Source organism: uncultured Nocardioides sp., assembly GCF_947489365.1.
In the GTDB taxonomy this organism is placed as follows: Bacteria; Actinomycetota; Actinomycetes; order Propionibacteriales; family Nocardioidaceae; genus Nocardioides.
Window position 1 is genome coordinate 391130 of the sequence record NZ_CANLDB010000004.1, and the last position, 56635, is coordinate 447764.

Below are 56635 nucleotides of genomic sequence, written 5' to 3' on the forward strand. Positions count from 1 at the left end.
GACCCACCAGCGGCCGACGGTGGTCAGGGCGGGGACGTCGTACGCGACCCGCTCCACCGCGGTCGGACCGAGGGTCACCGCGTCGGCCGGGTGACCGAGGAGGTCGGCGACCAGCCCGGTGAGCGCGGTGTCGTCGAGGTCGGCGGGACCCAGCAGCGTGCGGTCGGTCATCGAACTAGTAAAGTGACTTTCATGTCTCGGGTCAACGGAGATCCCCACGTCGCCGCCCTCCTCGCGGCCCTGCTGGACGACGTCCGCGCCGCCCACGGCAGGCGGCTCGACCTGCGGGTCTCCCACCTCCGTGTGCTCGGCGCCTGCCCGGTCGAGGGGGCCGGGGTCGGCGACCTGGCCGCGAGGCTCGGCATGACGGCCCAGGGCTGCGGGCAGCTGGTCGGACGACTCGTGGACTCCGGGCACGTCGAGGTCCGCCGTGACCCCGACGACGGCCGCGCCCGCCGGGTGGTGCGGACACCGGCCGGCGACGACGCCCTGACCCGCTTCGGGGAGGCGCTCGTCGAGGTCGAGGCGGCCTGGGCGGCCCGGGTGGGCGAGGACCGCTACCGGGCGTTCCGGGCGGTGCTGGGCGAGCTCGGCGGCAGCTGAGCCACGTCAGAAGCCCAGCACCTTGCTGAGGGCCGAGAACAGGGTGTTGAAGGTCCGCGTCACGGGGTTGGTCGGGGCCTCCGTGCTCGACTTCTGCCAGAAGAGCGGATGGGACCCGGTGAGCTCGTCGTCCACGAGCGGCTCCGTGCCCCGCAGGTAGGGCCAGAACACCTCGGTCCGGTTGACACCCTTGGACAGCCGGGAGTCGAACCCCATCAGCAGGTTCTGCTCGATCCTCGTCGACCCGCCCCGGGGGTTCGTGCCCACGACGTCGCCGACGCCCTGGACGATCAGGCTGCCGGCACCGGCGAACATGATGTAGCGCACCTGCCAGGTGGCGAAGGACTGGACGCCCCACCGCCAGCTGGTCCGCAGCTCGGGCTCCCCGACCACACCGACGACGTGCTTCGGGTGGATGACCACGCCGGGATGGTCCGAGAAGTCGATCCGCATCAGGTACGCGTCCGGGTCGGGGGACGCGATCGTCGCCGACGTGACACCCCCGTCGCCGGTGACGCGGCTGAGAAAGGCGAGCCCCGCCGCGTAGCTGATGAACGGCGACGACCAGTCGTAGAGGAGTCGACTGCGGGCCCTGCCCTGCACCGGGCGGACGAACTCGGACCGCGCCGAGAGCACCTGGTCGGCGTCGAGGTCCACGGTCAGGGTGCGCTCGGCGCTCGACGTGTGCAGGGCCGCGTCCGCGTGGTCGTGGCCGTCGGCGAGGCGGATGGGGCGGTGGGCGCGGTGGACCACCGGCATCAGCACGAAGTAGCTGACCGCTCGGAGGGCGGGCGGGAGGACGAGCAGGAGCACCGCGGCGGCGACCAGCCACCGCCAGGACCGGGCCCACTGGTCGACGACCCACCCGGCCGGAGATCGCTGGGCCTCCTCCAGGCTCGCCTCCTCCGCCTCCGTCACGGCCAGGTTCGACTCGGTCGTCTCCCTCTCGCGCTCGAGGAAGGACTGGCCGCCTCCCTCGCCGATCAGGTCGAGCTTCTCCGCGGTGCTCAGGTCCGGGTCGGCCAGGACGGCGGCGTCGTCCCGCGCGTCGTCCAACCTCCCCTGGACGTCGTCCACGGCCTCACCGGCATCCGCGGCGAGCCGCTCCGCGGCCTCGCACGCCGCACCGGGGGTCAGCAGGTCCCCGAGCCTCTGCCACAGGCCGCACTCGACGCCGGCCTCGTCACGCAGGTCCGCCGCCCTGCTCTGCGCTGCCGCGAGGTCGTCGTCGAGCGCCTCCACCTGCTCCGTGATCTCGGACTCGAAGAACTCGACGGAGGCGCCCTGCTCCGCCGCGGCGGAGTCCTCCAGCCGCGCCAGCTCCGCCTCCAGGCCTGCGCGCTCCTCCCTCACCTGCTCGAGGCGCTCGCGGTCCGCCGCCGCGTCCCGCAGGGTCGGGACGACGACCTGGACGAGGAGGTAGCCGGCGAACAGCACGACGAGGAGCCCGAGGAACAGTCCGGCCTTCCTCAGCAGGAAGCCGAGGACGGCGGTGACCAGACGCACCCCCGGAGCCTAGTTCGGCGCCGCAGGCTCCAGCAGCGCCACGCACTCCACGTGGTGCGTCATCGGGAAGAGGTCGAAGGCCCGCAACGACGTGAGCGTGTAGCCGAGCCCGGCGAAGGTCGCGACGTCGCGGGCCAGGGCGGCGGGGTCGCAGGCGACGTACGCGACGGCGCGGGGGCTGCGGGCGGCGATCGCCTCGCAGACCTCCCGCTTCGCGCCGGTCCGCGGCGGGTCGAGCACGACCAGGTCGACGCGGGACGGCGCGTCCGGCCCGGCGAGGACGGCGGCGACGTCACCGGTCAGCACGCCGACCCCGGGCAGGTTCTCGGCGGCGAGCGCCGCGGCGGTGGCGTCGCCCTCGACGGCGGTCACCCAGCCCACCGGGCCGACCGCCTCGGCGAGGAAGGCGGCGAACAGCCCCACCCCGGCGTACAGGTCGAGCACGGTGTCGCCCTGCTGCGGGCGGAGCACGTCGAGCACCGTCGCCAGCAGCGCCTCGGGGGCGCCGGGGTGGACCTGCCAGAAGCCGTCGGCGGCGACCCCCAGCTCCCGGCCGCGGACCGTCTCGAGGACGGCGGACCCGTCCCCCCCGGTCCCCGGCTCCCGGGCGTCGGGGCGGGCGATCAGGCAGTCGTCGACCTCGACGACCTCGTGGGAGCGGTGCACGCGCAGGCCCCGGCGGCCGTCGGGGAGCGGGACGTAGCGCTGGCGGGTCCGCCACCGCAGCCCGGGCGGGGCGTCGGGCTCGCCCGGCACCTCCTCGACCACGACGTCGACGTCGAGACCCGCGAGACGACGCAGCTGCTCGGCCACCACGGCGGCCTTCAGCCGCCGCTGGGCGCCCAGGTCGACGTGCTGCAGGTCGCAGCCGCCGCAGAGCCCGGGGCCGGCGTACTCGCAGGGCGGGGTGACCCGGTCGGGCGAGGCCACGAGGACCTCCACGGCGTCACCGCGCCAGAACCTGTCCCCCTCGGTGCCCTCGGTCAGCTCGACGACGACCCGCTCGCCGGGCAGGGCGTGACGGACGAACACGACGCGTCCGCGGCCGTCGGTCCCGTCGTCGACGGGCACGCGGGCCACGCAGTGCCCGCCGTGGGCGATCGGGCCGACCTCGACCTCGTGGCGACGGCCGACGACGGAGGGGCCGCGACTCGCGCGGCGGCGGGTGCGCTGACCCCGCCCACCGGACGGCGTACGACGGGGGCCGCTCACCGCTTCGACGACGGGTTCGGTCCGCGGTGCTCGGGGTCCACGATGCGGCCGCGGCGCACGTCGCCGGCCTGGATGCGGCCCTGGTCGCGCTTCACCCGCTCGAGCGCGATGCGCGACGAGCGCAGCTGGTAGGGCACCGAGATGACCATGACGCCGGGCGCGAACAGCAGGCGGCCCTTGAGCCGCAGCGCGGTCTGGTTGTGCAGCAGCTGCTCCCACCAGCGGCCGACGACGTACTCGGGGATGTAGACCGCGACGACGCCGCGGGGGTTGCCCTTGCGGATCTCGACGGCGTACTCGACGACCGGCCGGACGAGCTCCCGGTACGGCGAGAACAGGACCTTGAGGGGGACGTCGAAGCCCCGCTCCTCCCACTCGGCGAGCAGTGTGTTCGTGGCGGCCTGGTCCGTGCCGACGTACACCGCCTCGAGGACGTTGGGGCGGCTAGCCTTCGCGAACGCCAGCGCCCTCAGCGTCGGCTTGTGCAGCTTGGAGACCAGCACGATGGCGTGGACCCGCGTGGGCAGGACCTTGTCGGACTCGTCGGCGGCGAGCTCGAGGGCGACGTCGTCGTAGTGGCCACGGATGCGTCGCATCAGCCAGTAGAAGAAGCCCATCGCCAGGATGGTGATCCAGGCGCCCTCGGTGAACTTGGTGATCACGACGATCACGAGCACGACGGCGGTGAACGACAGGCCGATGGTGTTGATGGTGCGCGAGCGCATCATCTTCCGGCGTACGGCCGGGTCGCGCTCGGTCGCCAGGTGGCGGGTCCAGTGCTTGATCATCCCGAGCTGGGAGAGGTTGAACGAGACGAAGACGCCGACGATGTAGAGCTGGATCAGCCGGGTGACCTCGGCGTCGAAGGCGACGATCAGGACGATCGACATCACGCCGAGGAAGAGGATGCCGTTGGAGTAGGCCAGCCGGTCGCCGCGGGAGGCCAGCGCGCGGGGCGCGAAGCCGTCCTGGGCGAGGATCGAGCCGAGCACCGGGAAGCCGTTGAACGCCGTGTTGGCGGCCAGCAGCAGGATCAGGCCGGTCACCGAGACGACGACGTAGAAGCCCGGCGGGAAGCCGTCGAAGATGCCCCGGGCGATCTGGGCGATCAGGGTGCTCTGGTCGTAGCCCTCCGGCAGCATCTCGCCGGTGGCGGTCCGGAGGCGGTCCAGCTCGTGCGGCTCGACGTACTTCACGCCCATCTCGCGGGCCAGCACGATGACCGAGATCATCATCGTCACCGCGATGGCACCCAGCAACAGCAGGGTCGTGGCGGCGTTGGCGCTCTTGGGACGACGGAAGGCCGGGACCCCGTTGCTGATGGCCTCGACCCCGGTCAGGGCGGCGCAGCCCGACGAGAATGCCCGCGCCAGGAGGAAGACCAGCGCGAAGGCGGTCAGGGGCTCCTCGAAGCCCGGCTGCGGGATGATCTGCAGGTCGGCGGACTCGGCCTGCGGCAGGGTGCCGGTCAGCAGCCGGAACACGCCGAGGGCGCACATGCCGAGGATCGCGATCATGAACGCATACGTCGGGACCGCGAACACGGAGCCCGACTCGCGCACGCCGCGCAGGTTGATCGCGGCCAGGACCACCACCATCACCACGGCGAACGTCGCCTCGTGCCCGACGAGGAACGGCAGCGCGGACGCGGCGTACTGGGCCCCGGAGCTGATCGAGACGGCGACGGTGAGGACGTAGTCGACCAGCAGGGCGCTCGCGACCGTCGTCCCCGCCTTCGGGCCGAGGTTGACGGTGGCGACCTCGTAGTCGCCGCCGCCGGAGGGGTAGGCGTGCACGGTCTGGCGGTACGACGCGATCACGGCCGTCATCACCACGGCGACGGCGATCGCGATCTGCCAGGACCACACGTACGCCGACGCGCCGGCGATCGCGAGCATCAGGAAGATCTCGTCGGGCGCGTAGGCGACGGACGACAGTGCGTCGCTGGCGAAGACGGGCAGCGCGATGCGCTTCGGCAGCAGGGTCTCCCCCAGCTGGGAGCTCCTCAGCTTGCGGCCGAGGAGGATCCGCTTCGAGGCATCGGTGAGACCCACGATCGGCAACGGTAAGCCATGCGGCGGCCCGCGGTGCGCAGGACCGCGGCTGGGATAGCGTGCGGACCGTGCACGTGGTGATCATGGGTTGTGGCCGGGTCGGCTCGACCCTCGCGCGCAGCCTCGAGGACCGGGACCACACCGTGGCCGTCATCGACACCGACCCCGACGCCTTCCGTCGGCTCGGTCCCTGGTTCAACGGGGACAAGGTGACGGGCGTCGGCTTCGACCAGCAGGTCCTCGCGAAGGCCGGCATCACCCGCGCCGACGCGTTCGCCGCGGTCTCCAGCGGCGACAACTCCAACATCATCGCCGCGCGGGTGGCCCGCGAGACGTTCGGGCTGGAGCAGGTCGTCGCCCGCATCTACGACCCGGGCCGCGCCGAGGTCTACCAGCGTCTCGGCATCACGACGGTCGCCACCGTCAAGTGGACCGCCGACCAGGTGCTGCGCCGGCTGCTGCCGGCGGGCACCGAGCCCGACTTCCGCGACCCCTCCGGCACGATCCGCGTCGACCACCTGGTCGCGCCGATCGGGTGGGTGGGCAGCCGTGCCGGGCAGCTGCAGGAGCAGTCCGGCGCGCGCATCGCGTGGATCGACCGCCTCGGCGAGGGCGTCCTGCCCACCCGCGAGTCGGTCATCCAGGAGGGCGACAGGCTCCACGTGGTGATCCGCGAGGAGCACGCCGGCCACGCCCACCGCGTCTTCGAGCGCGGACCCGAGAAGGACTGAGGACGCCGATGCGAGTCGCCATCGCCGGAGCGGGCGCCGTGGGGCGCTCGGTCGCCGCCGAGCTGATCGAGAACGGCCACCAGGTCCTGCTCATCGACAAGGCCCCCGTCTCCATCAAGCCCGAGCGCGTGCCGGACGCCGAGTGGCTGCTGGCCGACTGCTGCGAGCTGTCGTCGCTGGAGGAGGCCCGCCTCGACGCCTGCGACGTCGTCATCGCCGCCACCGGCGACGACAAGGCCAACCTCGTGGTCTCCCTGCTGGCGAAGACCGAGTTCGGCGTGCCGCGCACCGTGGGCCGGGTCAACCACCCCGACAACGAGTGGCTCTTCACCGAGGCCTGGGGCGTCGACGTCAACGTCTCCACCCCGCGCATCATGTCGGCGCTGGTGGAGGAGGCGGTCGCGATCGGCGACATCGTCCGGCTCTTCACCTTCCGCCAGGGCAACGCCAACCTCGTCGAGCTCACCCTGCCCGACGACTCGCCGTACCTGGGGACGCCGACGGGGCTCATCCCCTTCCCCGAGAACTGCGCCCTGGTGACGATCCTGCGCGACGGGCAGGTCTACACCCCCGACGGCGAGCAGCCCATCGAGGGCGGCGACGAGCTGCTGTTCGTGGCCTCCGCCGACGTCGAGGCCGACCTCGAGCGCCTGCTCGCCCCCTCCCGCCACCCCCGGTAGCCCGAGTCGGCCCGGACGCACGCCCTGCAGGCGCCGAGTCGGCCCGGACGCACGCCCTGCAGGCGCCGAGTCGGCCCGAACGCACGTCGAGTTCCGCTCGGTACGCTCGCGACGTGGGATCCGGCGACGTCGAGCGCGGGGCGATCGTGACGGCGATCCGAGCGCGTGCCGCCGCACGAGTGCGTGAAGCGGCGGCGGGCCGCCGGGTGTTCCTGGACCGGGTCCGGCTCGACCCCGACACGCTCCGAATGGTCGACTCGCCGTCGGACCTGCTCGTCCTGGAGTACGCCGTCGTGTTCACCCACCAGGCCCTCCCCGGCAGACGCGCGGTCTTTCGCGGTCGTACGGCGCTCGAGCACTGGTGGCCCGGCGCGACGGAGACCCTCGACGAGGCCGCCCACGACGGCCTCAACCGCGTCCTCGTGGAGGCGGACGAGGAGGGGAACGACCGGGTGTTCGCCGTGCTCGACGAGCCGAGCCGTGAGCTTCGGGCCGACTCGGCGTCCCTGAGGCGTGCCTCCGGGCCGACTCGGCGTCCCTGAGGCGTGCGTCCGGGCCGACTCGGCGTCCCTGAGGCGTGCGTCCGGGCCGACTCGGCACTCCTCAGTCGTGCGTTCGGGCCGACTCGGCGGCGACGGGGGTGGCGTTGCGGCCGAGGACCCACGCCATGGCGGCGAGGGCGCCGACCTGGAGAGGCCAGCCCAGGACGACCTTCATCACGCCGAGGGCGGCGATGACGGGCTCGACGGGGAGGACGTCGCCGTTCGCGCCGAGCCACAGCGGTCCCTGCAGCACGACGCGCACGACGCAGGGCAGCACGAGCAGCCAGGTCAGGCGGGTGCACAGCTTGACCACCTGGGGGTCGGAGCGCCACGCGGTCGGGTCGCCGGTGACGCTGCCGACCATGAAGCCGACCACCGGCCACCGCGTCAGGCACGACAGGGCCATGAGGGCGGCGTACCCGGCGTTGTAGATCAGCCCGGGCAGGAAGTAGGCGAGCGCCTGCTCGTCCTCGGTCCCGCCGGAGCGGGCGGAGAGCGTCACGAACAGCGCGCCGATGCCGATGCCGAACAGCGCGTTGAGCACGAACTGCACCGACGAGCGCTGCACGAGGCGGACGACGAGCAGGACCAGGGCGGCCCCCACGCTGCAGATCAGTGCCAGGCGTAGGTCCCGCGAGGTCAGCCACAGCGCGGTGAACACCAGCGTCGGGACGGCGGCCTCCACCATGCCGCGCACGCCGCCGAGCGCGGTGGAGAGCTGGCCGCGGACGACCTGCTCGACGGTCTGCGTCGAGGCCGGCGCCGCCTTGTCGGACGGTTCCGTCACGACAGCAGCTCGTAGCGCGGGTTGTAGAGGACGCGCGCCTTCTCGTTGCGGCCGATGCGGCCCTCGACGGCCATGTGGCGCCCGGCGGTGATCCCGGCGATCTGCCGACGGCCCAGCCAGACGACCGACACCGAACCGGTGCCGTCGTTCAGCTCCGCCTCCAGGGCCGGTACGCCGCCGCGCGGGCGCAGCGTGACGGTGCGCAGGTGTCCCTCGAGACGGACACGGGTGCGGTCCGGGGCGCTGCCGATGGGGCAGGCCTTCACCGTCCCCGGGGTGGGGTCGACGACGGCGCCCTCGTCGGGCTCCACCGCACCCTTGCCGCGACGCAGGCCGGACAGTCCTCGCCCCACGACGTCCCCTAGCCCAGCTTGCGCGCGGAGTCGGGCAGCACGATCGGGAGCGGGTCCCCGACCGGCATCGCGTGGTCGCCGCGACGGACGACAACCGTGGCGAAGGCGTCCTCCCAGTCCTTCGCCTCCTCCTCGTCGACCGCGGGCCTGCCGAGGAGGGTGGCGCGCAGCAGCCAGCGGGTGCCGTTGAAGCCGATCACCCGGGACGGCTGCTCCGCGGCGGTCCCGTCCGAGCGCTTGACCGGCATCCGGCAGACCAGCTCGGCGCCGAACCGCCCCTCTCGCTCGGTCGCGGTCCCCCCGCGGCGGGTGAGGTCCTCGGCGATCTGGGGCCGCACCTCCGACCAGAGGTCACCGTGGCGGGGAGCGGCGAACGCGCGGAGCTCCATCGCACCGTCGGGCGCGGCGACCAGCACGGAGCGCACCGCCTGGGTCTTCTCGTCGACCTGGACGCGCACCTCGCGGCCGTGCCACGGGGCGATCAGCAGCGAGCCGAGGTCGACCCGCTCGGTGCCCTTGAGGTCGACGTCGCTGACGTCGAACGGGCCCGAGGCCTCGGTCGCGCCCTCGGCGTCGGCCGCGGCGGACTTCTCGTCCGTGCCCACGCTGCTGTCCTTGCGGCGGAACCTCACCGTGCGCTGCTCCTCGAGTCGGTCTGGTCGGTATCGGCTGGGGGGCCGAAGCCACCGGTAGAACCGTAACCCCCGGACCCGCGGGGCGAGTCGGGAAGGACGTCGGTCTCCACGAACCTCGCCCGCTCGACCCGCTGGACGACGAGCTGCGCGATCCGGTCACCGCGACGCAGGACGACGGTGTCGGCGGCGTCGGTGTTGACCAGCAGGACCTTGACCTCCCCGCGGTAGCCGGCGTCGACGGTGCCGGGGGTGTTGACGATCGACAGCCCGTGGCGCACCGCGAGGCCCGAGCGGGGGTGGACGAGCGCGACGTACCCCTCGGGCAGCGCGATCGCGATGCCGGTCGACACGAGACGACGCTCGCCGGGCGCGAGCTCGACGTCCTCCGTGGTGTGCAGGTCGGCGCCCGCGTCGCCGGGGTGGGCGTACGACGGGGGCGGCAGGCCGGGGTCGAGGCGTCGTAGGAGGATCTCGGGTCCGGGCGCGGGCACGGGGCGAACCTACGCCCCGCTCGCCGGGACGCCCCGGACTCCCCCGCCCACCGCGGCAGTGGGAGGCTGGGGTCGTGCAGGACGCCCCGCCCACCCACCACGAGCGGCTCGCCGTCCCGCTTCGCTGGTGGGTGCAAGCGACGATGATGGTGGCCTCCTTCTGGCTCGCCCTCGTCGTGGCGCTGCCGGGTCTGGCCGCGTGGGCGATCACCGCCCTCGTGATGGGACTCGTCGCCGCGGCCTTCCTCACCTACGGCTCGGCCACGATCGTGGTCGCCGACGGTGAGCTGCACGCCGGGCGCGCGCGCATCGGGCTCGAGCACGTCGGCGAGGCCCGCGCCCTCGACCGGGAGGGCACGCGCCGGGCCGCCGGGGTCGACGCGGACGCCCGCGCGCACCTGCTGCTGCGCCCCTACCTGCACCGCGCGGTCCGGGTGGAGATCACCGACCCCGCGGACCCCACGCCGTACTGGCTGCTGAGCTCGCGGCACCCCGACCACCTGGCCGCGGCCCTCACCGCCGACCGGCGCGAGCCCGCCTGACGCATCGCTAGGGTGATCCGGGACACCGGGAGCTCATCCACCACACCCGGTCAGCAGGAGGAGACGCATGGCGAAGGACGAGAAGTCCTCGAAGATCTACTCGGCGTTCGCGCTGGTCTCGGCCCTCTCCGCGGCCATGGTCGCGAAGAAGACGCTCGAGACGGCGTGGCGCACCGCCACGGGCAAGAACCCGCCGGCCAACCCGGCCGACCCCGACGTCCAGCTGTGGGAGGCCGTCATGTGGGCCGCCGCCAGCGGCACCGTCGTGCAGATCTCGCGCATGCTCGCGGCCCGCAAGGCCGCCGGCTACTACGTGAAGAGCACCGGCAAGCTTCCGCCGGAGCTGCAGGGCGACTCCCAGGACGCCAGCAAGGCCTCCCCCGCCACCACCTGACGGGACCCGGGGACCGTGCACGGTCCGGACGTGACGAAGCCGCCCACGGAGGATCTCCGGGGCGGCTTCCGAACGTGCGTGGTGCGGGGTGCGCTCAGGCGCAGTCGCGGCAGATGAGCTTCTTCTCGTCGAACAGCTGGCTGCGGTGGTGGACCAGGAAGCAGCTCATGCAGGTGAACTCGTCGTCCTGGCGGGGCTTGACCTCGACGGCCAGCTCCTCGTGGGAGAGGTCGGCGCCGGGCAGCTCGAACGACTCGGCGGCCTCGGTCTCGTCCTCGTCGACCTTGCCCGAGTTCTTGTCGTGGCGGCGAGCCTTGAGCTCCTCGATGCTCTCCTCGCTCTGGTCTTCCTCTGTCTTGCGTGGTGCGTCGTAATCGGTGGCCATCGTCGGTGTGCAACTCCCGTGTGCAGGGTGGATCGTGGGGTGAGCCGAGGCCTGGGTGCGGACCTGGTTCATGGTGGTTCCGGCCCGTCATGGTGCACCATCCCGGTCGGGGGCGGTACATCGGTGTCCGGCGAGTCGGGGCAACCCCGAGCGGGCCCCTCCTATTCCGCAGCAGTACCCGCGGAGAAGCCCGCCCACTCGACGATCGCGACGAGCTCGTCGAAGCCGTGGGACGGGCCGCACACGAGCAGGTCGAGGCCCCCGACACCGGGCAGCACCCGGGTCCGCGCACCGGCCTCGCGGGCGACGAGCCCGGCGGCCGCGTGGTCCCAGAGGTGCACGCCCTCCTCGACGTACCCGTCGACCCGTCCCTCGGCCACCAGGCACAGGTCGAGGGCCGCCGACCCGCGGCGACGCAGGTCGCGCACGTGCGGCAGCAACCGCACCCACGCCTCGGCCTGCAGCACCCGGATCCGACGGTCGTAGCTGAAGCCGGTGCACAGCAACCGCTCGGCCATCGGCGCCGGACCGCGCACCGCGAGCGGGACGCCGTCCCGACGGGCACCGCCGCCGAGCACGGCCTCGTACTCGATGCCGGTGGGGACGTCGACGACGACGCCGGCGACGACCTCGCTGACCCCGCCGGTGGTGACCTCGGCGGCGACGCAGACGGAGTACTGGCCGAGGTCGTAGAGGAAGTTCACGGTCCCGTCGATGGGGTCGACGATCCAGCGGACGCCGTCCGCGGGGACGGCGTGCTCGTCGTCGGCGCTCTCCTCGCCCAGGAACGCGTCGTGGGGTCTGGCGGCCGCGATCCGCTCGCGGAGCAGGGCCTCGCACGCCCGGTCGGCCTCGGTGACGACGTCGATGTCGCTGGTCTTGGTGGCCGCGACCTCCACGACCCCGGCGCGGCGCTCGCGCACCAGGGCCGCCCCCTCGCGGGCGACGGCGAGCGCGAGGTCGCGCAGCGCGGCGGCGTCGACCGGCTCCGGGGCGCTGGGTGCGTCGGGGGCGCTCACGCCTCCTCGATGCCGCCCGCGACGGGCAGCGCCTGCCGGGCGTTCGCGCAGCAGTCGACGGCGCAGCGGTCCCAGGCCGGGCCCAGGCCTCCCGTGCTGGCGCGGGCCACGTCGTCACCGCGCTCGACCGCGGCCCGCTCGAGCAGCAGGTCGCGCACCGTGGCCACGAACCGGGCGTCCGTGCCGGCGGTCCCGGCGCGGACGGCGGGCAGGCCCAGCCCACGCGCCGTCTCGAGCGCCTCGGTGTCGAGGTCGTAGACGACCTCCATGTGGTCGGAGACGAAGCCGATGGGGGCGATCACCACCGCCGAGGCGCCGGCCTCCTTCAGCGCGGCGAGGTGGTCGTTCACGTCGGGCTCGAGCCAGGGCACCTGCGGCGGGCCGGAGCGCGAGCAGTAGACGAGGTCGGCGCCGTGGGTACGGCCGGTCTGCTGCGCGACCTCGGCGACGATCGCGTGCATCACGCTGGTGTGCTGCGCGACGTACGCGCCCCCGCCCAGCGCCGGCGGGCCGGAGGCGTCGTTCATCGACGTGGGGATCGAGTGCGTGACGAACACGAGGCGGGCGTCGTCGCGGACGTCCTCGGGCAGCTGGGCCAGCGCCGCCAGGACCGCGTCGACGTTGGGCTCGAGGAAGCCGGGGTGGTCGAAGTACACCCGGAAGCGGTCCAGCTTCGGGGCTGTGCCGACCTCGGCGGGGACGGCGTCGCGGGCCGCGGCGAGGTTCTCGCGGTACTGCCGGCACCCCGAGTAGGACGAGTACGCCGACGTCACGAAGCAGGCGGCGCGGGTCACCCCGTCGGCCGTCATCTGCCGCAGCGTGTCGGTGAGGTACGGGTCCCAGTTGCGGTTGCCCCAGTAGACGGGCAGGTCGACGCCCGCTCCCGCGAGGTCGGCGCGCAGCAGGTCGAGGAACGCGCGGTTCTGGTCGTTGATCGGCGAGCGGCCCCCGAACTGGAAGTAGTGCTCCCCCACCTCCTCCAGCCGCTCGCGGGGGATGTTGCGCCCGCGGGTGACGTTCTCGAGGAACGGCACGACGTCCTCGGGCGCCTCAGGCCCCCCGAAGGAGACGAGCAGCACCGCGTCGTACGGCGAGGGGTCGGGGGTGGGCGCGGCTTCGTCCGGCAGGGTGGTCATCACCGTCAATCGTAGGCAGGCTGGGTGCCGTGTGGTCCCGCGCGTGCTCGGGTGAGGACGGCGACGACCTCGTCGTCACCACCGTGGACCACGCGGAGATCGGGGACGACGCGTGGCCGGACCGGCACGGCCGGGCCGACGGAGCCCCGTCGCCGACGTCCTGAGGGGCGTCTTGGCAGGATCGGGCCCGTGCCGATGACCGACGCCCCGCGCGGCGGGCTCGCCGAGCAGGTGGCCCGCGACCTGACCGAGCGCATCCTCACCGGCGAGCTCGGCAGCGGCCAGCCGCTGCGGGAGGCCGCGCTGGCGACGGCCCTCGGGGCGTCGCGCAACACGGTCCGGGAGGCGTTCCGGCTGCTCGCCCGCGACCGGCTCGTCGTCCACGAGGCCAACAAGGGCGTGACGGTCCGGACGCTCACCGTGGACGACGTCCGCGACATCTACCGGGTCCGCCTCGCCCTCGAGCCGGGCGGGCTGCCGCTGGTCGGCGTCGACGAGCTGGACGCCGTCGTCGGCGCCGCGGAGGCCGACGCCGCGGCGGGTGACTGGGCGGCGGTCTCGACCGCCGACCTGCGCTTCCACCAGCTGCTGGTCACGGCCCTGGGCAGCCCGCGGTTCGACGAGATGTTCCTCTCCGTGCTGGCCGAGCAGCGTCTGGCGTTCGCCCAGGTGGCCTCCGGCCGCGACCTCCACGCGCCGTACCTCACCCGCAACCGGGGCATGGTCGACATGCTGCGGCGGGGTGAGGTGGCGGCGGCGGAGAGCGAGCTGCGGGACTACCTGGCCACCGCCCGGGAGGAGCTGTGCCGGGCCGTCGGCGGCTGAGCAGGCCCTTCATTGTTCAACAATCCTTGACGAGTTGTTGAACAATCTCTACGTTCGTGACCCATGACACATCACGAGCCCACCGCCGCGCCGGAGGCGTCCCCGGAGTCGAAGGCCCTCAAGGTCGCCGGCCGGAAGGGGTTCGTCGGGGCCATGTTCCTCATGGCCACCTCGGCCATCGGCCCCGGCTTCCTGACCCAGACGACGACCTTCACCATCCAGCTGGGCGCCGCCTTCGCGTTCGCGATCCTCGCCTCGGTGCTGGTCGACATCGCGATCCAGCTGAACATCTGGCGCATCATCGGCGTCTCGGGACGGCGCGCCCAGGACCTCGCCAACACCGCCGTGCCCGGCTCCGGCTACGTCCTGTCCGGCCTCGACGTGTTCGGCGGCCTGATCTTCAACATCGGCAACATCGCCGGCTGCACCCTCGGCCTCGCCGCCCTGTTCGGGCTCGACGTGCGCATCGGGGCCGTGGTCTCCGCGGCGTTCGCGATCGTGGTGTTCCTGGTGAAGCGGGCCGGCGTCGCGATGGACCGGATCGTCGTCGTCCTCGGCGTGGTCATGCTCGCGCTCACCTCGTACGTCGCGCTCACGACCTCGCCGCCCGTCGGTGACGCGCTGCTGCAGACGGTCGCGCCGGAGACGATCAGCTGGCTCGCCGTCGCCACCCTGATCGGCGGCACCGTCGGCGGCTACATCGTGTACGCCGGCGCGCACCGCATGGTCGACAACGGCGTCCGGGGCGTCGAGCAGGTCGGCGAGATCACCCGCGCCTCGGTCCTCGGCATCGCCATCACGGCGCTGATGCGGATCGTGCTGTTCCTCGCGGTGCTCGGCGTCGTGTCCACCGGCGCGCAGCTCGACGAGGCCAACCCCGTCGCCTCGGCCTTCACCGCCGCGCTCGGCGACGTCGGCCGGATCTTCTTCGGCGCCGTCATCTGGATCGCGGCCATCACCTCGGTGATCGGGGCGTCGTACACCTCGACGTCGTTCCTCAAGGTCATGGGCCAGTGGGTGACCGACTACGAGCGCTGGGTCGTGGTCGGCTTCATCGTCGCCTCGACCGCCATCTTCGTCGCGCTGGGCACGCAGCCCGTGACCCTGCTGGTCTTCGCCGGCGCGTTCAACGCCTTCATCCTCCCCGTCGGCCTCGGCCTCCTGCTGTGGGTCGCCTGGCGGCGCAGCGAGGTGATGCACGGCTACGTCTACCCCCGCTGGCTCCTGGTGATCGGCGCGCTGGCGTGGCTCGCGACCTTCGGCGTCGGCGTCCCGGCCGTGATGGCGCTGCTCGAGGGCATCTGATGGCGGCTCCCTCGACCCGCGTCGTCGACCTCAACAGCGACCTCGGCGAGAGCTTCGGCACCTGGCGGCTCGGCGACGACGAGACCATGCTCGGGATCGTCACCAGCGCCAACGTCGCCTGCGGCTTCCACGCCGGCGACCCCACGACGATCCGGCGCTCCTGTGCCACGTCGGTCGCGAACGGCGTCGTCATCGGCGCCCAGGTCGGCTACCGCGACCTGCCGGGCTTCGGCCGCCGGTTCATCGACGTCGCCCACGAGGACCTCGTCGCCGACGTCCTCTACCAGCTCGGCGCCCTCGACGGCCTGGCCCGCGCGGCCGGCGACCGGGTCCGCTACGTCAAGCCGCACGGCGCCCTCTACAACGCGATCGTCACCCACACCGCCCAGGCGGCGGCGGTCGTCGAGGCGGTCACGGTGTACGCCGGCGCGACGGGCGAGGCCCTGCCCGTGCTGGGGCTGCCCGGCTCGGAGTGGCTGCGGCTGGCTGGCGAGAGCGGGCTCGTCACCCACCGCGAGGCGTTCGCCGACCGGGCGTACACCGCCGAGGGGACGCTGGTGTCCCGCCGCGAGCCCGGCGCCGTGCTGTCCGACGCCGACGAGGTCGCCGACCGCGTGCTGCGGCTGGTCACCGAGGGCGTCGTGACCGCCGTCGACGGCAGCGACGTCGCCGTCGAGGCCGACTCGGTCTGCGTCCACGGGGACTCCCCCGGCGCCGTCCGCATGGCCCGCGCCGTGCGGGAGCGACTGACCGGCGCGGGCGTCGGGCTCCGGGCCCTCGCGTGAGGTGGCGTCCCTGCGGCGACGCCGCCGCGCTGGCCGAGGTCGACGACCTCGACACCGTCCTGCGGCTGCACGCGGCCGTGGCCGCCGCCCGGGAGGCCGGCGCCCTGCCGGGCGTCGTCGACGTCGTCCCCGCCGCCCGGACGCTGCTGGTGCGCTGCGCCTCCTCCTCCTCGCTCGAGCAGACGGTCGAGTCGGTCGCGCGCCTGTCGCTGCCCGACGCCGTGCCCACCGCGAGCGAGGAGGTGACGATCGAGGTCGCCTACGACGGGGAGGACCTCACCGACGTCGCCGGGCACCTCGACTGCGACGTGACCGAGGTCGTCCGCCGCCACACGGCGACCACCTGGCGGGTGGCGTTCACCGGGTTCGCGCCCGGCTTCGGCTACCTCGTGCCGGTGCTGGTCGACGGCGACGCGCACCCGCTCGAGGTGCCGCGACGGCCCGAGTCGCGCACGCGGGTGCCGGTCGGCGCCGTCGGCCTCGCCGGGGAGTTCTCCGGGGTCTATCCGCGGGTCTCCCCCGGCGGCTGGCAGCTCATCGGATCGACCACCACCCCGACCTGGGACGTCGACCGCGACCCCCCGGCCCTGCTCACGCCGGGCGCCCGTGTCCGGTTCCGCGAGGTCGGGCGGTGAGCGCGCTGGAGGTGGTGGCCACCGGCGCCCTGACGACCCCGCAGGACCTCGGCCGCCCCGGCCTGGCCGGTCTCGGGGTCGCCGAGTCCGGCGCCCTCGACCCCGGCGCCCTGCGGCTGGCGAACCGGCTGGTCGGCAACGCGGAGGACGTCACCGGGCTGGAGGTCACCCTCGGCGGCCTCGCCCTGCGGGCCCGCGGGGAGGTGCTGCTCGCCGTCACCGGCGCGCCCGTGGACGTCACCGTGGCCACGTCGGCGGGCCGTCGTACGCACGGGGTCGGGGCCGCTGTCTCCGTCCCCGACGGCGCGGAGGTGAGGCTCGGCTCCCCCGGGGCGGGCCTGCGCAGCTGGGTCGCCGTCCGCGGTGGGGTGGACGTCGACCGGCCGCTCGGCTCGGCGAGCACCGACGTGCTGGCCGGGCTCGGCGCCCCGCTGGCGCCCGGGGACGTGCTCGAGGTCGGGCCGCCGCCCGACGACGCCCCACCCGCGCTCGACCAGGCCCCGCTGGCCACGCCCACCGACGGGACCGTCGTGCTGCGGGTCGTCCTCGGCCCCCGGGACGACTGGTTCACCGACGACGCCCTGGCGGCGCTGCGCCGGCCGTGGACCGTCGACGCCCGCAGCAACCGTGTCGGGCTGCGGCTCGACGGGCCGGCGCTCGAGCGGTCCCCGGCGTACGCCGACGCGGAGCTGCCGAGCGAGGGCACCGTCGCCGGCGCGGTGCAGGTCGCCGCGAACGGACTCCCCGTGCTCTTCCTCGCCGACCACCCGGTCACCGGCGGCTACCCCGTCGTCGCCTGCGTGGTGACCGAGGACCTGCCGCTGGCCGCCCAGGCCGTCCCGGGCCAGGAGGTCCGGTTCCGCACCGTGAAGGGACCCCGCCTGCCATGAGTACCGCCATGACCGCCCTGCCTCCGACCGACCCCCGCGCGCTCACTCCGGCCCAGGGACGTGCCCTGTTCCGCGACGGCCTGCGGACGCCCACGTCGGGGTGGTGCGACGGGTGGACGCAGGCGAACCTCGTCGCAGTGCCGGCCGCGTGGGCCTACGACCTGCTGCTCTACGCCCAGCGCAACCCCAAGCCGTGCCCGGTGCTGGACGTCAGCGACGAGGGGGCGACGTCGCTGTCGATCCTCACCGGCGACGTCCGCACCGACCTGCCCGCCTACCGCGTGCACGTCGACGGCGAGCTCGTCGCGGAGGTGGACGACGCGACGCCGTACTGGCGCGACGACCTGGTCACCTTCCTGATCGGCTGCTCCTTCACGTTCGAGGACGCCCTGGCCCGCGCCGGGGTGCCCGTCCGGCACGTCGAGCTGGGCCGCAACGTGCCGATGTACCGCACGAACGTCGAGACCCGTCCCGCCGGGACGCTCCACGGCCCGCTCGTGGTGTCGATGCGGCCGGTGCCCGCCTCGCAGGTGGCGGACGCGGTACGGGTGACGTCGCGCTACCCCGCCGTCCACGGCGCCCCCGTGCACGTCGGCGACCCCGCGGCGATCGGCATCGCCGACCTCGACGCCCCCGACTACGGCGAGGCCGTCGACGTCCGCCCCGGCGAGGTCCCGGTGTTCTGGGCCTGCGGCGTCACCCCGCAGGCCGCCATCACCGCCTCGCGCCCGGCGTACGCCATCACCCACGCACCGGGCCACATGGCGATCACCGACGCGCGCGACTCGGACTACCTGGTGCCCTGAGCGCCCGGTTTGGCCCCGGACGCCGCGGGGCAGCCTCGGGCCGTGACCACCCCGACCCGTCCCCTCCTCGGCGCGCTGCTCGCCTCCTGCCTGCTCGTCGGCTGCGGGAGCGACCCCGGCCCAGGCTCCGGCTCTGGCTCGGGCTCCGGCTCGGGCTCCGGCTCCGGGGACGACGGGGTGGGGACGTCCGAGCTGACGGAACCCACGACGCCGGAGGCGCTGGCCGCGGCGGTGCTGACCCACGTCGACGTCGACCCGCTCTCGATCGAGGCCGGCGAGCTGGACGACAGGGCCCCGGACGACGCCGTGTCCATCACCCTGCGGCTCCCCGTGGACCCCGACGACGACCAGGGGACCCTGCTGCAGGTGGCCACGACCTCGGCCGACACCGGCGACGTCGCGTGCGGGCACGACGAGAACGAGGACGGGTGCACCGACGACGACCTCGGTGACGGTGGCCGTCAGCTCGTGAGCTGGCAGGCCGAGGAGCCGGAGGAGGACCCCGGCATCGTCCAGGTCCTCACCGAGCGGGCCGACCCGGAGTCCGACGTCCTCCTCTACCTCGCCGGGCCGACGATCCCCGAGGACCTCGACGACGACACCGACCTCGCGCTGTTCACCCTGGCCGGGCTGAAGGACATCGGTGTCGACCCCGCCGTCGGGCCGATGACCACGCCCGAGCTCCTCGCCGCGGGCGAGGAGCTCCCCGAGGAGTGGTGGGTCGAGCCGGGGTCCTGAGCCGACCGCGGTCCGGGCGGAACCACCTCCTAGGCTCGGTTCGTGCTGGAGACGTACCGCCGGGTGCTCGTGGTGCCCGGGGCGGCGGCGTTCAGCGCCACCGGGCTGGTGGCGCGCCTGCCGATCTCGATGGTCAGCCTGGGGCTGGTGCTGCTGGTGTCCGCCCGCACCGGCTCGTACGGCGCCGCGGGGTCGGTCGCCGCGGCGTACGTGCTGGCCCAGGCCGTCGCGACGATCGTCCACGGGCGGCTCTCCGACACCTACGGGCAGGCGCGCGCTCTGCCGCCCGCGATCCTGCTCTTCGGCGTCGGCCTGACCGCGACGGTGTGGTCCGTCGAGGCAGGCCTCCCCCTGTGGACGACGACCCTGCTGGCCGTCGTCGCCGGCTGCGGGCTGCCGCAGGTCGGGGCGTGCGTGCGGGCCCGCTGGTCGCACGTCCTGGACGACGGCGCCCGGGTGCAGACGGCGTTCGCGCTGGAGGCCGTGGCCGACGAGGTGGTGTTCATCCTCGGCCCCGTGATCGTCACCCTCCTCGCCACCACCCTCGACCCCGCCGCGGGCCTGGCGGTCGCGGTGGCCAGCGGCGTCCTCGGCACCCTCGGGCTCGCCGCCCAGCGCGGCACCCAGCCGCCACCCACCCCACGGGGTCGCCGCGCGCCGGTGGGCACCGTGGCCGCCGCCATGCCGTGGGGTGCCGTGGTGCCGCTGACCGTGGTCTGCCTCAGCCTGGGCGGGCTGTTCGGGTCGGTCGAGGTCATCACCGTCGCGTACGCCGAGGAGGCCGGCGTCCCCGCCGCCGCCGGCCCGCTGCTGGCCGCGTTCGCCGCCGGGAGCCTGCTCGCCGGGGTCGTCGTCGGCGCGGTGACGTGGCGCCGCGGGCCCGAGCACCGGCTCCGCTGGGGCATGGGCGTGCTGACCGCCGCGATGGTCCCCCTGGCCTTCGTGGGACCGGTGTGGCTGATGGCGGTCGTCCTGCTCGCCGGGGGCTTCGCCATCTCCCCCACCCTGATCTCCGCGATGTCGCTCGCCGAGGCGGTCGTCCCCTCGTCCCGGCTCACCGAGGGCATCGCGATCCTCTCGACCGGCATCTCCGCCGGGCTCGCCCCCGGCGCGGCGCTGGGCGGCCTGGCCATCGACGCGTACGGCGCCTCCGCCGCCTTCGGCGTCTGCGCGGCGTCCGGTGTGATCGGGATCGTCGCCGCCGCCGTCGTGCGGGCGCCCGCGAAGGCCTCTACGGTGACCGCGTGAACCGCTGGCAGAACTGGTCGCGGCTCGAGACCGCCGTCCCGCGCGTCGTCGAGCACCCCCGCACCCCCGCCGCGGTCGTGGCCCTCGTGGAGCGCGCCCGCGACGAGCACCGGGCGGTGAAGATGGTCGGCAGCGGTCACAGCTTCACCGCGGTCGCCGCGCCCGAGCACACCCTGGTGCGCCCCGACCGGCTCACCGGGATCCTCGACGTCGACCGCGACGCCGGGACGGTCGAGGTCCTCGCCGGCACGACCCTGCACCACCTGAACGGCGAGCTCGCCCGCCTCGGCCTGGCGCTGTCCAACGTGGGCGACATCGACGTCCAGACCGTCGCGGGCGCCGTCTCCACCGGCACCCACGGCGCCGCCGGGCGCGTCGCCGGGCTCGCCGCCCAGCTGGTCGGGCTGCGGATGGTCACCGGCACCGGGAAGCACCTCACCCTGTCGACGGAGCTGGACCCGCAGGCGTTCTCCCACGCCCGCCTCGGTCTCGGGGCGCTCGGGATCCTCACGTCAGTCACGTTCGCGGTGGAGCCGGCGTACCGGCTCGCGGCGACCGAGCGCGTCGTCGGCTGGGACGAGCTGGTCGGAGGCCTGGACGACCGCATCGGCGCCCACGACCACGTCGACGCCTACTGGTTCCCGGGCACCGACCGCTGCCTGCTGCGGGTCAACGACCGCGTGGCCGCCGGAGCGCCCGCGCCCAGCCGTTCCCGCGGCCGCGTCGCCCGCTGGGTGGACGACGAGCTGGTCGCGAACGGCGCCCTCGGGGTGGCGACCGCCCTCACCGCGCGGGTCCCCGCGCTCACCGGCCGCGTCAACCGCCTCGTCGGCGCCCTCGCGGGCGGCACGACATACACCGAGCCGTCGCACGAGGTCTTCTCCGGCACGCGCCGGGTCCGCTTCCGCGAGATGGAGTACGCCGTCCCGCTGGCCGCCGCCCCCGACGCGCTGGCGGCCGTGCGCCGGATCGCCGACGCCCACCGCATCGGCTTCCCGGTCGAGGTCCGCACCGCGGTGGCCGAGGACGTGCCGCTGTCGCCAGCGTACGGCCGCGACACCTGCTACGTCGCGGTCCACGTGCACCACAGCGCCGTGCACGAGCCCTACTTCGCGGAGGTCGAGGCCGCCCTGATGGCGCTCGACGGCCGCCCCCACTGGGGCAAGGTCCACCGCCGCCAGGCCGCCGACCTCGCGCCGGCGTACCCGCTGTTCGACGAGTTCCTCGCCCTGCGGGACCGCCTCGACCCCGACCGGCTGTTCACCAACGCCTACCTGCGGCGCGTGCTGGGGCCCTGAGACCTCAGACGCTCGCCGGGCCCCGCGGGCGCGGGGCCTGCCACTGCCGCCAGATCGCGAGCAGCCGCCAGGTGAGGCAGACCAGCGCGCCGACCGGTGCGACCACGATCGCCGCCGCCCCCAGCTCGAGACCGACGACCGCGACGGCGGCACCGCCGAGGGCGGGCGTGGCGTAGAGGGTCGCGTCGGCGAACACCTGGGGCGTCTGGCCGACCAGCACGTCGCGGACCATCCCGCCGCCCACGGCGGTGACCATCCCCATCAGCGCCGCGGGCACCGGGCCGAGGCCGTACTCGGCGGCCTTGAGCGCCCCGGCGACGCAGAACAAGGAGAGCCCGAAGGCGTCGAGGACGCCGATGGGCCGCTCGAACCGCCCCACCGCGGGGTGCGCGACGAAGGTCAGCAGACCCGCGAAGACGGGCACGAGCAGGTAGCGCCAGTCCGTCAGCGCGGCGGGTGGCGTGGCGTCGATGAGGACGTCGCGGACGAAGCCTCCGCCGAGGCCCGTCGTCCCCGCCAGGACGAGGACCCCGAAGACGTCGAGGTCGCGGCGCACGCCGACCAGCGCGCCGGCGAGCGCGAAGACGAAGATCCCCAGCAGGTCGAGCACGACCAGCACCACGGGGTAGTCGGTCCACGACACCCCCGAGACATTAGGGGTCCGGCGTCCCACTCCGGCGCCCCGGGCTGTCGTAGGCTCGGTCGGACGGAGCAACGGGGCGCCGTGCCCACCCGGGTCGGCGCCGGGGAGCAGGGACGAGCGGACCATGACGGGCGACGGTGAGCGGTTGACGCTCGACGGCACCGACGACGGCCTCCTCGTGCTCCTCGACGACGAGGGTCGCCGGTTCCTCCTGCCCGTCGACGACGGGCTCCGCGCTGCCGTGGGCCACCAGTGTCAACGGGACCACGACGATCGCTCGGCCGGAGCCACACCGGCGAGACCCCCTGCAGGGAAGGCCACCATGGACGCGCCCGTACCGCTCCGCCCCCGCGACATCCAGGCCCGCATCCGTGCGGGCGCGACCGCCGAGGAGGTCGCGGAGGCCGCCGGGTCCACCGTCGACAAGGTGCTGGTCTACGCCCGCCCCGTCCTCGCGGAGCGCGCCCACATGGCGCAGCGCGCCCAGCGCTCCTCGGTGCGCCGCTCCGGCGGCGACGCCGGGCACCGCATCCTGGGCGACGCCGTCGCCGCCCGCCTGCGCGGCCTGGACGAGGACCCCACCGCCGTCGAGTGGGACTCCCGCAAGCGCGAGGACGGCCGCTGGGTCCTCACCGCGTCGTACACGACCGCCGACCGCGGCGGCCTCGCGCGCTTCACCTTCGACCCGCCCGGCAACTTCGTCCTGCTGGACGACGACGACGCCCGCTGGCTCGTCGGCGACGACCCCGAGCCGGTCGTCGGACCCGAGTCGGACACCCCGACCGCCCTCACGGACGGCTGGGACGACGACGCCGTGACGAGCGCCCCGCGCCTGGTCGCGGTGGCCGACGACGAGCTGCCCCTGGGCGGGGACGCGCTGCGCCTGGTGGCCGAGCCGACTGGCGAGACGGACGAGTCCTCGCCCGGCGCCGGCGCCCCGGCGGCTGCGGCGTCCGCCACCGAGGAGGCGCTCGAGCAGGTGCGCGCCTCGGAGTCCAGCGACCCCGTGAGCGAGGACGGCGCCGGCACGGCTGCCACGCCGCCCGCCGAGGACGACGGGGACGACCCCCGTCGCAAGCGCGGCCGCAAGCGGGGCCGCGCCTCGGTGCCGAGCTGGGACGAGATCATGTTCGGCGGGCGCAAGGAGTAGTCCTACCCACGGGTAGCCACCACGACTAGCCTCCCGTCATGACGTATCTGGTCACGGGCGCGACGGGCTTCATCGGGCGTCATCTCGTCGAGACGCTGCTGTCCGGACGGACCGGGGACGTGCACGTCCTGACGCGAGCGGCCTCGGTCGAGCGCATGGAGCGGCGGATCGCCCGCTGGGAGTCCTCGCGGGTCAAGATCGTCGTCGGTGACCTCACCCGGCCGGGCCTCGGGGTCGACGAGGCCTGGGTCGCGGAGCACCGCGGCACGATCGACCACCTGGTCCACGTCGCCGCGGTCTACGACATGGCCGCCGACGACGCGGCCAACGACGCGGCCAACGTGGGCGGCACCGCGAACGCCCTCGAGCTCGCCGCCGCCCTCGACGTCGGGTGCTTCCACCACGTCAGCTCCGTCGCGGTCGCCGGCGACCACCGTGGCCGCTTCGACGAGACGATGTTCGACGAGGGGCAGACGCTGACCTCGCCGTACCACCGCACCAAGTTCGAGGCCGAGAAGCTCGTCCGCACCCAGGACGACGTCCCGTGGCGGGTCTACCGTCCCGCGATCGTCCTCGGCCACTCCGAGACCGGCGCGATCGACAAGGTCGACGGTCCGTACTACTTCTTCGGGCTGCTGAAGCGGCTGCGCGACAGCCTGCCGGGCTGGGTGCCGCTCGTCGGGGTGGACCTCGGCGACACGAACGTCGTCCCCGTCGACTACGTCGCCGCCGCGATGGACCACCTCATGCACACGCCCGACCGCGACGGCGAGGCGTTCCACCTCGTCGACCCCGAGCCCGTGCCCGTCGTCGACCTGGTCAACGCGTTCTGCGCGGCGGCCGGGGCGCCGCAGTTCGCCACGCCGGTCGACCGGGGGCTGCTGCGGGCGCTGTCGGTGCCACGGGCGCTGCGGCCCGGCTCGTGGCTGCCGTCGTTCGTGGGATCGCGTCCGGTCCAGGCGGTGCTCGAGCAGACCGTTGGGCGCACCGGCATCCCGGCCGACGTCCTCGCCCACTCGACCTTCCCGTCGGTGTTCGACTCGACCCGTACCCGGGCGGCCCTCGCCGGCTCCGGGATCGAGGTGCCGCCCGTGTCGTCGTACGCCGCCGAGCTGTGGTCCTTCTGGGAGGAGCAGCTCGACCCGGCCGTGCCGCGCGACCGGGCGGCGCGGGCCGAGCTGGACGGGAAGTACGTCGTCATCACCGGCGCCTCCTCGGGCATCGGCAAGGCCACGGCCTGGCGGGTCGCCCGCCTCGGCGGCGTCCCCGTGCTGGTGGCCCGCAGCAAGGACAAGCTCGACGACCTGCGCGCCGACATCATCGAGCGCGGCGGCGACGCGGTGGTCGCGCCCTGCGACCTGTCCGACCTCGAGGCCATCGACCGGCTCTGCGAGCAGCTCGTCGCCGAGCTGCCGTCGGTGGACGTCGTGGTCAACAACGCCGGCCGCTCCATCCGGCGGTCGCTGAAGCTGTCCGAGGACCGCTTCCACGACTTCGAGCGGACGATGCAGCTCAACTACTTCGGCGCGATCCGCCTCGTCATGGGCCTGCTGCCCGCGATGCGACCGCAGCGCTCCGGACACGTCGTCAACATCTCCTCGATCGGCGTGCAGACCCACCCGCCGCGCTTCTCGGCGTACGTCGCCTCCAAGGCCGCGCTCGACGCGTGGAGCACCGTGGTCGCCTCCGAGCTGTTCGGCAACGGGATCACCTTCACCTCCATCCACATGCCGCTGGTGAAGACGCCGATGATCGCGCCGACGAAGCTGTACGACCGCTTCCCCGCCATCTCGCCCGCCCAGGCCGCGGACCTGGTGGTCACCGCGATCGTCCGCAAGCCGCACGAGATCAACACCGCGCTCGGCAACCTCGGCGCGGTCGCGCACACGCTGACGCCGAAGACGGCGTTCCGCGTGCTCTACCAGGCCTACAAGGTCTTCCCCGACTCCGCCGCCGCCAAGGGCGACGTCGAGTCGGGCGACCGCCGTACGGACTCCGAGCGGGCGCTGCTCTCCCAGGTCTTCCGCGGCGTGCACTGGTAGGCCGCCGCGTCCGGGGCCCGGGTTCGGGCTCGGCGACCCGCCGGGACATGTCACGCGGTGTCATGGCCGCTGGACACGGCCCTGGCGGGGCTTCTCGCGCCAGGACACCGCGGTAGATCCACCTGACCGCGGTAGTCGTCGTCGGACCTGTCGGACATCCGGCGCGACGCCTAGGGTCACCAGCATGAAGAAGTTGTTGAACGACGTCGCGGACGTCGTGCCGGAGATGCTCGAGGGTCTCGTCGCCGGTGCGCCCGGCCTGGTCCTGCTCCAGGGCGAGACGGTCGTGCTCCGGCGCGACCACGCCGACCTGGACGGCACGGTCGCGCTGCTGTCCGGCGGCGGGGCGGGCCACGAGCCCGCGCACGGCGGGTACGTCGGCCCCGGCATGCTCACCGGAGCGGTCGTCGGTGACATGTTCACCTCGCCGTCCACCGACGCGGTGCTGGCCGCCGTCCGGGCGATCGCGGCGGGCGAGCAGGCCCGGTCCGCGGGCGTCCTGCTGATCGTGAAGAACTACACCGGCGACCGCCTCAACTTCGGTCTCGCCGCCGAGCTGGCCCGCGCCGAGGGCACCGACGTCGAGATGGTCGTGGTCGGCGACGACGTGTCGCTCTCCGTCGAGGGCGACCACGCGGGCCGCCGCGGCATCGCCGGGACCGTCCTGGTCCACAAGGCCGCCGGTGCCGCCGCCGCGCGCGGGGACGACCTGGCCGCCGTCCGCGCCGTCGCCCAGCGCGTCGCGGACGACGTCCGGTCGATGGGCGTCTCCCTCGGCGCGTGCACGGTGCCCGCCGTCGGGCGGCCCGGCTTCACGCTGGCCGACGACGAGGTCGAGTGGGGCCTCGGCATCCACGGGGAGGCCGGCGTCGAGCGGGGTCCGCTCGTCAGCGCCGACGACACCACCGCCCGCCTCGTCGACGCCGTCGCCGACGACGCCCGGCTCGCCGACGGCCAGCGCGTCGTCCTGCTGGTCAACGACCTCGGCACCACGCCGCCCAGCGAGCTGGACGTCGTCGCCCGTGGCGCGCTGGCCCGCCTGCGCTCGCGGGGCCTGGTCGTCGAGCGGATGTGGGTCGGTCGCTTCCTGACCGCCCTCGACATGCCCGGCGTCTCCGTCTCCGTGCTCGCGGTGGACGACGAGCTGCTCGGGCTCCTGGACGCCCCCACCGAGACCGCCGCCTGGCCCGCGCCGCACCAGGGGCTCGTCGCCGAGCCCGAGGCCGTCGCTCCCCCGGCGCCCGCCAAGGAGCCCACCGGCGAGCGACTCGCGGCCGACAGCGTCGTCCGCCGCGGGCTCGTCGCCGCCTGCGAGTCGCTCAAGGCTGCCGAGCCCGAGCTCACCCGCCTCGACAGCGAGGTCGGGGACGGCGACCTCGGCACCGGCCTCGAGCGCGGGGCGGACGCCGTCCTCGCCGAGATCGACCGGTACGCCGCCGACACCGTCGGCGCGCTCCGCGACACCTCCGCGACCCTGCGGCGGGCGATCGGCGGCACCTCCGGCCCGCTCTACTCGATCCTGCTCATGCGTGCCGCGGCGTCGCTGGAGGAGTCGGGCTCGACCGACCCTGCCGCCTGGGCCGCCGCGCTGGAGGCCGGCGCGGACGGCATCGCCGAGGTCGGCGGCGCGTCCGTCGGCGACCGCACGATGCTCGACGCGCTCGTCCCGCTCGCGACGTCCTTCGCCCAGCACCTCGAGGCCGGCGACGACCCCGCGACCGCCTGGCGCGACGCCGTCGCCGCGGCCGAGCAGGGCACCGCGTCCACCGCGGAGACGGCGGCGAAGGTCGGCCGGTCGTCGTACCTCGGTGACCGGGTGAAGGGCACCCCCGACCCCGGCGCCCGGGCCGTCGTCATCTGGGCGGGCGCGGTGGGCGACGAGTTGGGCTGAGCGCACCGTGGCCGACCGAGTGCCGATCGCCGTCGCCGTCCTCATCCGTGACGGTCAGGTGCTGCTGGCGCACCGCCACCAGCGTCGGCGGTGGTACCCCGACTGCTGGGACCTCGTCGGGGGCCACGTCGAGGCGGGCGAGACACCGGAGGAGGCGGTACGGCGGGAGTGCGGCGAGGAGCTCGGCGTCGAGATCCATGACCCGGCACCCGTCCCGCTCCTGGTCGACGACCCCACGCTCCGGATGCACGCGTTCCTCGTCACCCGGTGGGACGGAGAGGTCGTCAACGCGGCCCCCGCGGAGCACGACGACCTCCGCTGGGTCTCCCCCGATGAGCTGCCTGGGCTGACCCTCGTGCACCCCGGCGTCGCGACCCTCGTGCGCTCCGTGGCTGGACCTCCGGAGTGACGACCACAGCCACCGGTGGTCGAGGTGTGGGGGCCGCTGGGCCCGAGCCTCGGGACCCGGTGAGTCGACCGTCGCTGGGCGATCTGGACCGTTGCCGATCCGTGATCTTCAGGGCTGTGGATGACGCCCGATAGCGCCCGTCGATGTCGGTGGTCGCACGTATGTTCGATCCATGGTCACCGAGGCGGTACGGGAGGCGGGCTGGGAGCAGGGCTCCCACCCGCTGCTCGATGCTGTCGCGACCATGGAGGCCGCCCTGGACGCCGCGTCCGCGGCCCTCGCGTCGGGGACCGATCCGGGCTGGTTGGACGCCACCGACCAGGGGTTGTTGCTGGTCGGTCTGGCGCAGTGCGAGTCCCGCCTCGCCGCGCTCAAGCTCACCACCCTCACCTCGACCGCCGGCGCTGACGGGGTCGCCTCGACCACCGGCGCACGGACCCCGGCGGACTGGCTCGCCCACCGGCTCCACCTGAACGGCCGTCGGGTGGGTAGTGAGGCGCGCCTCGGGGTCCGGGTCGCGCAGCGGCGGGTGCTGGCGACGGCGATGCTCGACGGGCGGGCGTCGCTGGACCACGCCCGCGCGGTCGTCGACTGCCTCGACGCCCTCCCACCGGACCTGGTCGACGAGACCACCATGGCCGCGGCGGAGGAGATGCTGGTCGGCTACTGCACCGAGTTCACCCCCGCCGAGGTCACCCACCTCGGCCGACGCATCCTCGAGACCGTCGCCCCCGAGGTCGCCGACCGCATCGAGGCCGAACGCCTCGCCCGCGCCGAACGCGAGGCCTGGCGCCGCACCAAGCTGTCCGCGAAGCCCATCGGCGAGGGCCTGATCCGGTTCACCGCCGACATCTCCGCGCTGCACGCCTCGATCCTCGACATGCTCCTCGACGCGATCGGCAACCCCGCCCACCCTGACAACCGCGAAGGCTCTGAGCAGCGCAAGGCTGATGACGGGCAGCACCTCACCGGCCCCGAACGCCGCGGGCAGGCGTTCTGCACCCTGCTGGAGACCCTCGACACCACCGACCTGCCCCACCGCCACGGCACCGCCGTGTCGGTCGCCGTCCTCATCGACGAAGAAGCCCTCCGCCAGGACCTCGTCGAGGCGGGGTTCGCGACCACCACCACTGGTGTCGAGATCACCTACGAACAAGCCCGACGCCTGCTCTGCAACGCCCGCGTCTACCCCTACGTGCTGTCCGGGAAGTCGGTCATCCTCGACGCCGGCCGCACCCGACGCCTCATCGAAGGCGCCCTCCGCAGAGCCGCCGAGATCGCCCACCACCACTGCCAAGCCCGAGGCTGCACCGTCCCCGCCGCCTGGTGCGACGGCCACCACCTCGAACAATGGGCGAAAGGCGGCAAGACCCGCCTCGCAGACGTCGCCCTGCTGTGTCCCCACCACCACCGCCGCGTCCACGACCCCCGCTACGAGACACGCTGGGCCGACGGCGAAGCCACCTTCCACCTGCGCACGTAGACCGATCGGCCTCGGTCGGTCGTCAGTCGCGGTCCAGCCAGCGGACGTCGTGGACGTTCGCGACGAGGCCCTCCGCGCGCTGGGCATCGAAGGTCCCCGGCCCGTTCGGCTCGTCGATCTCGCCGACCCAGATGTCGTCGGCGACCTGCTCCATGGTCTCGCCGGAGAAGGCGCGGTCCAGGTACGCCATGTCCCACGACTTCCCGAACGTGTACCTGCCCTTCCCGACCGACCAGACGAGGGTGAAGGACGTGCCGGTGTCCCTGGCGCTGGCGAGAAGCGCGTCGACGAAGGACGACTCCTGCGTCGCGAACAGCCGCTGCAGCTCCGCGAGCAGCCGGTCGCACCTCTCCTCGGGTGTCGTCACGGCGTACCTCAGGCCCAGGCCAGCGACTTCCGCGTGGCCCAGTAGTCCTCGGGCGACTCCGGCGGGAGGTCGAACGCCTCCCCCTCGTACGACGTCGCCGCGACGTTGGCGTGGAGCTGCTCGACGCTGCTCGCGCCGGAGAGGACGACGTCGACGTACGGCAGCGCCATGGCCGCGGCCAGCGCCTGGGCGGCCTGGTCGTCGGACTCCGCGAGGCGCCCGTTGGCCAGGGCCTCCTTCACGACGACGAGGTAGCCGGCGTCGTGGGCGCGGGCGAGGGCGGGCTCGACGGAACGCTCGAGCACGTTCCAGGTCGACTGCACCGTGGTGAACGGGCAGTCCGGCAGCGACAGCGCCCGCATCAGGACGTCGCCCTGGTCGGGGCCACTGGTCGACATGCCGACGCGCACCCCCGACTCCTTCAGCTGCAGGAGCCGTGCGAGCAGGTCGCGGTCGTCCAGCGCGGGTGAGTCCGAGGTCAGGCTGTGCACCAGGTACAGGTCCGGCGGACCGCCCAGCGCCTCCTGCGTCTCTGCCCACTGCCGCTCGAACGTCTCGAGGGAGTGGTCCTTGGTCTCGTGGACGTCGGCGCCGGGGCGGAAGTCCGCGACGTAGGTGTAGCCCCACTTCGAGCCGAGGCGGACCTCCTCGCGGCGGCCGGGATGGGCGGCGAGCCAGGAGCCGACGAAGGCCTCGCCGGCGCCGTAGGACCGCGCCGTGTCGTAGTGGCGGATCCCCGCGTCCCACGCCGCGTCGAGAACCCCGTGGGCGTGCCGCTCCAGGGTGTCCCGGTCGTAGCGGGAGTCCCCCAGGTCATCGGCGGTGCGGGTGTGGAGGTTGATGTACTCCGGACGGCCGAGGGCGGCCGTGCCGAGGCCGAGCTTGCGCAGGCTCGGGTCGTCGGTGTGGTCGCTCACGGGCCCACCTCGACGGGGCGGTCCGGGTCGGTGACCCAGTGGCTCCACGAGCCGGGGTAGAGCGCCGCGGTCCGGCCGAGTGCCTCCAGCACCAGGACGTCGTGCGCCGCGGTGATGCCGGAGCCGCAGTAGACGGCGACCTCGTCGTCCCCCAGCGCCCCGAGGGCGGCGTACGTCTCGCGCAGCTCCTCCAGCGGCCGCAGCCGCTTCTCGCCGTCGAGGTTCTCGACCGCCGGGGCGCTGCGCGCGCCCGGCACGTGGCCCGCCACGGGGTCGACGGGCTCGACCTCGCCGCGGAACCGCTCACCCGGGCGGGCGTCGAGGACGACGCGGCCGTCGAGAAGGTCGTCCGGCTCCACCACGGGCATGGCGCCGGGTACGGGCTCGAAGTCCCCCGGCTCGATCTCGGGCGCCGGGCCGGTCTCGACGGGCTGGCCCGCCGCGACCCACGCCGAGAAGCCGCCGTCCAGGACGGCGACGGACTCGTGCCCGTGGTGCCGGAGCAGCCACCAGGCCCGCGCCGCGGAGGTCCCGCCGACGTCGTCGTAGCAGACCACCGGCACGTCCGCGCGGACGCCGAGCGCCCGCATGAACGCCCCGAACAGGTCACGGTCGGGCAGCGGGTGCCGCCCGCCCTCGAGGGCGGTGTGGTCGGCGAGCACCTCGTCCATGTCGACGTACGACGCCCCGGGCAGGTGGCCGGCCTCGTGCTGCTGGCGCCCGTCGGTCGCCCCGAGCGCCCAGCGGACGTCGAGCAGCGTCACCGGCCCCGCCGCCACCAGGGCGGCGAGGTCGGCGACGGAGACGACCGGACCGGGCAGGGAGGATGCGGCGCTCAGCAGAACCGCTCCTTCGGGGTCTGCTCGGCGGTCTTGGAGGCGTCGCGCTCGACGACGTCGCCCAGCGCCTCGTCGATCCGGCTCATCAGCTCGTCGGGGATCGTCACGCCGGCGGCGGCGACGTTCTCGTGGACCTGCTCGGGCCGCGAGGCGCCGATCAGCGCGGCGGCGACGTTGTCGTTCTGCAGGACCCAGGCGACGGCGAGCTGCGCCATCGTCAGGTCCAGCTCCTGCGCGATCGGGGCGAGCTGCTGGACGCGCTCGAGCACGTCGTCGCGCATGTAGCGCTTGATCATGTCGGCACCGCCCTTCTCGTCCGTGGCGCGGGAGCCCTCGGGGAGGTCCTGGCCGGGCTTGTACTTGCCCGACAGCACACCCTGGGCGATCGGCGACCAGACGATCTGGGAGACGCCGAGCTCGCGGCTCGTGGGGACGACCTCGTCCTCGATGACGCGCCACAGCATCGAGTACTGCGGCTGGCTCGACACGAGCTGGAACCCGAGCTCGCGGGCCAGCTCGACGCCGGCACGGAGCTGGTCGGCGGTCCACTCCGAGACGCCGATGTAGTGCGCCTTGCCCGCGCGGACGACGTCCGCGAACGCCTGCATCGTCTCCTCGAGCGGGGTGAAGGAGTCGTAGCGGTGGGCCTGGTAGAGGTCGACGTGGTCGGTCCGGAGCCGCTGCAGGGAGCCGTCGATGGACTCGAGGATGTGCTTGCGCGACAGACCGGTGTCGTTGGGGCCCTTGGGGCCCGTCGGGAAGTAGACCTTCGTGAAGATCTCCAGCGACTCGCGTCGCTCGCCCTTCAGTGCGTCGCCGAGGACGGTCTCGGCCTGGGTGTTCGCGTAGACGTCGGCGGTGTCGAACGTCGTGATGCCCGCGTCGAGGGCGGCGCGCACGCACTGCGTGGCGACGTCGTTCTCGACCTGCGAGCCGTGGGTGAGCCAGTTGCCGTACGTGATCTCGGAGATCTTGAGACCCGAGTTGCCGAGGTGCCTGTAGTCCATGGTCCGACAGTAACCAGATCGGCCGCCTCTCACCCCGCCCGGTGACTCGCCTCGACGGCCAACCGGTCCACGAGGTCGTTCATCCGGTCGCCCGAGTGGCCCTTGACCCACCGGAAGGCGATGGGCTCGCCGCCGTCCAGCCGCTCGGCGACGAGGTCGACGAAGGGCTCCCACAGGTCCCGGTTGGCGACCGGCTTCTTCGCGGCGTTGACCCAGCCGCGCCGACGCCAGCCCTTCCACCACTCGTCGCGGAAGCAGTTCACGACGTACGTCGAGTCGCTGACGACGACGAGCGGGCCCGGGTGCGCCTTCACGGCCTCGTACGCCGCCCGGATCTCCATGCGCTGGTTGGTGCTGGGCGACTCGTGGCCGGAGTCCCAGGTCTTCTCGTCGGCCGCCCAGGCCCAGCCGCCGGGGCCCGGGTTGCCCTTGCAGGCGCCGTCGGTGAACACCTCGATCGCCCCGGTCGGCTCGCTCATCGCGTCACGCTGGGGGCGCGAGCGGCCGGCCTTCGCGGTCTTGCTCGGTGCCGCGGCGGCGGCCGTCGTCCGGCACCCCTCGTGGACCCAGGGATCCTTCGCGCTCGCTCGGACGATGGTGTCGCCGGGGAAGACCGCGCCGCCGCAGGCGGGGCAGGTGCCCGGATACTTCGCTTCCACGCGGCCAGTATCGGACCCGGGCCGTGTGGAAGGATCGCCGCCCGTGGCCGACCTGCTCTTCTTCACCGGGACGATGGACTCCGGCAAGTCGACCCTGGCCCTGCAGACGAACCACAACCACAGCACGCGCGGCCGGGTGGGACGGATCTTCACCGCCCACGACCGCGCCGGGGCGGCCACGCTGTCGAGCCGCCTGGGGCTGACCCACGACGCCGCCGAGGTCACCGGGGACCTCAACTTCTGGAACCACGTCGTCGGCCTGCTCACCCAAGGGGGCCGGGTGGACTACATGATCTGCGACGAGGCCCAGTTCTACGCCCCCGAGCAGATCGACCAGCTCGCGAAGGTCGTCGACGAGCTGTCGATCGACGTCTTCGCGTTCGGCATCCTCACCGACTTCCGCGGCCGCCTGTTCCCGGCGACCGCACGGCTCGTCGAGCTCGCCGACCGGATGCTGACGCTGCAGGTCGAGGCGCTGTGCTGGTGCGGCGAGCGCGCCACCCACAACGCCCGCACCGAGGACGGCGTGATGGTCACCGACGGCGAGGTCATCGTGGTCGGCGACGTCGAGTCCGGGCCCCTCACCGCGGGTGAGGAGCCGGACGTCGCCTACGAGGTGCTGTGCCGTCGCCACCACCGCCGCCGCCTCACCGCCGCCCGCGCCCGGGCCACGTCGCTCGCGGCCGACCCCCTGCCGTTCGGATAAGATCGCCCTCCGGGGGCGCCTCGCGGACGCCCCTCGACGTACGGGGGCAGCATGTTCACCTGGATCTGCATCGCGGCCGTCGCGGTCGTCGCGGCCTATTTCGCCTACGACTGGCGCCGCACCTCCCGTCTCAAGCGTGACCTCGCCGGCGGCGTCGGGCACGCACCGGACGCCGGCGGCACTCCCAGCCCGGACGCGCGTCACGGCCTCGACGCCCACCAGCACCACGCCCGGGGCGTCGGCGACCAGGGACATGGCACCGGCTACGTGTGAGTCTTCAGCCGACGTTCAGCCGACGTCGGGGACGATAGGACCTCCCGACCCAGGAGGTGCGTCGTGCGCGTGCTCGTCGTCGACGACGAGGTGCGGCTCGCCCGCGCCCTGAAGGTCGGGCTCGAGGCCGAGGGCATGGCCGTCGACGTCGCCCACGACGGGACGGACGGGCTCTGGTACGCCCGGGAGAACGACTACGACGCGATCGTGCTGGACCTGATGCTGCCCGGGATCAACGGCTACAAGGTCTGCGAGACCCTGCGCGCCGAGGAGAACTGGACCCCCGTCCTCATGCTCACCGCCAAGGACGGCGAGTGGGACCAGGTCGAGGGCCTCGACACCGGCGCCGACGACTACCTCACCAAGCCGTTCTCCTTCCCGGTGCTCGTCGCGAGGCTGCGGGCCGTCGCCCGCCGCGGTGCCCGCGCCCGACCCACCGTGCTCCGCGCCGGCGACCTCTCGCTGGACCCGGCCGCCCGCCGGGCGTGGCGGGCCGAGACGCCGCTGGACCTGACCGCCCGCGAGCTGTCCCTGCTCGAGCACCTGATGCGCCACGTCGACGACGTCGTGTCGAAGAGACAGGTCCTCGACTCGGTCTGGGACGACGACTTCATGGGCGACCCCAACATCGTCGAGGTCTACGTCCGGCACCTCCGCAACAAGATCGACCGCCCGTTCGGGCGCGAGGCGATCCAGACGGTCCGCGGCGCGGGCTACCGCTTGGCGGGGAACGGTGGCTAAGCGGGCGGGCTCCCGGCTCTCCCGCGCCTCCGTCCGCACCCGGACGACCGCCGCGGCGGTGCTCGTCGTCGCCCTCGCCCTGGTGGTGGGCGCGGTCGCGCTCGTGCTCCTGCTGCGCGCCTCGCTGACCGAGGGCCTCGAGACCAGCGCCGAGCAGCGGGCCGACGCGCTCGCCGCGCAGGTCGAGGCGTCCGGGCCCCCCGACTCCCTCGGCGAGGCGCCCGACCCCGACGAGGACGGGGAGACCGACGACCCCCGGGAGCAGGCCGAGGACCTGTCGGAGGACGTCCTCGAGCAGGTCGCGACCGACGACGGCAGGCTCGTCGTCGCCACCACCGGGCTGCCCGCCGGGCTCCCCCTGGACGACGGCGGCAGCCGCGTGAGCGGTGTGCCCGGCCAGTGGGTGGTCGCGACCGCCGACGCGGAGGGGGACGCCGAGGGCCAGGGTTCCGACTACGTCGTCACGGTCGCCGTCCCCGCCGAGGAGGTCGCCGACTCGGTCGCCGCCCTCGTGCCGCTGCTGGCGCTGGGCCTGCCCGCCGTCCTCCTGGTCGTCGGCGCCACCACCTGGGTCGTCACCGGCCGCGCGCTCGCGCCGGTCGAGCGGATCCGCACCGAGACGGACGCCATCGGCGGCGACGACCTGCACCGACGGGTCCCGGTCCCGGGGTCCCGCGACGAGGTGCACCGGCTGGCCGAGACGATGAACCGGATGCTCGACCGCCTCGAGGACTCCGCCGAGAAGCAGCGACGCTTCGTCTCCGACGCCTCCCACGAGCTCCGCTCCCCCCTCGCCAGCCTCCGGCAGACCGCCGAGGTCGCCTCGACGCACCCCGGCGCCATGGACGACGGCGAGCTCGCCGAGGCGACCCTCGAGGAGACGCTGCGCATGCAGCGACTCGTCGAGTCGCTGCTGCTGCTGACCCGCACCGACGAGGGACGTCGCACGCCGGCCGTCGAGGTCGACCTCGACGACCTCGCCCTCGCGGAGGCGACCCGGCTGCGACGGCTCGGCGCCGTCACGGTCGACACCTCCGGCGTCGGCCCGGTGAGGGTCCTCGGTGACCCCGTCGCGCTCGGCCAGGTGATCCGCAACCTCGTCGACAACGCGGCACGCCATGCGGGCTCGACCGTGTCGATCGGCACCGCCGGGGAACCCCGGGGCGCAGTGCTCCGGGTGGACGACGACGGCGCGGGCGTCGCCGAGGCCGACCGCGAGCGGGTCTTCGAGCGCTTCGTGCGGCTCGACGAGGCCAGGAGCCGCGACGCCGGTGGGAGCGGCCTCGGTCTCGCGATCGTCCGTGACGTCGTCCGCCGCCACGGGGGGGACGCCCGGGTCGAGACGTCTCCGCTGGGCGGTGCGCGGTTCGTCGTCCGGCTGCCGTCCACCGCTCCCGACGCGGCTTCCTGAACGCCCTTTCAGGCGGCTTCAGGTCCAGTTCAGCGAGGTCACGGGAACGTGGGTCCATCAGCACGAACCCCCACCCGAGAGGACCCCACCATGAACGACACCACCCCCACCACGACCACCTCCCGCACGAGCACCCTCACCCGGAAGCGCGTCTGGATCCCCGCGGTCGCGACCGTCGCCGTCCTCGGCCTCGGCGGCGCCGGCGTGGCGTACGCCGCCACCGGCGACTCCGGCCCGCTGACCGGCAGCGACCGTGACCGCGTCGGTGCCGCCGCGATCGACGCCGTCGGCGGCGGCGAGGTGCTGGAGGCCGAGACCAGCGACGACCGCGGCGAGGCCTACGAGGTCGACGTCCTCGACGCCACCGGCGTGACCTGGAGCATCAGCCTCGACGAGGACCTCGCCGTCGTGCAGCGCGAGCGCGAGGACGACGGCTGGGACGACGGGGAGCAGGACACCGACGTCACCGGTCGCGAGGCCGACGACGTGCCCGTCACCGGAGCGGAGCGCGAGCGCGTGGCGGCCGCCGCTGTCGAGGAGGTCGGCGACGGCGAGGCCACCGCGGTCGAGCGCAGCGACGACCCGGACGAGGCCTACGAGGTCGAGGTCGTCAAGACCGACGGCACCCAGTGGGACGTCACCCTCGACGACCAGCTCGCCGTCCTCGACAGCCGCCAGGACCGCTGAGGCCCCGGGACCCGGACGCTCAGTCCACCCGCACCGGGATCAGCATCTCGGCCGCGGTGAGCGAGCCGTGGAGCCCGACGAGCCGCGTCTCGTAGGCGAAGCGGTCGGAGTCGAACACGGCCACGTCCCCCCGGCAGGCGACCACCACGTCGCCCACCCGGGGGGACACGTCCGTGTCCAGGGGGGTGCCGGGCGGGCCGAACCACCCGCGGGCCACCGCCTCCTCCTGGGGGAGGACGAGCGCCCCGCCTCCGAGGCGGGCCGACCAGGCGGCGACGACGTCGTCGAGCGCGCCGTGGCGGACGTACAGGTGCCGGAAGCGGGCCTCCCCGGCGAGCAGGTCCACGCCCTCGCGCAGGGCGGGCTCCGCGGCGACGTCCACCCGGGACGCCTGCGGGGCGTCGAGCATCCCGTGGTCGGCCACCACCACCAGCGTCGCGCGGGGCGGCAGGGCGGCGCGGAGGCGCTGGGCGTCGGCGTCGCAGGCGGCGAGCTGGGCGCGCCAGGCGTCGGAGTCGACGCCGTGGCGGTGGCCGACCCAGTCGAGGTCGCCGTCGTAGCAGTAGGTCACCGACGGCGTACGACGGGCGGCCTCGGACACGGCGGCGATCCGCTCCCCCGACTTGTCGGCGCCGACCCACGCGGCGCCCCGGTGCCCGGCGACGGTGAGTCCGGAGCGACGGAACGCGCGCTGGTTGACCGTCGTGGTCGCCACTCCCGCCTCGGCGAGCCGCTCGAAGGCCGTCGGGTGCGGCTGCCACTCCCGCGGGTCGATCGCGTCGTCCCAGCGCAGCGCCTCGAGCAGGCGCCTGGTGTGCGGGATGCGGGAGGTGAACCCCACCACGCCGTGGGTGCCCGGGACCAGCGCTGTGCCCAGCGAGGTCAGGCTCGTCGCCGTCGTCGACGGCACCCCGGCGGTGGCCCCGGGCCCGGTGCCGGTCGCGTCGGGCAGCGAGGAGAGGTACGGCGCCAGGTGTGCGTGCTGCTGGAGCAGCTGCGCCCCCAGGCCGTCGACCAGCAGCACGACGTACGCCGTCGAGGGCGGCAGCGCCAGCCCGGCGGGCGGCTCGCCCAGCACGTCGGGCTCGAGACCCAGCCCCGCGGCGACGGCGGGGAGGACGTCGCCGAGGGTGCGGTCGCCGTACCGGGGCTCGACGAAGTCGGTGGCGCCGTCGCTCACTGCTGGTGCGTGGCGGCGGACAGCGACTCGGCGAAGGCGAGCAGCCGCGGGACGGCGTCCCCGCCGTCGGCGGCCGCGGAGACCCGCAGCGAGAAGTCGTCGGGGGCGATCACGCCGGTGTAGCCGTGGTCGGCGTCGCAGTCGGGGTCGTCGCAGCCGGCGGGCTCGAGGTCGACCCGGCCGCCGCCGCCCCAGCCGACGGTCACGACCGCCTCAGCGGGCGGGGTCGGTCCGGCGGTGGGGTTCGCGATCATCCGGGTCACCACGACCGAGCGGACCGACGACAGCCGGATGGCCTCGGTGGAGGTCGACGTGTACGGCTCGGGCAGCAGGTCGTCGCCGGCGTGCTCGTCGGTGTGGCAGAGGATCATCCGCGTCGGCGTCAGCGCGACGACGGTGATGTGGCGCCGGACCTCGTCGCGGTCGAACGTCGGCTCGTGGTGGACGTAGAAGGCGGTGACCTCCTCGCCCGCCACGGCAGCGCGGACGCCGTCACCGACGACGTCGGGGTAGTACCCCGTCTGGTCGATGGCCGCCCGGAGCTCGGCGGCGCGGTCCCCCGCGGTGCGGCTGCGCATGCTCGGGAGTCTGCCACGTCGCCCCGGGCCGCCCCGGTGGCCACCCGTGGCCCGCCCGCTCATCCCCGGCCGAGGCGGATCTCGGCGACCGGCGTCCGCGCCCAGCCGACGCGGGCCAGCTCGCGGTGCAGCATCGGCGTGAGCGAGCGGACGTAGGTGCCGGTGAGGTGGCTGCCCTGGCGGTAGACGAGCGTCCCGGCCACCACGGCGGGGCAGCGCGCTCCCCCCGGCGGGCAGATCCACTCGTCGACGTCGAGGACCGTCAGGTCGAGCGCGTCCGCGAGCGCGGCGAGCCGGGGCGTCCCGCTCCGCGCCACCGCGTCGCCGCGGTCGAACGCGCACTCCTGGTACTCCCCGGGGTGCCGCTCGACGCACTCGTACGTCGCGTCCGTCGGCGGCGCCGGGTTGTCGGCCAGGACGGCGACCTCCACGCCGGCGTCGACGATCTCGCCGACGGCGGCCTCGAGGCCGTCGTCGGAGTGGTCGTACTGGCCCTTGCCGAGGAACTGCGACAGCAGCACCCGGTCCGGCGGGTCGTCGGCGATGGCGTCCAGGACCGCGTCGGTGTGGTCGGTGCACCTCTGCTCGACGCCCGTGCGGGAGACGGGGCACGAGGACTTCAGGTGCACGTCGAGCCGCCAGCCCTCCCGCTCGGCGATGCGCTCCACCGCGGGGAACCACTGGCCCATCTTCGAGTCGCCGAGCAGCATCACGCGCTCGTCGGAGTCGACGTCGCCGAACACGCAGTCGCCGCCGAGCCGGGGCTCGGTGACGTCGCGGCTGACCTGGCACCGGCGCAGCAGGCCGTCCTTCTTCGCCACCGAGGGGTCCGGCAGCACGGGGCCGCGGGAGGTGTAGAAGCGCTCCGGGTCGCGGTTCACCCGCCAGGTCCGGGCGGCGGGGTCGTCGACGAGCGCGCGCGCACCGGGCGCGTCGGCGTCGGCCGGGACGACGAACGCCGGCACGGTCCGCTCGAGGGCCACCCCGGTGCCCGCGGTGACCGCCGTGACGAGGCCGGCGGCCAGCAGCGTCGTCCCCGCGCGGCGGACCAGGCGCGGGTGGAAGCGGAGCGGGTCCTCGACGAGCCGGCCGGTGAACCAGGCCAACGACACCGCGGCGAGGGCCAGGGCGACCGAGTCCAGCCACCCGAGGGGCCCGTGCCAGGCGCGGGCCAGCACGATCAGGGGCCAGTGCCACAGGTAGAGGACGTACGAGATCCCGCCCAGCGCCACGAGGGGCCGCCAGGTGAGCAGCCGCGCGGCGCCCGCCGTTCCGGCGCCGGTGCCGGCGGCCAGGAGCGCCGCGGCGCCCACCGTCGGCAGCAGCGCGGCCGCGCCGGGCCAGCCGGTCGCCGGGCTCAGCACGAGACCGCTGACGAGCACCAGCGCGGCGCCCGCCGTGCCGAGGACCGCGCGCGCCCGGCCGGTCAGGGAGCCCAGGCGCGGAGCAGCGAAGGCCAGCACGGCACCGAGGGCGAGCTCCCAGACCCGGGTCGTCGTCACGAAGTACGCCGCCGCGGGGTCGACCGCGGTCAGGTGCACCGACCAGGCGAAGGAGGCCAGCCCCACCCCGCCGACGGCGCCGAGCAGCAGCGGCCGCGCCCGCAGGCCCCGGCGTCGCGCGACGACCAGCACGAGCAGCACCAGCAGCGGCCAGACGACGTAGAACTGCTCCTCGACCGCCAGCGACCAGTAGTGCTGCAGCACGGACGGGGACTCACCCTCGGCCAGGTAGTCGACCGATCGTCCGGCGAGCTCCCAGTTGACGACGTACAGCGCCGAGGAGGCGACGTCGCGGCCGAGGTTCTCCTGGGCGGAGCCCGGCAGGACCCACCAGCCCGCGAGAGCGGTCACCACCAGCACCAGGCTCGCGGCGGGCAGCAGCCGCCGGGCGCGGCGGGCGTAGAAGGACCGCAGCGACACCGTGCCGGTGCGGTCGACCTCCCGCAGCAGCAGCCCGGTGATGAGGAAGCCGGAGATGACGAAGAAGACGTCGACGCCGACGAAGCCGCCCCCGAGACCGGGCACGCCGAGGTGGTAAAGCAGCACCATCCCCACGGCCACGCCGCGCAGTCCCTCGACGTCCGCGCGCAGGCCGCCGTGCGGCGGTCGGTCGGCCCGGCGCGGGGCGTCCCGCTTCTCGATCGTCGGCACCCGCCGCCCTCCCGACGCGGGCGCGGGGACACCTCCCCCGGCTCGCTCCGCCTCGCCGACGACCCTGTCAACCGGGCTCCGCGGGACGCAACTCGGCGGCTCCTCGGCGGCGCGGCGCGGCAGGATGGCCCGGGTGGACGCCCGCAGCGTGACCGGCAAGGTCCTGGCCCTGCTCGACGCCTTCGACCGCGAGCACCCCGCGCTGAGCCTGTCCGACCTGGCCCGCCGCTCGGGGGTCAGCGTCCCCACCGCGCACCGCCGGCTGGCCGAGCTCGTCGCCTGGGGCGCCCTGGAGCGGCTGCCCGACGGCCGCTACCGGGTGGGTCTGCGGCTGTGGGAGCTCGCGTCGCTGGCCCCGCGGGGCCAGCGGCTCCGGGAGGCCGCGCTGCCCTTCCTGGAGGACCTGTACGTCGTCACCCGGGAGAACGTCCAGCTCGCCGTGCGGGAGGGCACCGAGCTCGTCTTCGTCGAACGCATCGCCGGCCGCTTCGCGGTGCCGGTCATGACCCGGGTCGGCTCCCGCTTCCCGCTGCACGCGCCGGGCGTGGGGCTCGTGCTGCTGGCGCACGCGCCGGACGACGTCCGCGAGACCGTGCTCGACGGGCCGCTCCCCCGCTACACCGAGCACACCGTCACCGACCCCGTCCGGCTGCGCGCGCTGCTGGCCGACGTCCGCCGTCAGGGCTTCGCGGTGAGCGACCGGATGGTCACCCACAACGCGCTGTCGGTCGCCGCGCCGGTCCGCGACCGCGCCGGCGAGGTGCTGGCGGCGCTGTCCCTCGTCGTGCTGGCCGACGGCGCCGAGGTGCCCGCGCTCGCCGCCGCGGTGCGGACGGCGGCGCGGTCGGTGACCCGCCAGCTCGGCGGCTCGTCGTACGACGAGGTCGTGGTGCGCTTCGAGTCGACGGACCCCGGTCCCGAGGGCTCGTCTTTCACTGAGTGAAATCCCGGGTTCCGCAGGGGTCGTGAGGGCGGTCACAGTCGTGACCGCCGTCACCCGCATCCCCCGACCCGAGGAGCAGCCGTGAGCGTGCTCGACCAGCACCGGACCACCACCGCGAAGATCTTCCCCCACCCCCTCGACGCCTGGTACGTCGCCGCGTGGGACCACGAGGTCACCGCGCGGACGCCGCTGGCGCGGACCGTCGCGGGCCGCCCGCTGGCGCTCTTCCGCACCCCCGACGGGCGCGCCGCCGCGCTCGCCGACGCGTGCTGGCACCGCCTCGCGCCGTTGTCGATGGGCGAGCTGACGCCCGAGGGCGGCATCCAGTGCCCGTACCACGGCCTGCGGTACGACGCGTCGGGCCGCTGCACCTCGATGCCGGCGCAGAGCACCGTCAACCCGTCCGCGGCGGTGCCGTCGTACCCGGTCGTCGAGCGGTACCGCTACGTGTGGGTGTGGGTCGGGGACGCCGAGAAGGCCGACCCCGACCTCGTCCCCGACATGAGCCAGATGGACTCCCCGGAGTGGGCCGGCGACGGCCTGCTGATCGAGGCGCCGTGCAACTACCAGCTGGTGCTCGACAACCTCATGGACCTCACCCACGAGGAGTTCGTCCACGGCAGCAGCATCGGGCAGGCCGAGCTGTCCGAGTCGGAGTTCGACACCACCCACGACGGCGACACGGTCACCGTCTCGCGCTGGATGCGCGACATCGACCCGCCGCCGTTCTGGGCCAAGAACATGCGCGACCGCTTCCCCGACTTCACCGGGAGGGTCGACCGCTGGCAGATCATCCACTACCAGGCGCCGTCCACGATCTGCATCGACGTCGGCGTCGCCAAGGCCGGCACCGGCGCGCCCGAGGGCGACCGATCGCAGGGCGTCAACGGCTACGTCATGAACACGATCACCCCGGAGACGGACCGCAGCTGCCACTACTTCTGGGCGTTCATGCGCAACTACCGCCTCGAGTCCCAGCTCATCACCACCCAGCTGCGCCAGGGCGTCGAGGGCGTCTTCGCCGAGGACGAGGCGATGCTGACGGCCCAGCAGGCGGCCATCGACGCCAACCCGGACTACGAGTTCTACAGCCTCAACATCGACGCCGGGGGCATGTGGGTGCGTCGCATCCTCGACCGCATGCTGCGCGCGGAGGGCCGGCTGGAGGAGTCCTCGGACCGGCCCACCGACCTGCACCGGGCGGGCTGACGTGGTCGCCGAGGCCAGGCCCCGCTGGGGCGACGCCGAGGTCGTGGAGGCCACCGAGGTCGCGGACGGGATCCGCCGGATCACGCTGCGCCGCGAGGCTCGCGAGCCCCGCCGCGCGCCGGCCGGGTCCCACCTCGACGTCGAGGTCGACCTGGGCTGCGGACGCCGCGACGTCCGCTCCTACTCGGTCGTGTCCTCCGACCCGACCGCCACCGAGGTCACACTCTCGGTCCTGGCGGTCGCGGACAGCCGCGGCGGGTCCCGCCACATGCACGCCCTGGCCGTGGGCGACCGCCTGCGCTGCACCCAGCCGCTGCAGAACTTCGAGCTCCGCCCCGGCCACGCCCGCCAGGTGCTGCTCGCCGGTGGCGTCGGGATCACCGCGCTGCTCGCGATGGGCGAGGTCCTCGCCCGCCGCGGCGCCGACCACGCGTTCGTGTACGCCGGCCGCACCCGGGGCGCCATGGCCTACCTCGACGACGTCGTCGCGAGGCACGGCGACGCGGCCCGCGTCCACGTGGACGACGAGGGCACGCCCCTCGACGTCGCCGCTCTCGTCGCGGAGATCGCGGCCCACCCGCAGGGCCACGACACCGAGGTCTACATGTGCGGGCCGATCCGGCTGATGGACGCCGTCAGGCGCGCGTGGGCCGACGCGGGCCTGCCCGTCCACCACCTGCGGTTCGAGACCTTCGGCTCGTCGGGGTGGTTCACCCCCGAGGAGTTCGAGGTCGTCGTCCCCCGCCTCGGGCTGACCCGGACGGTGCGGGCGGACTCGACCGTGCTCGAGACCCTCGCCGAGGCCGGTGTCGAGATGATGTACGACTGCCGCAAGGGCGAGTGCGGGCTGTGCCAGGTCGACGTCGTGGACGTCGACGGCCACGTCGACCACCGCGACGTCTTCTTCTCCGCCGACGAGCACCGCACCACCCGCCGGATGTGCACGTGCGTCTCCCGCGCCGCCCGCGGGGACGACCGCGCGAGTGCCGGCGGCGGGCCCGCCGTCCTCACCCTCGACCTCCCCTGACCCACCGACCAGCCACCGATCCAGGAGCACCATGAGCACCACACCCACCGACGTCCGCGACGTGATCGGCCACGGCCGCATGACCGGGCGGCAGACCGCAGCCGTCGTCGTCGCGATCTTCCTCAACGTCGTCGACGGCTTCGACATCCTCGTCATGGCCTTCACCGGCGCGAGCGTCAGCGCCGAGTTCGGTCTCGGGCCGGGCGGTCTCGGGCTGCTGCTGTCCGCCGGCCTCGTCGGCATGGCCATCGGCTCCATCGGCATCGCGCCGCTGGCCGACCGGGTCGGACGGCGTCCCGTCACGATCGCGAGCCTCAGCCTCATCACGGTGCTCATGGCGGCGTCCGCCCTGGCGCCGTCCGCCGCCGCGCTGGGCGCGCTCCGCTTCCTCACCGGTCTCGGGATCGGGGCGATGCTGCCGAACCTCAGCACCTTCGTCTCCGAGTTCTGCACCGCGCGCTGGCGCGAGCCCGCGATCACGCTGAACTCTCTCGGCTACGCCCTGGGCGGCACCATCGGAGGGCTGCTCGCCGCGCCGCTCATCGCGGCGTACGGCTGGCGCGCGGCCTTCTGGCTCGGCGCCGCCTTCGGCCTCACGGGCCTCCTCCTGACGCTGGCCTTCGTGCCGGAGTCGATCCACCACCTGGTCGTCCGTCGTCCGGCCGACGCCCTGGACCGCGTCAACGACGTGCTGCGCCGGATCGGCCGCGCACCCGTCGACGCGCTGCCGGCGGAGGAGACCGTCGCCCGGGCACGGCTGGCCGACATGTTCCGCGGCCCCCTCGGCCGCACCACCGTCCTGATCTGGGTCGCGTTCTTCTGCGTGATGGCGTCGTTCTACTTCGCGAACTCGTGGACGCCGCAGCTGCTCGCCGGCGCCGGGCTGTCGGAGCAGCAGGGCATCTACGGCGGGGTCCTGCTGTCGGTCGGCGGCGTCCTCGGCGCCCTCGTCTTCGCGGCCGTCGCCGTGACGGTCCCCGCCAAGCTGGTCGAGGCCGGCGCCCTGGTCGGCGGCGCGGTGATGTTCGTGGTCTTCTCGCTCGCGCTGAGCCAGGCCGTCCCGGCGCTGGTGGCCGCCACCCTGGTCGGCTTCTTCACCAACGCCGCGATCGCCGGCATGTACGCCGTCGTCGCGACCCGCTACCCCTCCGCCATCCGCGGCGCGGGCGTCGGCTGGGCCGTCGGCGTCGGTCGCCTCGGCGCGATCCTCGCGCCCACCCTCGCCGGCTGGCTGCTCGCGACCGGCATGGGCGGTCGCGGGCTCTTCGTGGTGTTCCTGCTGCCGATGCTCGTCGCCGCGGGCGCCGTCCTCGCCCTCGGACGGCCTGCGGCCGCGACCTCGGAGGCGGCCGCCGAGGTGAAGCAGCCGTCCCCGGCGCCCTGAGGGGCGGTCTGCTGGTCCTCAGTCCTGCAGCGTGTCGCCCGGCATGGTCGAGAGCCGGCGGACGAACCAGTCCGAGCGGGGGTCGACGACCGGGGCGACGTGGGCGACGGCGTTCAGCACGCGGGCGCCGTCGGTGCCCACCAGGACCAGCGGCAGGTCCACGGCCCGCAGCTGCGGCAGGTCGTTCTGGAGCCCGGCCACGCGTCGCAGCAGCCGTTCGATCTCGTCGACGTCCGCGGGCTCGCTGCCGCGGTAGCCGAACAGGATCGGGGCTCCCTTGACCTCGCGGACCATCGCGGCCGCGTCGCGGTTGCTCAACGGCGGGATCCGGTAGGACTTGTCGCCCAGCAGCTCGGTCAGCGGTCCGGAGATCCCGAACGAGATGACCGGCCCGAAGAGCGGGTCCTCGGTGCTCGAGATCGCGATCGGCACGCCGGGCGGCGCCGTCTCCTGGACGACGAAGCCGGCGTCCTCGGGGTCGGAGAGCAGGGCGGTCAGGGAGTGCCAGGCCTCGCGCATCTCGTTGGGCGAGTTGATGCCGCGCCGGACGTGGGCCTGGTCGGGCCGCTGGCGCAGGCGCTCCGCGGTGGCCTTGAGGACGACGTCCCAGCCCATGCGGGCGCCCGCCTCCAGGGCCCCCTCGAGGTCGTCGACCCGGGCGGACCGGCTGAGCTCGACGCCGTACGCCCCGAGCAGGGTGCGCAGCTCGTCACGGGTGAGCTCGCGGCCCTCCGGGGAGTCGATGAGGACCTGGTTGACCAGGCGCTTCGCGGTGCTGGGGTCGATCTCGTCGTCCTGGCCGGTCCCCGTCCCGGCCGGGACGGTCTGGGCGTCCTGGTCGTCGTCGGAGTCGTCGGCGCCGCGCAGCCACTCGACGTACCCGACGACGCAGGCGAGCGAGCGGACGGCGCTCTCCACCGCGGGGTACGACGGCACCGAGCCGCGACCGGCCGTCGAGCCGGCCACGTCGGGCACCCGCAGCAGCTCGGGGACGCCCTCGGCGCCCAGGAAGGACGACACCAGCGGCTTGTCCGACTGCTCCCCCACCGCGGCGAGCACGTTGGCGACGTCCTCGCCGGACACGTTGAGCGGAGGCACGTAGAGCGCGACCACCGAGTCCACCTCGGGGTCGTCGATGGCCTCGTCGAGCGCGTCCTCGAAGTCCTCCGCCGTCGCCTCCGCCCCGAGGGACAGACTGCGGGTGACCTGCAGGTTCACCCCCGCGGCGGCGTCCTTCGCGAGCAGGGCCAGGGCGTCGGAGTTGCCGACCACCGCGACCCGGCCACCGGCCGGGAGCGGCTGGTGGGCCAGCAGCTGGGCGACGTCGAACATCTCCTCCAGCGTGTCGACCTGGATGATCCCGGCCTGGCGGAACATCGCGTCGACGGCCTGGCCCGGCGCCGCGATGGTGCGGACGGCGTGGCCCATGGGCACACCCTGGCTGCTGCGACCGGAGCGGACCGCGATGACCGGCTTGCGGCGCGAGACCCGCCGCGCGATCCGGGAGAACTTGCGCGGGTTGCCGATGGACTCCAGGTAGAGCAGCACGACCTCGGTGGAGTCGTCGTCCTGCCAGTACTGCAGCAGGTCGTTGCCCGAGACGTCCGCGCGGTTGCCGGCGGAGACGAACGTCGACAGGCCCAGCCCGCGGTTGTTGACCTTCTCCAGGATCGCCGTACCCAGCGCCCCGGACTGGCAGAAGAAGCCGGCCCGGCCCCGCGGCGGCATCACGGTCGACAGCGACGCGTTCAGCGAGTGCTCGGGCGAGGTGTTGATGATGCCGAGGCAGTTGGGCCCGATCAGCCGCAGGCCGTACGAGCGGGCGAGCCCGACGAGCCGCCGCTGGCGCTGCCGGCCCTCGTCGCCGGTCTCCGCGAAGCCCGACGAGATGACGACGAGCCCGTGGACGCCCTTCCCGGCGCAGTCGAGGACGACCTCCTCCACCTTGTCGGCGGGGACGGCGACGATCGCGACGTCGACGGGGTCCTCGATGTCGGTGACCGACTGGTACGCCGGCATGCCGGACACGGCCTTCGCGCCCGGGTTGACGGCGTACACCCGGCCGGTGAAGTCCCCGGTGACGAGGTTGCGCACGAGCGTCTGACCGATGGTGTCGGAGCGGCGGCTGGCGCCGATCACCGCGACCGAGCGTGCGGCGAAGAACGCCTCGATCGACGCGGACTCGGCCCGGTGCTCGCGCTGCTCCATCACCCCGATCGCGGTCTGGGTGGGGTCGATGCCGAACTCGAGGCGGATCACGCCGTCCTCGTAGCCGGAGACCATGTGGTAGCCGGCGTCGCGGAAGACCTGGACCATCCGCTGGTTGTCGGGCAGCACCTCGGCACTGAAGCGGGTCAGTCCACGCTCGCGGCCGGCCTGGGCGAGGTGCTCGAGCAGCAGCTGGGCGATGCCGCGGCCCTGGTGGCGGTCCTCGACCAGGAACGCGACCTCGGCCTCGCCGTCGGACACGACGTCGTAGCGCCCGACGGCGATCATCCGTTCCGCGACGGTCAGCACGAACGCGACGCGCTCGTGGTGGTCGACCTGGGTGAACCGCGTCACGTCCCGGGCCGACAGCTGAGGCATGGGGGTGAAGAACCGGTAGTACTTCGACTCGTCGGAGACCCGGGCGTAGAACTCGACCAGCAGGTCGGCGTCCTCGCCCCGGATCGGGCGCAGGTGGGCGGTGCGCCCGTCGCGCAGGAGGACGTCGGCCTCCCAGTGGCGCGGCGCGGTGCGGGCGGTGGCGTCGGGGGCCGCCGGGGACTGCTGCTCGCTCACGTCTGCAACGTACCGGCACGGCGTGCCCGCGGTCCGGGTGTCGGTGGACCCGGCGATGATGGGGCCATGGCACGACGCGGCACGCGGACACCGGCAGGACCCCCGGCGGACGACTTCGAGGAGCACATCGTCGACATCGACGTCGGCGAGGAGATGCGCACCTCGTTCCTCGAGTACGCCTACTCCGTCATCTACTCCCGCGCGCTGCCCGACGCCCGCGACGGCCTCAAGCCGGTGCAGCGGCGGATCCTCTACACGATGGCCGACATGGGCCTGCGTCCCGACCGCGGCCACGTCAAGAGCGCCCGCGTCGTCGGCGAGGTCATGGGCCGCCTGCACCCGCACGGCGACGGGGCCATCTACGACGCCCTCGTGCGCATGGCGCAGTCGTGGTCGATGCGGCTGCCGATGGTGGACGGCCACGGCAACTTCGGGAGTTCTGACGATCCCCCGGCCGCGATGCGGTACTGCTTGACCGGCGACACCCGGGTGCGCATGGCGGACGGCGGCACGGTCCGCATCGACGACCTCGTGGCCCTGCCACCGGACTCCGAGGCCGACGCCGACTACGAGGTCCTCGACAAGGACGGCAAGCCCGTCCGGGTCTCCAAGGTCTTCAACTCCGGTGTGCACCCGGTCAAGCGGATGACCACCCGGAGCGGCCACAGCCTCCGCGGCAGCCACAACCACCCCGTCCTGTGCCTGGTGCCTGTCGCGGGGGTCCCGGTCCTCCAGTGGCTCCGCCTCGACGAGATCACCCCGGGCACCGTGGTGTGCCTGTCCCGCAACGCCTGGACCACGGCCGTCCCGACGGCCTACGAGATGATGCTCGGCACCCTGCTCGGGGGCTGGGTGTCCGAGGGCTTCGTGTCGGAGGGACGCGCCGGCTTCAACAACACCGACCCGGAGTTCCACGCCTACGTCCTGGAGGCCTACGACGCGATCGTGGGCGGTCGGCGCTACTCCCACGAGCGCACGCTCCGTCGGTCGGGCCGCACCATCCACGAGCTCGACGTGCAGAACCTGGAGTCGCTGCGACGCAGCCCCCTGGCTGCCCTGATGGGTCAGAAGGCGGCGCAGAAGGAGATCCCGGAGATCGTCTGGCAGGGCGGACCCGGGCTGAAGCGCGCGTTCCTCATGGCGCTGTTCGAGGGGGACGGCGGCGTCCGGCTCGCGGGCGACGACTCGATCACCATCCAGTACTCGACATACTCCGCCCGGCTCGCGTCGGGCCTGCAGGAGCTGCTGCTTGAGTTCGGCATCCACAGCAACCTCACCCGGTACCAGCGCGGGGAGTACCGGCTGGTCCTTTCCGGTCGCCACCAGATGCACGCGTTCCGCGAGCGTGTGGGCTTCCTGACCGAGAAGCAGGAGCGGCTCACGACGCTGCTCCGGGGCCGGGCGGCGTACACCCACCGCCTCTCGCGCGACCACGCCCCGTACGTCGCCGACTACGTCCGCGGTGCACTCGGGCCGGGCCGCGGCACCGGCAAGACCTGGCTGATCCAGCACAACTTCGACCGCTTCGAGCGGTGGCAGGCCGATCGCAGCCTGATCATGAGCAGGCTCAAGGACCCCGAGGTCCAGTCCGTCGTCGCCGGCGTCATGGACTCCGGCTACCGGTTCGTCGAGGTCGCTGCGGTCACCGACGAGGAGCCCGAGCAGGTCTACTCCGTCCGGGTCGACTCCGAGGACCACTCGTTCCTCGCCGGCGGGTTCGTCAACCACAACACCGAGTGCCGCATGGCCGCCCCCGCGACGGAGATGACGGCCTCGATCGACGAGGACACCGTCGACTTCCGGCCCAACTACGACTCCCGCGAGACGGAGCCGTCGGTGCTGCCGTCGGCGATCCCGAACCTCCTGGTGAACGGCGCCGCGGGCATCGCGGTGGGCATGGCGACCAACATCCCCCCGCACAACCTGGTGGAGATCGTCGCCGCGCTGCGCCACCTCATCGACCACCCGGACGCGGACACGGCCGCGCTGATGCGCTTCGTGCCGGGTCCCGACCTGCCCACGGGCGGCAAGATCCTGGGCACCGACGGCATCGTCGACGCCTACGAGACCGGGCGCGGGTCGTTCAAGATGCGGGCCACCGCCCGCGTCGAGCAGGTGACGCCCCGCCGCAAGGGCATCGTCGTCACCGAGCTGCCGTACGGCGTCGGCACGGAGCGGGTGATCGAGCGGATCAAGATCCTCGTCCAGGGCAAGAAGCTGCAGGGCATCGCCGACCTCAAGGACCTCACGGACCGCGAGCACGGCCTGCGGCTGGTCATCGAGGTCAAGAGCGGCATCAACCCCGACGCGCTGCTCGACCAGCTCTACCGCCAGACCCCGATGGAGGAGTCGTTCGGCGTCAACGCCGTCGCCCTCGTCGACGGCCAGCCGCGGCAGCTGACGCTGAAGGAGATGCTGGAGGTCTACCTGGGCCACCGCCTCGACGTCGTACGACGCCGCTCGACGTTCCAGCGCGGCAAGGCCGCCGACCGCCTGCACCTCCTCGAGGGCCGGCTGGTCGCGCTGCTCGACATCGACGAGGTCATCCAGGTCATCCGCGGCAGCGACGACACCGCCCAGGCGCGCGAGCGGTTGATCGGCATCTTCGACCTCAGCACCGTCCAGGCCGACGACATCCTCGAGATCCCCCTGCGCCGCCTGACCCGCTTCTCGCGGATCGAGCTGGAGACCGAGCGCGACGAGCTGCTCGAGCGGATCGCGGGCCTCGACGCCCTCCTCGGTGACGAGTCCCTGCTCCGCGCCAGGGTCGGCGACGAGCTGGCCGAGGTCGCGACGACCTACGGCACCCCCCGCCGCACGGTGATCCTCGGCGCCGCCGCTGCCGCCCCCACCGCCGCGGCGTCGGTCGAGGTCGCCGACGACCCGTGCTGGGCCCTGATGTCGGGCGACGGCCTGCTGGCGCGGACCACCGGACTCGACGGGTTCGGCGACGCCGGTGGCCGCAGCACCCGCGACGTCGTCGTGTCGGCCGTCGCCACCACCGCGCGCGGCGAGGTCGGCGTCGTCACCTCGCGGGGCCGGCTGCTGCGCCTGCCCGTCGTCGAGCTGTCGACCCTCCCGCCGACCGCCAACCACCCCAGCCTGCAGGGGTGTGTCCCGCTCAAGGAGCTGCTGGCGCTGCAGGCCGGTGAGCGGGCGATCGCCCTGGCGCCCCTGGCGACGCACGGTCCCGGGCTCGCCCTCGGCACCCGCGAGGGCGTCGTCAAGCGGGTCAACCCCGAGGTCCTCAACCGCGACGAGTGGCCGGTGATCGGCCTGCGGGACGGCGATGAGGTCGTCGGAGCCGTCGCCCTGGACGACGGGACCGAGGAGCTGTGCTTCGTCACCTCCGACGCCCAGCTGCTGCACTTCGGCGCCGACGCGGTCCGTCCGCAGGGCCGCAGCGGCGGCGGCATCGCGGGCGTCAAGCTCGCCGCCGGTGCCCGCGTGGTGTGGTTCGGCGCGCTGCCCCCGGGCGGGGAGGACGGCGACCGCGTCGTCGTCACCGTCGCGGGCTCCTCGACCGCGCTGCCGGGCACCGAGCCGGGGGCCGCGAAGGTCACGCCGTTCACCGAGTACCCGGCCAAGGGACGGGCGACCGGCGGGGTCCGCTGCCACCGGTTCAGGGCGGGCGAGGACACCCTTCTCGCCGCCTGGGCCGGCCCCGCGCCGGCGCGGGCGGCGGCCGCGAGCGGCGTGCCCGTCGAGCTGCCGGCCGCCGACGGCCGGCGCGACGGGTCCGGGACCCCCCTGGCGCAGCCCGTCGCCGCGATCGCCGGTCCGCTGTCGGCGAGGGCCACGACGGACGGGGTTTCGACGACCGGTGCTGTGGAATCCTGACGCCATGCCCCCGACCCCCGTGCGCCGCCGCCCGACCCGCGTCCGTCGGACGGCGGGCCTGCTCGCCGGCCTCGTGGTCCTGGCCGGGGTGAGTGCCTGCTCGGGGGGCGGCGACGAGGGCACGGGCGAGGAGGGCCAGAGCCCCGAGGACGTCCTCGCCGAGGCCAAGCAGAACCTCGACGACACCCCGGGCCTGAACATCACGGTCGAGACCGAGGAGCTCCCCGACGGGGTGCAGGGCGTCTCGTCGGCCGACGGGGCCGTCAACCGGCAGCCCGCCTTCGACGGCGAGCTCGGCGTGGAGACGGCCCTCGGCGGCGCCGACATCCCGGTCATCGCCGTGGACGACACCGTCTACGCCCAGCTGCCCCTGGGTCCGGGGTGGCAGGAGGTCGACCCCGCGCAGTACGGCGCCCCGGACCCGGCCCGGCTGCTCGACACCGAGAACGGCTTCTCCGCCCTGCTGACGGCGACGGAGGACGTCGAGGAGGGCGAGACCGTCCGCGGCGGCGAGGACAACAGCGAGGTGCTCACCGAGTACACCGGGACGGTGCCGGGCGAGGCCGTCCAGTTCCTCATCCCCGGCGCCCAGGGCGACTTCGACGCCGTCTACACGATCGACGACGAGACCCTGCTGCGCCGCACGGTGCTGACCGGCGAGTTCTACCCCGACACCGAGCCGATCCCCTACGTCATCACCTTCGACGACTACGGGCTCGACGTCGAGATCACCGCCCCCTGAGCACCCGTCCCGGCCCCCTCGCATGACCGTCACCCGTGGGGCGCGCACGCTGCTCGCCCTGGCCGCGGTGGCGGTCGCCTTCGCGGCGGCCGACACCTACGTCGTGGTGCTCGCGCTGCCGGACATGATGGCCAGCGCCGGGATCTCCGTCGAGGAGCTCCAGCGGGCGGCGCCGATCGTGTCCGGGTTCCTGCTGGGCTACGTCGCCGTGCTGCCCCTGATCGGGCGCATCGCCGACCTGCGGGGCCGGGTCCCCGTGCTGGTGGCGTCCCTGGTGGTCTTCGCGCTCGGCTCGCTCGTCACGGCCCTCGCCTACGACCTGCCGAGCATGGTCGTCGGCCGGTTCCTGCAGGGTGTCGGCGGCGGCGGGCTGGTGCCCGCCACCCTGGCCCTCGTCGCGGACCTCTACCCCCCGCGCCGGCGGGGTGTCCCGCTCGGTGTCGTGTCCGCCGTCCAGGAGCTCGGGGCCGTCCTCGGTCCCCTGGTGGGCGCCCTCGTCCTGGCGGTCGCCGACTGGCGGGCGATCTTCGCGCTGAACCTCCTCGTCGGGCTCGTGCTCGCCGTGGCCATCCGCGCCCTGGCGGGACGCGGGGGCCCGACAGGCACCCCCGCCGGTCCGGCCGGCCGCTTCGACGTCCTCGGCCTGCTCGCCGCCCTGACGACGCTCGCGGTGGCTGCCCTGGTCTTCCTGCGGCCCGCGCCGCTGCTGCGCGACCTGTTCTGGGGCCAGTTCTGGATCCCGTTCGTCCCCGACGGCCGCTGGCTCTCCCCCGTCGGCGTCGCGGCCGTCGTCCTGGCGCTGCTCACCCTCCTCCGCTGGAGCCTCGCCCGCCGTCCCCTCGTCGACGTGCGGGGCTGGGGGCGCAGCATGCGCGAGGCGGACCTCGTCGGCTCGCTGCTGCTGGCCGCGGTGCTGGCCGGCGTGATCCTCGCCTTCGCCACCGCCGACCCCGAGGTGCAGGTCGTCTCCGACCGTGCCCCCTTCTACGTCGGTGGCTCGCTGGTCGCCCTCGTCGCCCTCGTGGTCCACCTGCGACGGGCCGACTCCCCGCTCCTGCCGCGGGCGGCCCTGCGGGCGCGGCCGGCCTGGGGGGCGATGGTCGTCAGCTTCCTCGTCGGCGCGGCCCTCATCGCGGCCCTCATCGACATCCCGCTGTTCGCCCGGACCACCGTCTACCCCGACTCCCAGCTCATGGCCGCGCTGGTGCTCGTCCGCTTCCTCGTCGCGCTGCCCGTGGGAGCTGTGCTGGGTGGGTGGCTGCTGCGGCTCGCGCCGGCCGGGGTCGTCACCGCGGGCGGGATGCTGCTGGCCGCGACCGGTTTCGCCTGGATGAGCACGTGGGGCCTGGACAGCCTGGAGCAGGCCACCGCCACCGTCCCCCTGCTGATCGGCGGGCTCGGCTTCGGACTCGCGCTGGCGCCGGTCAGCGCCGCGGTCCTCGCCGCCACCGACCCCGCCGTCCACGGCGTGGCCAGCGCCCTGGTGGTCGTGGCCCGGATGATCGGCATGCTCGTCGGGATCTCGGCGCTCACCACGATCGGCCTGCGCCGCTTCTACGCCGAGCGGGAGGCGATCCCCCCGCTGGCGGAGGTCTGCGGCGCCGGCGGCTCCTGCCCGGCGTACGTCGAGGCGCTGAAGGAGGCGGGCATCGCCCAGGAGCAGACCGTGTTCCTCGGCGCCGCGGTCTGCGCCCTGCTCGCCGGCCTGCTCGCCCTGGTGCTGCTCCGCGGCGCGGCGACCCGGGACGTCTTGCCCGGCGACGCCCTGCGGGCGGGCACCGGGTGACTGTCCTACCCTGCCGCCATGGGTGACTTCGACGACCTCCTCGCGGCCAACGCGGACTTCGCGTCCCGCTTCGACCTCGGCGGCTTCGACGGCATCGCCAGGGCCGGCGTGGCCCTGGTGACCTGCATGGACTCCCGCATCGAGCCGCTCGGCATGGTCGGGCTGGAGCCCGGCGACGCCAAGATCTTCCGCAACCCCGGCGGCCGGGTCACGCCGCAGGCGCTCGAGGCGCTCGTCCTCGGGGTGCACCTGCTGAACGTCGACCGGGTGATGGTGGTCCCCCACACCCGCTGCGCCGTCGCGAGCGCCAGCGAGGACGAGCTGCGGCGCCGCGTCGGCGAGTCCGCCGGTGTGGACGCCTCCTGGCAGTCGTTCGGCGTCGTCCGCGACCAGCAGGCCGCCCTGCGCGCCGACGTCGCCGCCGTCCGCTCGCACCCGCTGGTGCCGGACGCCGTCCGGGTCGGTGGGTTCCTCTACGACGTCGACACGGGCCTGCTGGACCAGGTCTGCTGATCCCGGCGCGACCCTCAGGGAACGCCGCGGCGGCGGCGCGCCTCGGAGGCGGTGATGCGGAACCGTTGTACGAATAGTGGCTCGACATCTGGTCGCACCACCTACGCTGCACCCGTCCGCCGTCCGCGAACCCTCTCGGGGAGCCCTCCTCCATGCCTCCACCCCAGTCCGCCGCCGTTCCCCGACGCGCGGTCCTGGCCCTGCTGCTCCTCGCGATGGTCTCGGCGATGCTCGTCGGCGGTGGGGCGACCGCCCCGGCCGAGGCCGGGACGAAGGCACCGAAGGCGTCCGAGTCCATCCGCGTCGACCTCACCAAGCCACGCTTCGGGCCGATCGACGGCTGGGGCATCGACCTGAAGCAGAAGTGCCGGTTCAACAAGCCGAAGTGCCGGTCGCGGGCCCAGGCGTTCGCGACGAACCGCAAGAACATCGTCGAGCGCACCTTCGGCGGCGGCCGGTTCTCGTGGATCCGGGTGAGCTTCCGCGCCGACCGTCGCGGCCTCGTCGACAACCCGGAGCAGCCCAACGGGCGGCCGACGATCGACTGGAGCTGGTACCGCCCGACGATCCGCGCGATCCAGCGCATCCAGGCCGTCGACCCGTCGGTCCGGGTGTGGGCGAGCCGCGACACGGTCACCGACTGCGACCCCAAGCCCGGCAACTACCGGGCGATGGCCAACCCGGTGGACCCGAGGAACCCCACCACCTGCCCCGACTTCCACCCGTGGATGAAGGTCGGCGAGCGGCACGGCGGCAAGGTCATCCCCGCCCGGTACGGCGCCATCGCCGCCGACTACGTCGACTACATGCAGACCCGTGGCGTGAAGATCGACGTCCTCGGCCTCGACAACGAGCCGCACAACAACGAGGGCCAGCTGAACCCGCCCCGGTTCCTCGCCGCCGCCCAGGCGCTGCGCGCCCAGGTCACCACGCCGATGCCGCAGCTGATGATGAACGACGCCAACAAGCCCGACCTGCGCTGGCTCGAGAACGCGGACGCCGGCGTGCTGCGCCACCTCACCTACGCCACCTCCCACAGCCACCCGAAGCGCCGGCTCCGCGAGCGCGCGGTCGCCGGCAGGTTCGCCGCGCTGGCCCGCAAGCGCGGCCTCACGCCGTACAACACGGAGATGCACTGGGAGAGCACGCCCTGGCCGTTCGACGGCGTGGCGCAGTCCCTGCGCTCGGTGTTCGACCAGCTCGACGCGGGCTACCGCGGCTTCTCGATCTGGGCGCACATCCCCGAGGGGACGGACGACAGCGGACCGCGGAAGAACAAGGCGCGCATCACCAACTCCCTGTTCGCCAGCACCTTCAAGGCGCAACTGCTGCGCACCACGGACTTCGACGGCGCCAACACCAACGACAAGCGGGTCACCACCCGGGCCTTCCGGCGCGGCCGGGTCGTCAGCCTGTGGATCGTGAACGACCGCGCCAACGGCTACGCGGCCAAGACGCTGGACCTCCGCAACTCCCGCGGCCGGCCGCAGAGCCCGCGCTCGGTGTCGTACAAGCGCTGGTTCGTCAGCAAGAAGGGCGGCATCGGCCAGGTCAGCGGGCGCCTCGGACGCAGCCGCGGCCAGGTCAAGGTCGGCGTCCCGGCCCACTCGGTGACGCTGGTCCGCATCCAGCTCTGAGTCGTCTGGGCTGAGCGAGCCCCGTCCGGGGTGCCTC

General features: G+C 74.0%; 57 protein-coding genes (2 of these 57 cut by a window edge). 35 read left to right on the forward strand and 22 right to left on the reverse strand.

The window, feature by feature from the left end:
• Positions 1–171, reverse strand: partial view of a hypothetical protein gene (locus Q0858_RS14020; RefSeq protein ID WP_299055492.1) — the start only. The gene continues 975 nt to the left of window position 1, outside the view; the window shows 171 of its 1146 coding nt (coding positions 1–171); its start codon is at positions 169–171; its stop codon lies beyond the left edge, outside the window.
• Positions 172–192: 21 nt separating this feature from the next.
• Here Q0858_RS14020 and Q0858_RS14025 point away from each other — a divergent pair, with 21 nt between their 5' ends.
• Positions 193–603 carry a MarR family winged helix-turn-helix transcriptional regulator gene (locus Q0858_RS14025; protein ID WP_299055494.1) on the forward strand — a complete coding sequence of 137 codons (411 nt, stop codon included), beginning with the start codon at positions 193–195 and terminating at the stop codon, positions 601–603.
• Between the two features lie 6 nt (positions 604–609).
• Here Q0858_RS14025 and Q0858_RS14030 read toward each other — a convergent pair whose 3' ends face one another.
• Genes Q0858_RS14030 through Q0858_RS14040 form a run of 3 tightly spaced genes read right to left on the reverse strand, consistent with a single transcriptional unit; the run spans position 610 to position 5375 of the window.
• Entirely contained in the window at positions 610–2109 is a 1500-nt protein-coding gene (locus Q0858_RS14030) for a hypothetical protein (RefSeq protein ID WP_299055496.1), read from the reverse strand.
• 9 nt (positions 2110–2118) lie between these two features.
• Positions 2119–3321: a TRAM domain-containing protein gene (locus tag Q0858_RS14035; protein WP_299055499.1), complete on the reverse strand. Its 1203-nt coding sequence runs from the start codon at positions 3319–3321 to the stop codon at positions 2119–2121.
• Positions 3318–5375 carry an APC family permease gene (locus Q0858_RS14040; protein WP_299055501.1) on the reverse strand — a complete coding sequence of 686 codons (2058 nt, stop codon included), beginning with the start codon at positions 5373–5375 and terminating at the stop codon, positions 3318–3320. The genes Q0858_RS14035 and Q0858_RS14040 overlap by 4 nt, the downstream gene beginning before the upstream one ends.
• 68 nt (positions 5376–5443) lie before the next feature.
• Here Q0858_RS14040 and Q0858_RS14045 point away from each other — a divergent pair, with 68 nt between their 5' ends.
• The 3 genes from Q0858_RS14045 (at position 5444) to Q0858_RS14055 (ending at position 7328) form a co-directional block, all read left to right on the forward strand.
• Positions 5444–6106 (forward strand): TrkA family potassium uptake protein, encoded by a 663-nt coding sequence (locus Q0858_RS14045; protein ID WP_299055503.1) that lies wholly within the window; start codon positions 5444–5446, stop codon positions 6104–6106.
• An 8-nt stretch (positions 6107–6114) separates the two neighbouring features.
• Complete coding sequence (locus Q0858_RS14050) at positions 6115–6786, forward strand: TrkA family potassium uptake protein (RefSeq protein ID WP_299055505.1); 672 nt, start codon at positions 6115–6117, stop codon at positions 6784–6786.
• Positions 6787–6899: 113 nt separating this feature from the next.
• Complete coding sequence (locus Q0858_RS14055) at positions 6900–7328, forward strand: hypothetical protein (RefSeq protein WP_299055508.1); 429 nt, start codon at positions 6900–6902, stop codon at positions 7326–7328.
• Between the two features lie 61 nt (positions 7329–7389).
• On the opposite strand, the gene Q0858_RS14060 is transcribed toward Q0858_RS14055, so the two are convergent.
• From Q0858_RS14060 to dut, 4 genes are read right to left on the reverse strand one after another with little or no spacing between them, the layout of a single operon-like run.
• Positions 7390–8115, reverse strand: a complete 726-nt coding sequence (locus tag Q0858_RS14060) for a DUF3159 domain-containing protein (protein WP_299055510.1) — start codon at positions 8113–8115, stop codon at positions 7390–7392.
• Positions 8112–8468, reverse strand: coding sequence for an OB-fold nucleic acid binding domain-containing protein (locus Q0858_RS14065; protein WP_299055512.1), 357 nt, complete (start codon positions 8466–8468; stop codon positions 8112–8114). The genes Q0858_RS14060 and Q0858_RS14065 overlap by 4 nt, the downstream gene beginning before the upstream one ends.
• An 8-nt stretch (positions 8469–8476) precedes the next feature.
• Positions 8477–9100, reverse strand: a complete 624-nt coding sequence (locus tag Q0858_RS14070) for a DUF3710 domain-containing protein (protein ID WP_299055515.1) — start codon at positions 9098–9100, stop codon at positions 8477–8479.
• On the reverse strand, positions 9097–9594 hold the full coding sequence (gene dut, locus Q0858_RS14075; protein ID WP_299055517.1) for a dUTP diphosphatase: 498 nt from the start codon (positions 9592–9594) through the stop codon (positions 9097–9099). The genes Q0858_RS14070 and dut overlap by 4 nt, the downstream gene beginning before the upstream one ends.
• Positions 9595–9668: 74 nt before the next feature.
• Between dut and Q0858_RS14080 the strand changes: the two genes are divergently transcribed.
• A complete protein-coding gene (locus Q0858_RS14080; protein WP_299055519.1) occupies positions 9669–10136 on the forward strand; it encodes a DUF3093 domain-containing protein in 468 nt (155 codons plus the stop codon).
• Positions 10137–10203: 67 nt separating this feature from the next.
• Positions 10204–10530, forward strand: a complete 327-nt coding sequence (locus Q0858_RS14085; protein ID WP_299055522.1) for a DUF4235 domain-containing protein — start codon at positions 10204–10206, stop codon at positions 10528–10530.
• Between the two features lie 94 nt (positions 10531–10624).
• Here the strand turns inward: Q0858_RS14085 and Q0858_RS14090 are convergent, their stop codons facing one another.
• From Q0858_RS14090 to Q0858_RS14100, 3 genes are all read right to left on the reverse strand, one after another.
• On the reverse strand, positions 10625–10915 hold the full coding sequence (locus Q0858_RS14090) for a DUF4193 domain-containing protein (RefSeq protein ID WP_240235926.1): 291 nt from the start codon (positions 10913–10915) through the stop codon (positions 10625–10627).
• Between the two features lie 161 nt (positions 10916–11076).
• Positions 11077–11934: an inositol monophosphatase family protein gene (locus Q0858_RS14095; RefSeq protein WP_299055525.1), complete on the reverse strand. Its 858-nt coding sequence runs from the start codon at positions 11932–11934 to the stop codon at positions 11077–11079.
• Positions 11931–13070, reverse strand: a complete 1140-nt coding sequence (locus Q0858_RS14100) for a ferrochelatase (RefSeq protein WP_299055527.1) — start codon at positions 13068–13070, stop codon at positions 11931–11933. The genes Q0858_RS14095 and Q0858_RS14100 overlap by 4 nt, the downstream gene beginning before the upstream one ends.
• Positions 13071–13099: 29 nt before the next feature.
• On the opposite strand from Q0858_RS14100, the gene Q0858_RS14105 reads away from it, so the two are divergent.
• The 10 genes from Q0858_RS14105 (at position 13100) to Q0858_RS14150 (ending at position 21600) form a co-directional block, all read left to right on the forward strand.
• Positions 13100–13234 carry a hypothetical protein gene (locus Q0858_RS14105; RefSeq protein WP_299055531.1) on the forward strand — a complete coding sequence of 45 codons (135 nt, stop codon included), beginning with the start codon at positions 13100–13102 and terminating at the stop codon, positions 13232–13234.
• Between the two features lie 31 nt (positions 13235–13265).
• Positions 13266–13895: a GntR family transcriptional regulator gene (locus Q0858_RS14110; RefSeq protein WP_299055741.1), complete on the forward strand. Its 630-nt coding sequence runs from the start codon at positions 13266–13268 to the stop codon at positions 13893–13895.
• 63 nt (positions 13896–13958) lie between these two features.
• Positions 13959–15200: an NRAMP family divalent metal transporter gene (locus Q0858_RS14115; RefSeq protein WP_299055533.1), complete on the forward strand. Its 1242-nt coding sequence runs from the start codon at positions 13959–13961 to the stop codon at positions 15198–15200.
• The gene (locus tag Q0858_RS14120) at positions 15200–15985 is read left to right on the forward strand and encodes a 5-oxoprolinase subunit PxpA (protein ID WP_299055537.1); all 786 of its coding nucleotides are present in this window, start codon (positions 15200–15202) and stop codon (positions 15983–15985) included. Before Q0858_RS14115 ends, Q0858_RS14120 begins: the two co-directional genes overlap by 1 nt.
• Positions 15982–16620: an allophanate hydrolase subunit 1 gene (locus Q0858_RS14125; RefSeq protein ID WP_299055539.1), complete on the forward strand. Its 639-nt coding sequence runs from the start codon at positions 15982–15984 to the stop codon at positions 16618–16620. Before Q0858_RS14120 ends, Q0858_RS14125 begins: the two co-directional genes overlap by 4 nt.
• A complete protein-coding gene (locus Q0858_RS14130) occupies positions 16617–17510 on the forward strand; it encodes a biotin-dependent carboxyltransferase family protein (RefSeq protein ID WP_299055542.1) in 894 nt (297 codons plus the stop codon). The genes Q0858_RS14125 and Q0858_RS14130 overlap by 4 nt, the downstream gene beginning before the upstream one ends.
• Positions 17511–17518: 8 nt before the next feature.
• Entirely contained in the window at positions 17519–18316 is a 798-nt protein-coding gene (locus Q0858_RS14135; RefSeq protein WP_299055545.1) for a putative hydro-lyase, read from the forward strand.
• Between the two features lie 42 nt (positions 18317–18358).
• On the forward strand, positions 18359–19054 hold the full coding sequence (locus tag Q0858_RS14140) for a hypothetical protein (RefSeq protein ID WP_299055546.1): 696 nt from the start codon (positions 18359–18361) through the stop codon (positions 19052–19054).
• Positions 19055–19096: 42 nt separating this feature from the next.
• Positions 19097–20302 carry an MFS transporter gene (locus Q0858_RS14145; protein ID WP_299055549.1) on the forward strand — a complete coding sequence of 402 codons (1206 nt, stop codon included), beginning with the start codon at positions 19097–19099 and terminating at the stop codon, positions 20300–20302.
• Positions 20299–21600: a D-arabinono-1,4-lactone oxidase gene (locus tag Q0858_RS14150; protein WP_299055553.1), complete on the forward strand. Its 1302-nt coding sequence runs from the start codon at positions 20299–20301 to the stop codon at positions 21598–21600. Before Q0858_RS14145 ends, Q0858_RS14150 begins: the two co-directional genes overlap by 4 nt.
• 4 nt (positions 21601–21604) lie before the next feature.
• On the opposite strand, the gene Q0858_RS14155 is transcribed toward Q0858_RS14150, so the two are convergent.
• The gene (locus tag Q0858_RS14155; RefSeq protein WP_299055556.1) at positions 21605–22243 is read right to left on the reverse strand and encodes a trimeric intracellular cation channel family protein; all 639 of its coding nucleotides are present in this window, start codon (positions 22241–22243) and stop codon (positions 21605–21607) included.
• Positions 22244–22367: 124 nt separating this feature from the next.
• Between Q0858_RS14155 and sepH the strand changes: the two genes are divergently transcribed.
• The 5 genes from sepH to Q0858_RS14180 all read left to right on the forward strand — a co-directional run bounded on the left by sepH (position 22368) and on the right by Q0858_RS14180 (position 29218).
• Positions 22368–23393: a septation protein SepH gene (sepH, locus tag Q0858_RS14160; RefSeq protein ID WP_299055558.1), complete on the forward strand. Its 1026-nt coding sequence runs from the start codon at positions 22368–22370 to the stop codon at positions 23391–23393.
• Positions 23394–23431: 38 nt separating this feature from the next.
• Positions 23432–25435, forward strand: a complete 2004-nt coding sequence (locus tag Q0858_RS14165) for an SDR family oxidoreductase (RefSeq protein ID WP_299055561.1) — start codon at positions 23432–23434, stop codon at positions 25433–25435.
• 184 nt (positions 25436–25619) lie between these two features.
• A complete protein-coding gene (locus Q0858_RS14170; protein WP_299055564.1) occupies positions 25620–27326 on the forward strand; it encodes a dihydroxyacetone kinase family protein in 1707 nt (568 codons plus the stop codon).
• Between the two features lie 7 nt (positions 27327–27333).
• Positions 27334–27735 carry an NUDIX domain-containing protein gene (locus Q0858_RS14175; RefSeq protein WP_299055566.1) on the forward strand — a complete coding sequence of 134 codons (402 nt, stop codon included), beginning with the start codon at positions 27334–27336 and terminating at the stop codon, positions 27733–27735.
• A 172-nt stretch (positions 27736–27907) separates the two neighbouring features.
• Positions 27908–29218: an HNH endonuclease signature motif containing protein gene (locus Q0858_RS14180; RefSeq protein ID WP_299055568.1), complete on the forward strand. Its 1311-nt coding sequence runs from the start codon at positions 27908–27910 to the stop codon at positions 29216–29218.
• Positions 29219–29240: 22 nt separating this feature from the next.
• Here the strand turns inward: Q0858_RS14180 and Q0858_RS14185 are convergent, their stop codons facing one another.
• From Q0858_RS14185 to Q0858_RS14205, 5 genes are read right to left on the reverse strand one after another with little or no spacing between them, the layout of a single operon-like run.
• A complete protein-coding gene (locus tag Q0858_RS14185; RefSeq protein ID WP_299055570.1) occupies positions 29241–29585 on the reverse strand; it encodes a hypothetical protein in 345 nt (114 codons plus the stop codon).
• Between the two features lie 8 nt (positions 29586–29593).
• A complete protein-coding gene (locus tag Q0858_RS14190) occupies positions 29594–30502 on the reverse strand; it encodes an aldo/keto reductase (RefSeq protein ID WP_299055573.1) in 909 nt (302 codons plus the stop codon).
• The gene (locus tag Q0858_RS14195) at positions 30499–31344 is read right to left on the reverse strand and encodes a sulfurtransferase (RefSeq protein WP_366916017.1); all 846 of its coding nucleotides are present in this window, start codon (positions 31342–31344) and stop codon (positions 30499–30501) included. Before Q0858_RS14195 ends, Q0858_RS14190 begins: the two co-directional genes overlap by 4 nt.
• Positions 31338–32348, reverse strand: coding sequence for an aldo/keto reductase family protein (locus Q0858_RS14200; RefSeq protein WP_299055576.1), 1011 nt, complete (start codon positions 32346–32348; stop codon positions 31338–31340). Before Q0858_RS14200 ends, Q0858_RS14195 begins: the two co-directional genes overlap by 7 nt.
• A gap of 29 nt (positions 32349–32377) precedes the next feature.
• Positions 32378–33007: a ribonuclease H gene (locus tag Q0858_RS14205; RefSeq protein ID WP_299055579.1), complete on the reverse strand. Its 630-nt coding sequence runs from the start codon at positions 33005–33007 to the stop codon at positions 32378–32380.
• Between the two features lie 43 nt (positions 33008–33050).
• On the opposite strand from Q0858_RS14205, the gene Q0858_RS14210 reads away from it, so the two are divergent.
• From Q0858_RS14210 to Q0858_RS14230, 5 genes are all read left to right on the forward strand, one after another.
• Positions 33051–33713 carry a thymidine kinase gene (locus tag Q0858_RS14210; protein ID WP_299055581.1) on the forward strand — a complete coding sequence of 221 codons (663 nt, stop codon included), beginning with the start codon at positions 33051–33053 and terminating at the stop codon, positions 33711–33713.
• A gap of 51 nt (positions 33714–33764) precedes the next feature.
• A complete protein-coding gene (locus Q0858_RS14215) occupies positions 33765–33986 on the forward strand; it encodes a hypothetical protein (protein WP_299055584.1) in 222 nt (73 codons plus the stop codon).
• A 63-nt stretch (positions 33987–34049) separates the two neighbouring features.
• A complete protein-coding gene (locus tag Q0858_RS14220; RefSeq protein ID WP_299055586.1) occupies positions 34050–34727 on the forward strand; it encodes a response regulator transcription factor in 678 nt (225 codons plus the stop codon).
• On the forward strand, positions 34720–36138 hold the full coding sequence (locus tag Q0858_RS14225) for a HAMP domain-containing sensor histidine kinase (RefSeq protein ID WP_299055588.1): 1419 nt from the start codon (positions 34720–34722) through the stop codon (positions 36136–36138). The genes Q0858_RS14220 and Q0858_RS14225 overlap by 8 nt, the downstream gene beginning before the upstream one ends.
• A 90-nt stretch (positions 36139–36228) precedes the next feature.
• On the forward strand, positions 36229–36825 hold the full coding sequence (locus Q0858_RS14230; RefSeq protein WP_299055590.1) for a hypothetical protein: 597 nt from the start codon (positions 36229–36231) through the stop codon (positions 36823–36825).
• A 19-nt stretch (positions 36826–36844) separates the two neighbouring features.
• Here the strand turns inward: Q0858_RS14230 and Q0858_RS14235 are convergent, their stop codons facing one another.
• The 3 genes from Q0858_RS14235 to Q0858_RS14245 are packed head-to-tail and all read right to left on the reverse strand — an operon-like array spanning position 36845 to position 40736.
• Positions 36845–38005 carry a nucleotide pyrophosphatase/phosphodiesterase family protein gene (locus tag Q0858_RS14235; protein ID WP_299055591.1) on the reverse strand — a complete coding sequence of 387 codons (1161 nt, stop codon included), beginning with the start codon at positions 38003–38005 and terminating at the stop codon, positions 36845–36847.
• Complete coding sequence (locus tag Q0858_RS14240; protein WP_299055593.1) at positions 38002–38583, reverse strand: DUF5998 family protein; 582 nt, start codon at positions 38581–38583, stop codon at positions 38002–38004. The genes Q0858_RS14235 and Q0858_RS14240 overlap by 4 nt, the downstream gene beginning before the upstream one ends.
• A gap of 59 nt (positions 38584–38642) precedes the next feature.
• Positions 38643–40736: an acyltransferase family protein gene (locus tag Q0858_RS14245; RefSeq protein WP_299055595.1), complete on the reverse strand. Its 2094-nt coding sequence runs from the start codon at positions 40734–40736 to the stop codon at positions 38643–38645.
• Between the two features lie 133 nt (positions 40737–40869).
• Here Q0858_RS14245 and Q0858_RS14250 point away from each other — a divergent pair, with 133 nt between their 5' ends.
• The 4 genes from Q0858_RS14250 (at position 40870) to Q0858_RS14265 (ending at position 45299) form a co-directional block, all read left to right on the forward strand.
• Positions 40870–41679 carry an IclR family transcriptional regulator gene (locus tag Q0858_RS14250; RefSeq protein ID WP_299055597.1) on the forward strand — a complete coding sequence of 270 codons (810 nt, stop codon included), beginning with the start codon at positions 40870–40872 and terminating at the stop codon, positions 41677–41679.
• An 81-nt stretch (positions 41680–41760) separates the two neighbouring features.
• Positions 41761–42888: an aromatic ring-hydroxylating dioxygenase subunit alpha gene (locus tag Q0858_RS14255; protein WP_299055600.1), complete on the forward strand. Its 1128-nt coding sequence runs from the start codon at positions 41761–41763 to the stop codon at positions 42886–42888.
• A 1-nt stretch (position 42889) separates the two neighbouring features.
• Positions 42890–43915, forward strand: coding sequence for a PDR/VanB family oxidoreductase (locus Q0858_RS14260; protein WP_299055602.1), 1026 nt, complete (start codon positions 42890–42892; stop codon positions 43913–43915).
• A 31-nt stretch (positions 43916–43946) separates the two neighbouring features.
• Entirely contained in the window at positions 43947–45299 is a 1353-nt protein-coding gene (locus Q0858_RS14265) for an MFS transporter (RefSeq protein ID WP_299055604.1), read from the forward strand.
• Positions 45300–45317: 18 nt separating this feature from the next.
• Here Q0858_RS14265 and Q0858_RS14270 read toward each other — a convergent pair whose 3' ends face one another.
• The gene (locus Q0858_RS14270) at positions 45318–48080 is read right to left on the reverse strand and encodes a bifunctional GNAT family N-acetyltransferase/acetate--CoA ligase family protein (protein ID WP_299055607.1); all 2763 of its coding nucleotides are present in this window, start codon (positions 48078–48080) and stop codon (positions 45318–45320) included.
• 66 nt (positions 48081–48146) lie between these two features.
• On the opposite strand from Q0858_RS14270, the gene Q0858_RS14275 reads away from it, so the two are divergent.
• The 5 genes from Q0858_RS14275 (at position 48147) to Q0858_RS14295 (ending at position 56598) form a co-directional block, all read left to right on the forward strand.
• A complete protein-coding gene (locus Q0858_RS14275) occupies positions 48147–51920 on the forward strand; it encodes a DNA gyrase subunit A (protein ID WP_299055609.1) in 3774 nt (1257 codons plus the stop codon).
• A 4-nt stretch (positions 51921–51924) separates the two neighbouring features.
• A complete protein-coding gene (locus Q0858_RS14280) occupies positions 51925–52662 on the forward strand; it encodes an LppX_LprAFG lipoprotein (protein WP_299055611.1) in 738 nt (245 codons plus the stop codon).
• 22 nt (positions 52663–52684) lie between these two features.
• On the forward strand, positions 52685–54448 hold the full coding sequence (locus tag Q0858_RS14285) for an MFS transporter (protein ID WP_299055614.1): 1764 nt from the start codon (positions 52685–52687) through the stop codon (positions 54446–54448).
• Between the two features lie 18 nt (positions 54449–54466).
• Complete coding sequence (locus Q0858_RS14290; protein WP_299055617.1) at positions 54467–54961, forward strand: carbonic anhydrase; 495 nt, start codon at positions 54467–54469, stop codon at positions 54959–54961.
• A 152-nt stretch (positions 54962–55113) separates the two neighbouring features.
• Entirely contained in the window at positions 55114–56598 is a 1485-nt protein-coding gene (locus Q0858_RS14295; protein WP_299055619.1) for a hypothetical protein, read from the forward strand.
• A 35-nt stretch (positions 56599–56633) separates the two neighbouring features.
• On the opposite strand, the gene Q0858_RS14300 is transcribed toward Q0858_RS14295, so the two are convergent.
• Positions 56634–56635, reverse strand: partial view of a DNA topoisomerase IV subunit B gene (locus Q0858_RS14300; RefSeq protein WP_299055745.1) — a 2-nt sliver only. The gene runs 2062 nt beyond the window's last position; a 2-nt sliver of its 2064-nt coding sequence is all that appears in the window; its start codon lies beyond the right edge, outside the window — the gene reads right to left on this strand; its stop codon straddles the right edge of the window (only 2 of its three bases are visible, at positions 56634–56635).

Excerpts from the sequence above, each read along its gene's own strand:
- Q0858_RS14025 (WP_299055494.1), top strand. The coding sequence starts at position 193 with ATGTCTCGGGTCAACGGAGATCCCCACGTCGCCGCCCTCCTCGCGGCC.
- Q0858_RS14050 (WP_299055505.1), top strand. The coding sequence starts at position 6,115 with ATGCGAGTCGCCATCGCCGGAGCGGGCGCCGTGGGGCGCTCGGTCGCC.
- Q0858_RS14085 (WP_299055522.1), top strand. The coding sequence starts at position 10,204 with ATGGCGAAGGACGAGAAGTCCTCGAAGATCTACTCGGCGTTCGCGCTG.
- Q0858_RS14090 (WP_240235926.1), bottom strand. The coding sequence starts at position 10,915 with ATGGCCACCGATTACGACGCACCACGCAAGACAGAGGAAGACCAGAGC.
- Q0858_RS14100 (WP_299055527.1), bottom strand. The coding sequence starts at position 13,070 with ATGACCACCCTGCCGGACGAAGCCGCGCCCACCCCCGACCCCTCGCCG.
- Q0858_RS14110 (WP_299055741.1), top strand. The coding sequence starts at position 13,266 with ATGACCGACGCCCCGCGCGGCGGGCTCGCCGAGCAGGTGGCCCGCGAC.
- Q0858_RS14115 (WP_299055533.1), top strand. The coding sequence starts at position 13,959 with ATGACACATCACGAGCCCACCGCCGCGCCGGAGGCGTCCCCGGAGTCG.
- Q0858_RS14120 (WP_299055537.1), top strand. The coding sequence starts at position 15,200 with ATGGCGGCTCCCTCGACCCGCGTCGTCGACCTCAACAGCGACCTCGGC.
- Q0858_RS14135 (WP_299055545.1), top strand. The coding sequence starts at position 17,519 with ATGACCGCCCTGCCTCCGACCGACCCCCGCGCGCTCACTCCGGCCCAG.
- sepH (WP_299055558.1), top strand. The coding sequence starts at position 22,368 with ATGACGGGCGACGGTGAGCGGTTGACGCTCGACGGCACCGACGACGGC.
- Q0858_RS14165 (WP_299055561.1), top strand. The coding sequence starts at position 23,432 with ATGACGTATCTGGTCACGGGCGCGACGGGCTTCATCGGGCGTCATCTC.
- Q0858_RS14170 (WP_299055564.1), top strand. The coding sequence starts at position 25,620 with ATGAAGAAGTTGTTGAACGACGTCGCGGACGTCGTGCCGGAGATGCTC.
- Q0858_RS14180 (WP_299055568.1), top strand. The coding sequence starts at position 27,908 with ATGGTCACCGAGGCGGTACGGGAGGCGGGCTGGGAGCAGGGCTCCCAC.
- Q0858_RS14200 (WP_299055576.1), bottom strand. The coding sequence starts at position 32,348 with ATGGACTACAGGCACCTCGGCAACTCGGGTCTCAAGATCTCCGAGATC.
- Q0858_RS14215 (WP_299055584.1), top strand. The coding sequence starts at position 33,765 with ATGTTCACCTGGATCTGCATCGCGGCCGTCGCGGTCGTCGCGGCCTAT.
- Q0858_RS14230 (WP_299055590.1), top strand. The coding sequence starts at position 36,229 with ATGAACGACACCACCCCCACCACGACCACCTCCCGCACGAGCACCCTC.
- Q0858_RS14240 (WP_299055593.1), bottom strand. The coding sequence starts at position 38,583 with ATGCGCAGCCGCACCGCGGGGGACCGCGCCGCCGAGCTCCGGGCGGCC.
- Q0858_RS14265 (WP_299055604.1), top strand. The coding sequence starts at position 43,947 with ATGAGCACCACACCCACCGACGTCCGCGACGTGATCGGCCACGGCCGC.
- Q0858_RS14275 (WP_299055609.1), top strand. The coding sequence starts at position 48,147 with ATGGCACGACGCGGCACGCGGACACCGGCAGGACCCCCGGCGGACGAC.
- Q0858_RS14280 (WP_299055611.1), top strand. The coding sequence starts at position 51,925 with ATGCCCCCGACCCCCGTGCGCCGCCGCCCGACCCGCGTCCGTCGGACG.
- Q0858_RS14285 (WP_299055614.1), top strand. The coding sequence starts at position 52,685 with ATGACCGTCACCCGTGGGGCGCGCACGCTGCTCGCCCTGGCCGCGGTG.
- Q0858_RS14290 (WP_299055617.1), top strand. The coding sequence starts at position 54,467 with ATGGGTGACTTCGACGACCTCCTCGCGGCCAACGCGGACTTCGCGTCC.
- Q0858_RS14295 (WP_299055619.1), top strand. The coding sequence starts at position 55,114 with ATGCCTCCACCCCAGTCCGCCGCCGTTCCCCGACGCGCGGTCCTGGCC.